Origin of the sequence: Paenibacillus andongensis, assembly GCF_025369935.1 — a bacterium.
Lineage (GTDB): Bacteria > Bacillota > Bacilli > Paenibacillales > NBRC-103111 > Paenibacillus_E > Paenibacillus_E andongensis.
Genome location: NZ_CP104467.1, coordinates 6,107,443 through 6,165,113, shown reverse-complemented (window position 1 = coordinate 6,165,113; position 57,671 = coordinate 6,107,443). Strand labels below are relative to the sequence as shown.

General features: G+C 46.9%; 46 protein-coding genes (2 of these 46 only partly in view). 39 read left to right on the top strand and 7 right to left on the bottom strand.

Going from position 1 to position 57,671, the window contains the following annotated elements; translation table 11 throughout:
* The 5 genes from NYR53_RS27545 to NYR53_RS27525 form a co-directional block, all read left to right on the top strand.
* On the top strand, positions 1-843 hold the 3' portion of the coding sequence (locus NYR53_RS27545; protein ID WP_261302283.1) for an extracellular solute-binding protein. The gene continues 792 nt to the left of window position 1, outside the view; only the last 843 of its 1,635 coding nucleotides appear in the window; its start codon lies beyond the left edge, outside the window; the stop codon is at positions 841-843.
* 109 nt (positions 844-952) lie between these two features.
* Entirely contained in the window at positions 953-1,909 is a 957-nt protein-coding gene (locus NYR53_RS27540) for an ABC transporter permease (RefSeq protein ID WP_261302282.1), read from the top strand.
* 15 nt (positions 1,910-1,924) lie between these two features.
* On the top strand, positions 1,925-2,803 hold the full coding sequence (locus tag NYR53_RS27535) for a carbohydrate ABC transporter permease (protein ID WP_261302281.1): 879 nt from the start codon (positions 1,925-1,927) through the stop codon (positions 2,801-2,803).
* Between the two features lie 15 nt (positions 2,804-2,818).
* Entirely contained in the window at positions 2,819-5,017 is a 2,199-nt protein-coding gene (locus NYR53_RS27530) for a glycosyl hydrolase family 95 catalytic domain-containing protein (protein ID WP_261302280.1), read from the top strand.
* A 31-nt stretch (positions 5,018-5,048) separates the two neighbouring features.
* Complete coding sequence (locus NYR53_RS27525) at positions 5,049-5,684, top strand: SGNH/GDSL hydrolase family protein (protein ID WP_261302279.1); 636 nt, start codon at positions 5,049-5,051, stop codon at positions 5,682-5,684.
* 138 nt (positions 5,685-5,822) lie between these two features.
* Here NYR53_RS27525 and NYR53_RS27520 read toward each other — a convergent pair whose 3' ends face one another.
* Positions 5,823-6,536, bottom strand: a complete 714-nt coding sequence (locus NYR53_RS27520) for a response regulator transcription factor (protein ID WP_047677301.1) — start codon at positions 6,534-6,536, stop codon at positions 5,823-5,825.
* Positions 6,537-6,679: 143 nt separating this feature from the next.
* Here NYR53_RS27520 and trmL point away from each other — a divergent pair, with 143 nt between their 5' ends.
* Together trmL and NYR53_RS27510 are read left to right on the top strand one after the other, a co-directional pair.
* Entirely contained in the window at positions 6,680-7,144 is a 465-nt protein-coding gene (gene trmL / locus NYR53_RS27515) for a tRNA (uridine(34)/cytosine(34)/5-carboxymethylaminomethyluridine(34)-2'-O)-methyltransferase TrmL (protein WP_029196821.1), read from the top strand.
* A 183-nt stretch (positions 7,145-7,327) separates the two neighbouring features.
* A complete protein-coding gene (locus tag NYR53_RS27510; RefSeq protein WP_047677456.1) occupies positions 7,328-7,582 on the top strand; it encodes an AbrB/MazE/SpoVT family DNA-binding domain-containing protein in 255 nt (84 codons plus the stop codon).
* 306 nt (positions 7,583-7,888) lie between these two features.
* On the opposite strand, the gene NYR53_RS27505 is transcribed toward NYR53_RS27510, so the two are convergent.
* From NYR53_RS27505 to NYR53_RS27490, 4 genes are read right to left on the bottom strand one after another with little or no spacing between them, the layout of a single operon-like run.
* Positions 7,889-8,962, bottom strand: coding sequence for a phosphodiester glycosidase family protein (locus NYR53_RS27505; protein ID WP_261302278.1), 1,074 nt, complete (start codon positions 8,960-8,962; stop codon positions 7,889-7,891).
* Positions 8,962-9,396 (bottom strand): hypothetical protein, encoded by a 435-nt coding sequence (locus NYR53_RS27500; protein ID WP_047677233.1) that lies wholly within the window; start codon positions 9,394-9,396, stop codon positions 8,962-8,964. Before NYR53_RS27500 ends, NYR53_RS27505 begins: the two co-directional genes overlap by 1 nt.
* A 52-nt stretch (positions 9,397-9,448) precedes the next feature.
* Positions 9,449-11,077: a response regulator gene (locus tag NYR53_RS27495; protein WP_261302277.1), complete on the bottom strand. Its 1,629-nt coding sequence runs from the start codon at positions 11,075-11,077 to the stop codon at positions 9,449-9,451.
* On the bottom strand, positions 11,074-12,735 hold the full coding sequence (locus tag NYR53_RS27490; RefSeq protein WP_261302276.1) for a sensor histidine kinase: 1,662 nt from the start codon (positions 12,733-12,735) through the stop codon (positions 11,074-11,076). The genes NYR53_RS27495 and NYR53_RS27490 overlap by 4 nt, the downstream gene beginning before the upstream one ends.
* A 316-nt stretch (positions 12,736-13,051) precedes the next feature.
* Between NYR53_RS27490 and NYR53_RS27485 the strand changes: the two genes are divergently transcribed.
* The 5 genes from NYR53_RS27485 (at position 13,052) to NYR53_RS27465 (ending at position 18,606) form a co-directional block, all read left to right on the top strand.
* Positions 13,052-13,936 carry a carbohydrate ABC transporter permease gene (locus NYR53_RS27485; RefSeq protein WP_261302275.1) on the top strand — a complete coding sequence of 295 codons (885 nt, stop codon included), beginning with the start codon at positions 13,052-13,054 and terminating at the stop codon, positions 13,934-13,936.
* Positions 13,936-14,772, top strand: a complete 837-nt coding sequence (locus NYR53_RS27480) for a carbohydrate ABC transporter permease (protein ID WP_261302274.1) — start codon at positions 13,936-13,938, stop codon at positions 14,770-14,772. Before NYR53_RS27485 ends, NYR53_RS27480 begins: the two co-directional genes overlap by 1 nt.
* A 160-nt stretch (positions 14,773-14,932) precedes the next feature.
* Positions 14,933-16,252 (top strand): ABC transporter substrate-binding protein, encoded by a 1,320-nt coding sequence (locus NYR53_RS27475; RefSeq protein WP_261302273.1) that lies wholly within the window; start codon positions 14,933-14,935, stop codon positions 16,250-16,252.
* 104 nt (positions 16,253-16,356) lie between these two features.
* Positions 16,357-17,586: an MFS transporter gene (locus NYR53_RS27470; RefSeq protein WP_261302272.1), complete on the top strand. Its 1,230-nt coding sequence runs from the start codon at positions 16,357-16,359 to the stop codon at positions 17,584-17,586.
* A gap of 69 nt (positions 17,587-17,655) precedes the next feature.
* The gene (locus NYR53_RS27465; RefSeq protein ID WP_261302271.1) at positions 17,656-18,606 is read left to right on the top strand and encodes an NAD(P)/FAD-dependent oxidoreductase; all 951 of its coding nucleotides are present in this window, start codon (positions 17,656-17,658) and stop codon (positions 18,604-18,606) included.
* Here NYR53_RS27465 and NYR53_RS27460 read toward each other — a convergent pair.
* Positions 18,603-19,403 (bottom strand): DUF2161 domain-containing phosphodiesterase, encoded by an 801-nt coding sequence (locus tag NYR53_RS27460; RefSeq protein WP_261302270.1) that lies wholly within the window; start codon positions 19,401-19,403, stop codon positions 18,603-18,605. The two genes, NYR53_RS27465 and NYR53_RS27460, sit on opposite strands and share 4 nt — an antisense overlap.
* Positions 19,404-19,494: 91 nt before the next feature.
* On the opposite strand from NYR53_RS27460, the gene NYR53_RS27455 reads away from it, so the two are divergent.
* The 26 genes from NYR53_RS27455 (at position 19,495) to NYR53_RS27330 (ending at position 56,399) form a co-directional block, all read left to right on the top strand.
* A complete protein-coding gene (locus NYR53_RS27455) occupies positions 19,495-20,799 on the top strand; it encodes a sn-glycerol-1-phosphate dehydrogenase (protein ID WP_261302269.1) in 1,305 nt (434 codons plus the stop codon).
* Positions 20,800-21,289: 490 nt separating this feature from the next.
* Positions 21,290-22,675: a family 4 glycosyl hydrolase gene (locus NYR53_RS27450; protein ID WP_261302268.1), complete on the top strand. Its 1,386-nt coding sequence runs from the start codon at positions 21,290-21,292 to the stop codon at positions 22,673-22,675.
* A 13-nt stretch (positions 22,676-22,688) separates the two neighbouring features.
* A complete protein-coding gene (locus NYR53_RS27445) occupies positions 22,689-24,071 on the top strand; it encodes an MATE family efflux transporter (protein ID WP_261302267.1) in 1,383 nt (460 codons plus the stop codon).
* Between the two features lie 23 nt (positions 24,072-24,094).
* Positions 24,095-26,305 (top strand): alpha-galactosidase, encoded by a 2,211-nt coding sequence (locus tag NYR53_RS27440; protein ID WP_261302266.1) that lies wholly within the window; start codon positions 24,095-24,097, stop codon positions 26,303-26,305.
* 4 nt (positions 26,306-26,309) lie between these two features.
* Positions 26,310-26,684 carry a cupin domain-containing protein gene (locus tag NYR53_RS27435; protein ID WP_261302265.1) on the top strand — a complete coding sequence of 125 codons (375 nt, stop codon included), beginning with the start codon at positions 26,310-26,312 and terminating at the stop codon, positions 26,682-26,684.
* Positions 26,681-28,459 carry a glycoside hydrolase family 36 protein gene (locus tag NYR53_RS27430; protein WP_261302264.1) on the top strand — a complete coding sequence of 593 codons (1,779 nt, stop codon included), beginning with the start codon at positions 26,681-26,683 and terminating at the stop codon, positions 28,457-28,459. Before NYR53_RS27435 ends, NYR53_RS27430 begins: the two co-directional genes overlap by 4 nt.
* A 35-nt stretch (positions 28,460-28,494) precedes the next feature.
* On the top strand, positions 28,495-29,502 hold the full coding sequence (locus NYR53_RS27425; RefSeq protein ID WP_261302263.1) for an aldo/keto reductase: 1,008 nt from the start codon (positions 28,495-28,497) through the stop codon (positions 29,500-29,502).
* Between the two features lie 152 nt (positions 29,503-29,654).
* Entirely contained in the window at positions 29,655-30,275 is a 621-nt protein-coding gene (locus tag NYR53_RS27420; RefSeq protein ID WP_261302262.1) for a hypothetical protein, read from the top strand.
* Between the two features lie 264 nt (positions 30,276-30,539).
* On the top strand, positions 30,540-30,797 hold the full coding sequence (locus NYR53_RS34720; RefSeq protein ID WP_496197762.1) for a heterocycloanthracin/sonorensin family bacteriocin: 258 nt from the start codon (positions 30,540-30,542) through the stop codon (positions 30,795-30,797).
* A gap of 198 nt (positions 30,798-30,995) precedes the next feature.
* Entirely contained in the window at positions 30,996-32,957 is a 1,962-nt protein-coding gene (locus tag NYR53_RS27410; RefSeq protein WP_261302260.1) for a putative thiazole-containing bacteriocin maturation protein, read from the top strand.
* An 11-nt stretch (positions 32,958-32,968) separates the two neighbouring features.
* Positions 32,969-34,897: a TOMM precursor leader peptide-binding protein gene (locus NYR53_RS27405; protein ID WP_437180202.1), complete on the top strand. Its 1,929-nt coding sequence runs from the start codon at positions 32,969-32,971 to the stop codon at positions 34,895-34,897.
* Between the two features lie 165 nt (positions 34,898-35,062).
* Entirely contained in the window at positions 35,063-36,643 is a 1,581-nt protein-coding gene (locus NYR53_RS27400) for a SagB family peptide dehydrogenase (protein WP_261302258.1), read from the top strand.
* 261 nt (positions 36,644-36,904) lie between these two features.
* A complete protein-coding gene (locus tag NYR53_RS27395; RefSeq protein ID WP_261302257.1) occupies positions 36,905-38,104 on the top strand; it encodes a glucuronate isomerase in 1,200 nt (399 codons plus the stop codon).
* Between the two features lie 121 nt (positions 38,105-38,225).
* A complete protein-coding gene (locus NYR53_RS27390; protein WP_261302256.1) occupies positions 38,226-39,182 on the top strand; it encodes an ABC transporter permease in 957 nt (318 codons plus the stop codon).
* 28 nt (positions 39,183-39,210) lie between these two features.
* Complete coding sequence (locus NYR53_RS27385; protein ID WP_261302255.1) at positions 39,211-40,080, top strand: carbohydrate ABC transporter permease; 870 nt, start codon at positions 39,211-39,213, stop codon at positions 40,078-40,080.
* A gap of 28 nt (positions 40,081-40,108) precedes the next feature.
* Positions 40,109-41,680, top strand: coding sequence for an extracellular solute-binding protein (locus NYR53_RS27380; protein WP_261302254.1), 1,572 nt, complete (start codon positions 40,109-40,111; stop codon positions 41,678-41,680).
* 846 nt (positions 41,681-42,526) lie between these two features.
* Positions 42,527-44,101 (top strand): type 2 periplasmic-binding domain-containing protein, encoded by a 1,575-nt coding sequence (locus NYR53_RS27375; protein WP_261302253.1) that lies wholly within the window; start codon positions 42,527-42,529, stop codon positions 44,099-44,101.
* A gap of 170 nt (positions 44,102-44,271) precedes the next feature.
* The gene (locus NYR53_RS27370) at positions 44,272-45,294 is read left to right on the top strand and encodes a glycoside hydrolase family protein (RefSeq protein ID WP_261302252.1); all 1,023 of its coding nucleotides are present in this window, start codon (positions 44,272-44,274) and stop codon (positions 45,292-45,294) included.
* A gap of 15 nt (positions 45,295-45,309) precedes the next feature.
* A complete protein-coding gene (locus tag NYR53_RS27365; RefSeq protein ID WP_261302251.1) occupies positions 45,310-46,272 on the top strand; it encodes a Gfo/Idh/MocA family protein in 963 nt (320 codons plus the stop codon).
* Positions 46,273-46,290: 18 nt separating this feature from the next.
* Positions 46,291-48,411, top strand: coding sequence for a TIM-barrel domain-containing protein (locus NYR53_RS27360; RefSeq protein ID WP_261302250.1), 2,121 nt, complete (start codon positions 46,291-46,293; stop codon positions 48,409-48,411).
* A gap of 79 nt (positions 48,412-48,490) precedes the next feature.
* Positions 48,491-49,510, top strand: a complete 1,020-nt coding sequence (locus NYR53_RS27355) for a response regulator transcription factor (protein ID WP_261302249.1) — start codon at positions 48,491-48,493, stop codon at positions 49,508-49,510.
* Positions 49,507-51,342, top strand: a complete 1,836-nt coding sequence (locus NYR53_RS27350) for a cache domain-containing sensor histidine kinase (RefSeq protein WP_261302248.1) — start codon at positions 49,507-49,509, stop codon at positions 51,340-51,342. Before NYR53_RS27355 ends, NYR53_RS27350 begins: the two co-directional genes overlap by 4 nt.
* An 11-nt stretch (positions 51,343-51,353) precedes the next feature.
* Positions 51,354-53,642, top strand: coding sequence for a glycoside hydrolase family 95 protein (locus NYR53_RS27345; protein WP_261302247.1), 2,289 nt, complete (start codon positions 51,354-51,356; stop codon positions 53,640-53,642).
* 198 nt (positions 53,643-53,840) lie between these two features.
* Entirely contained in the window at positions 53,841-55,736 is a 1,896-nt protein-coding gene (locus NYR53_RS27340) for a PrkA family serine protein kinase (RefSeq protein ID WP_047677213.1), read from the top strand.
* 152 nt (positions 55,737-55,888) lie between these two features.
* A complete protein-coding gene (locus tag NYR53_RS27335) occupies positions 55,889-56,110 on the top strand; it encodes a hypothetical protein (RefSeq protein ID WP_261302246.1) in 222 nt (73 codons plus the stop codon).
* Positions 56,111-56,189: 79 nt separating this feature from the next.
* The gene (locus NYR53_RS27330; protein WP_261302245.1) at positions 56,190-56,399 is read left to right on the top strand and encodes a hypothetical protein; all 210 of its coding nucleotides are present in this window, start codon (positions 56,190-56,192) and stop codon (positions 56,397-56,399) included.
* A 186-nt stretch (positions 56,400-56,585) separates the two neighbouring features.
* Here NYR53_RS27330 and NYR53_RS27325 read toward each other — a convergent pair whose 3' ends face one another.
* The gene (locus NYR53_RS27325) at positions 56,586-56,861 is read right to left on the bottom strand and encodes a hypothetical protein (RefSeq protein ID WP_261302244.1); all 276 of its coding nucleotides are present in this window, start codon (positions 56,859-56,861) and stop codon (positions 56,586-56,588) included.
* Between the two features lie 379 nt (positions 56,862-57,240).
* On the opposite strand from NYR53_RS27325, the gene NYR53_RS27320 reads away from it, so the two are divergent.
* Positions 57,241-57,671: the beginning of a glycosyltransferase gene (locus tag NYR53_RS27320; RefSeq protein ID WP_261302243.1), read on the top strand. 700 nt of this gene lie beyond the right edge of the window; only the first 431 of its 1,131 coding nucleotides appear in the window; the start codon lies at positions 57,241-57,243; its stop codon lies beyond the right edge, outside the window.

Below are 57,671 nucleotides of genomic sequence, written 5' to 3'. Positions count from 1 at the left end.
GGCAAAGTCAGATACGGTCCAATCGATCCGCAGTTTAAAGATGCTTTGACCTTGCTGCGTAAATGGTATGCGGAAGGACTGCTTGATAAAGACTTTGCGCTTAACACGGATTCCAAAGCGCTGGACAACAAATTAATGAGTGACAGTGCGGGAGCAACGGTAGGTCTTTTAAGCGGCGGCATGGGCAGATGGATGGATACCGGGAAGAAGAAAAACCCGAAATTCCAACTGGTTGCTGCTCCGTATCCGACCTTGAAGCAAGGGGAACGCGCTTTTATCGGACAGCGTGACTTCAAGTACAATCCGGTTGCCAGCAAAGCGGTAACAGGCGATTCGAAGAATGCTGAGCTTGCCGTTAAATGGTTGGATTATGCTTACGGTGAAAAAGGCAGCCTGCTGTTCAACTTCGGTATTGAAGGCGAGAGCTACAAGATGGAAAACAATGTCCCTAAATTTAGCGAAAAAATTACTAAAAATGAGAAGTTTAACCTGCAACAAATGGTATCCCAATATACGAAACCGAATGGCCCTTTTCTAGGTGATGTTCGAAAAAGCTTCAACACATTCAAGGAACAGGACGAAGCGATTAAAATTTGGGGTGAAACGGACGCGGCTAAGCATGTAATGCCACTATTCATAACTCCAACGGTAGAAGAAAGTAAAGAATTGGCCAAACTTAACACAGCGATTACCAGTTATAAAGAAGAAATGTTCGTGAAATTCATCATGGGCAAGGAACCCGTCGAGAAGTTTGATGAGTATGTAAAACGCATTAATGAAATGGGTATCGATAAGGTGACGAAAATTTATCAGGATGCGCTTGACCGCTACAACAAAAGATAATACCTTTAGGGCATCTTGCAGGTGAATACGGAAAACTACGCCTCTCATACTAAGTAGTTGGTATTCACCTGCAAGTAAATTAGCCCAAGGATAGAGAGGGAGCAGAGAAATGAACACAATGAGTCCTGAAACAATCATTCCCTTCATTGCGAAAAAGAGATCCCGACTAGGGATATTGATCGATATTCGTAGAAATAAACTGCTTTATGTCATGCTCATCCCAGTGCTGCTTTATTATGTGATCTTTCATTATGGGCCGATGTATGGAGCTATTATTGCCTTTAAGGATTTTTCTCCACGACTTGGCATTTGGGGGAGCGATTGGGTAGGCTTTGAACATTTTCAAGCCTTCTTTACCGGACCTTATTTCTGGAGGACAATAAAAAACACAGTACTTATCAGCTTCTATCAGCTATTGTTCGGATTCCCGGCACCGATCGTGCTAGCGCTTCTTCTCAATGAAGTGAGACATGCCTTATTTAAACGCACGGTTCAGACCCTTACGTATATGCCTCATTTCATTTCACTGGTTGTCATCTGCGGCATCATCAAAGATTTCACCGTCAGTGATGGCGTCATAAATGATGTGATTGCCTTTTTCGGCGGGGAGCGAACGACATTTTTACTTGAACCGAGCTTTTTCCGTTCCGTCTATGTATCGTCGGGTGTGTGGCAGCATATCGGTTGGGGAACGATCATCTTTTTGGCGGCTTTGACCGGCATTGATCAGGAGCAATATGAAGCGGCTAAAATAGACGGCGCAGGCAGATGGAAACAGATGACGAATGTGACGCTTCCCGGCTTAATGCCGACGATCATCATTCTGCTCATTTTGGAGATCGGAAAAATGATGAACGTCGGGTTCGAAAAAATCATTTTGCTTTACAATCCAGGCACTTATGAAACGGCCGATGTGATATCTTCTTACGTGTACCGGGTCGGTTTACAAGATTTCAATTATAGCTTTAGCTCAGCAGTTGGCTTGTTTAACTCTGTGATCAATTTTATTTTGCTCATTTGTTCCAACTGGTTAAGCCGTAAATTTAATGATACTAGCTTATGGTAGAAAGGAGGCATTCTCATGCTGAATCGGGCAACATTTTCAGAAAAAAGCTTTGATTCTATCAATGTGATTTTCTTGACTTTCTTAATGATCATTACGATATATCCCATTGTTTATGTGGCGTTTGCGTCCGTTAGTGATGCTGGGGCTCTGATGGGGCACAAAGGCATTTTATGGCGGCCGCTCGGATTTTCACTGGATGCTTACACAAATGTGTTTCGAAACCCCATGATCCTGAAAGGATACGGGAATACGTTTTTTGTAGTGCTGGTGGGTCTGTTTTTCAATATCGTACTTACAGCTTTCGGGGCCTACGCATTATCAAGGAAAAGCTTGGCTTACCGTAAACCGCTTCTGCTATTTATCGTGTTCACGATGTTTTTCAGCGGTGGATTGATTCCTCTCTACTTGACGATTAAAGGAGTTGGACTCGTCGATTCGCTATGGGCACTCATTATTCCTCAAGCGATTAACACCTTTAATCTCATTCTGATGAAAACCGCGTTCGAAGCGATTCCTGATGCGTTGGAGGAGTCGGCCAAAATAGATGGAGCGAATGACTTTGTCATTTTGTTCCGAATCATTTTGCCGCTTTCCATGCCGGTTATTGCCGTTATGTTATTGTATTATGGCGTCAGTCATTGGAATTCTTGGTTTAACGCGATGATTTTCTTGCAGGACCGGTCGCTCTATCCGCTGCAGCTTGTGCTGCGCGAAATTTTGCTCCAAGGGGAAGCAAGCTCCAACTTAGGAGCCTCAGACGGCGCCTCGGCCATGCTAACGGTTACGTTGAAGTACGCGACCATTATTGTGGCAACGGTACCGATTCTGCTTGTATATCCTTTTCTCCAAAAATATTTCGTCAAAGGCGCTCTGATCGGAGCGATTAAAGGTTAGAGGAGGCTGCTGACAGTGAATGACATCGAGTGGGAACATTTTATGGCCGACAATGATATGGAGTGGGTAGTAAAGCCCGTTAGTTGGGATGAAGGAGCCTTCATTGGCAATGGTTCGATCGGTGCGATGGTATATGGGGAGGAAAATGCCAAGAAACGGCACGTGCTCCGTTTTGTAACGGGACGCACAGATGTAACGGCAAACCGGACGGATAAGCCCGGATTTCCTCCACGCGTGCCCATTGGTGAGCTTGATCTGGAGATGGAAGGCATGATTTATCATCCGACTAGTATGCGGGTGGACTTATGGAACGCGGAGCTTCGTGCTCATTTGACGACGACAAGGGGCGAGGTAAAGCTTCGCTCCATTATCCATAGCGAGGAAGCGGTCATGGCCATCGAGATGGAGACATCAGAAGGGGAGAGCGCTGCGCAGTTTGCGTGGTATGCATACCCGGATGTGGATCACGTGCTGAAAAATGCGGATGGCTTTAATTTAAATCAATATATACCTGCAACTGATGTGGAAAAAACGGCTAGAGATGGCGTGTACCTTTGCATTCAGCGATTTTCAGGCAAGGATGGGTGTGTGACAGCCTGGAAGGAAGTCCAGTTGTCGCCCAATCGCCGAATATGCTTCATTTCCGTTACTAACGGGTATAACGAAGCTGCAATTGGTAAAGTGGTAAATGCGGTTGTTCAAGCTTCTAACGATGATTTCGATGTGTGGGTGGAAGCTCATCGTAACTGGTGGCACGCCTATTATCGGCAAAGCTTCGTCTCAATTCCGGATGGGCGGCTCCAAAGCTTCTATTGGATACAAATGTATAAATTGGCCTCAGCTACGAGAGCGGATCAGCCCTTGATCGATAATCAAGGTCCGTGGCTTACTTCATCGCCATGGCCGGGTGTTTGGTTCAATATGAATGTGCAAATGAGTTATTCACCGGTGTATACCGCTAATCGATTGGACATAGGGAAGTCTCTTGTTCGCGCGTTAGACGAAAACATGGAAAATCTAATAACCAACGTTCCGGAGTCCTGCAGACATGATTCCGCAGGACTTGGTCGCAGCTGCAGCTATGATTTGCGGGCTAAAGTTGATGATGAAGTAGGGAATTTGAACTGGATTTGCCATAATGTGTGGCGGCAGTATCGGTACAGCATGGATGAAGAGATGCTCAAAACCATGTTATTTCCTCTTTTGCGCAGAAGTGTGAACTACTATCTTCACATTCTTGAAGAAGGCAATGACGGCTGCTTGCATCTTCCGCCTACCATTTCACCTGAATATGGCTCCTTTATGAAAACAAAGGTACGCGACTGTCATTACGACCTAGCCTTGCTGCGCTGGGGCTGCCTGACCCTTTTAGAAATATGCCAGCGGCTGAAGGTGGATGATCCACTTACCGGGAAATGGAAGGAAGTACTGGAAAGGTTGGCTCCGTTACCTGTAGATGAGACTGGGTTCATGATTGGACAAGACACGCCTCTAGCATACGGTCATCGACATTTCAGTCATCTGCTTGCGATTTTTCCACTCCACTTGATCGGCTGTGACAATGAGGAGGATCGGAAGCTGATCGCTACCTCACTGCGTCATTGGATTGGAAAGGAAGGCGACTTGCGCGGTTTCAGCCTTACTGGGGCGGCTTCCATAGCTGCTATTCTCGGCTCAGGAGATGAGGCGCTGCGTTATTTGCAATCGTTGATGCTGCTCTTGAAACCGAATACAATGTATAAAGAAGCAGGGCCTGTCATCGAAACGCCACTGGCTGGTGCAGAAGCTATCCACGACATGCTGCTTCAAAGCTGGGGCGGCAAGATACGGGTATTCCCCGCAGTGCCCGATGAGTGGCAAGAAGCGTCTTTCGAGAATTTGCGAACCGAAGGGGTATTCTTAGTCAGCGCCGTGCGTCGTGATGGTGAAACCCAAATGATTCGAGTGAAGAGTTTGGCCGGGGAGCCGTGTGTTATCAGGACAGGCTGGACCGGTGTAATTCGCTGGACGATATCCGGAACCAGAGTTGCCGAGCATACCGTTTATGTAAAAGCGGGTGAAGACGAAATCGTTTTGGATTTGAACAAAGGGGATGAAGCAATCCTTTCCCGAGGTACGGAGATGCCTGATTGGCGAATCTTTCCCGTGGAATCTCCGCGGAAGGTTGCCCGCTATTTTGGCGGACATAAACCTTGGCGTCTTTACGGATTTTAAAAGGTTAATTCAGTGTAGGAGGATGTGCAAAATGGGAGTGCCATTCAAGCAAGGTGATATCGTGTTATTTCAAGGGGATAGTATTACGGATGCCGGAAGGGTTAGGGATAATTCGTCTGATTTGGGCAAAGGGTATGCTTTGATGACAGCCGCACTGTTCGGTTCATCTTATCCGGAACAACAAGTCACATTCTTGAACCGAGGAATTAGCGGGAATCGAGTGAAAGACCTCCGATCCCGTTGGGGAGAGGATTGTATCGAACTGGGGCCGAGTTGGGTATCTATCTATATAGGTATTAACGACTGCTGGAGACGATATGACCGGAACGATCCTACATCTACCGAAGAATTCGAAAAAGGTTATCGGGAACTGCTTGTTCGTACGAAAGAGGAGCTTGGGGCCAAGCTTATTATGATCGAGCCATTCGTACTGCCAGTGCCGGAAGACCGAAAGCTGTGGCGTGAGGATCTCGATCCCAAAATCAATGTCGTCCGGGAGTTGGCTCGGGAATTTGGTGCCCTTTTGGTTCCGCTTGACGGCATATTCGCACAGGCTTCGATGCTCGCACCTTCCAGCTACTGGGCGCCAGATGGCGTACACCCGTCACCGGCAGGGCATGCGCTAATAGCCAAAGCTTGGCTTACGGCGGTCGGGGCTGCACAATAAGGGATAGACAAAGAAAGGCGCTGTCCACAAAGCCAACAAAATTTCAATAAAAAGAGGGCTGCCTTCAAGTAGACTTGAGGGACAGCCCTTTTCGTATTGGTGCTCCGCCGAATGCGGAAGGGAAAGGCGAAGAGGGCATTAAGCCAGAGATTCCTTCACAACAGGCTCAGTTAGCTTATAGCCAACGTTCCTGATGGTCATAATATATTCCGGATTGCGCGCATTGTTCTCAATTTTATCTCTCAAATGAGAGATATGCACATCGACGATACGGGTATCTCCGAGGAAGTGATAGTCCCACACCCCATGGAGAAGCTGCTGTCTGCTAAGGACTTTGCCGCGATGCTTACACAGGAAGAGCAGCAGCTCGAATTCCTTAGGTGTAAGTTCGATCGGGGAGCCATTCACCATGACTTCGCGTTGATCGGCTTTAATGGCGATTTGGCCAATCGTAATGGGCGCATTTTCTGTCGAGGATGGTAAGGTTTGGATTCGACGATGAATGGCCTGAATTCGAGAAATGAGCTCCTGAGGTGAAAAGGGTTTGGTCATATAATCGTCAGCACCGTTATCCAAGCCGGCAATTTTATCCGTTAGATCTTGCATAGCTGTAAGCATAATAATAGGAACGAGGTTATTCTGGTTTCTAAGCTTGCGGCACACTTGGAACCCGTCCATCTTCGGCAGCATTAAGTCGAGAACGATGAGATCGGGGCGAAACGTTTGGATAGCATCGAACACAGCTTCGCCATCGAAAACACAATGGACTTCGAAGCCTACAAGCTTCAAGTTGAATTCTATAAGCATGGAGATGGAAGGTTCGTCGTCAACAACCAGGATTTTCTTTTTCATCGATGGGTGGACTCCTTTTATCGAGGATAACTCTATTATGACAGCGCTCTATCATCGAGATATTAAGATAAAGTTAACCCTGTGTAAAATTGCATTCCGCATTCGCTTATAATAGGATAGAGAATGAGGTGAATTTGACAGAGATGGCTTTTCATATTGTATTAGTAGAACCTGAGATTCCTGCAAACACAGGTAACATTTCCAGAACCTGCGCAGCGACAGGCACGTATCTCCACTTGGTTAGACCGCTAGGCTTCCAGACGGATGACAAGACCTTAAAGCGCGCCGGATTAGACTATTGGCACTCGGTTAAACTCGAGTATCATGACTCATTTGATGAGGTGCTAGAGGCTTACAAAGAACATCGTTTTTTCTTTGCAACAACGAAGGCCACCAAACGTTACACAGAATTTACATTTCAGGACGGAGACTTTTTTGTATTTGGCAAAGAAACGAAAGGACTTCCAGAGGAATTGTTAGCTCAACATCCCGAAACCTTGCTGCGGCTGCCGATGTCAGATGCTGTCAGATCGCTCAATTTATCGAATTCGGCAGCGATTATGCTGTATGAGGGCTTGCGGCAAACCGGTTTCGTTGGTCTTGATTAGAGCTTAAGGCCTATCAATATTAGGGCTGTGCCGACATATTTGACAGGAAAAGAAAGTTTCAGCATGTTATTAGCAGGAGTTTCTAAAATAACGGCGAATACTAATCCGTATCAGTCCGTATAGATATGCTAGATGAAGTAGAGAGCATGGAAAACGTGAGCGGAAGAGAGGTGAAGTCCTATGATGAAGCCAGCCGGAGTCGTTCGTAAAGTCGATCAATTGGGACGTATTGTACTGCCTAAATCGTTAAGAAAACGATATCAAATGAATGAAGGAGATCCTGTCGAAATTTTGGTGCAGGGTGACCATATCATACTGGAGAGATATCGTCCAAAATGTGTGTTCTGCGGAAGTATGGAAAGTGTCAGTGAATTCAAAGAGCGCTATATTTGCGGCGTATGTGTAACTGAAATGAACTTGCTAAAGGTTCGAGCATAAGAGCAATAAAAGAAAAAGCATCGTTTTCTCTTAACAGAGAAAGCAGATGCTTTTTTTCTTGCATTTCAATTGTTTATAGACCTTTGGTTTTATCCTCGTTATAGGAAGCCGTCATCATAGCGACGATGAATAATACAAAAACAGTGTTAACGAGCCAAAATGTTGTTGATAAGCCGAACATTGCTGCACCTCCATATATAGGGATCTTTGAGCTTGCTCAAAGTCTTTCCGCTTGGGATCTTCGTTAAAGCTTATTATACCCAACCATTCTAAAAAAAGAAACGAATAAAGTGTGAATAATTTCGGTTATTTAAAAAATAGAAAGTTGGTGGCTAGCGGTCTAAGCTTCCCATCAGACGGGCGATTGAGGACGCTGCCCCCCCATACTAAAGTGGTAGAGCCGCCCCCATCCAAATTATAAGCATCCACGATGCCTAATTGCTGCATTTTGTCCTGCAGCTCAGCAAGTGTTGCTCCCGAATTGCCGCTCTCGTCGTAACCGTCGGTCACAATAAACAACAGTTGATCGTGCTTGTAGTTGGCCATGATGGTCCGCGCTGCTCTTGCCGGTGAACTTTGCCACTGATAGGGAATCGACATCTTGTTTCCGTTCTTCAGGAGAACCGGAACGAAGGTAGATCCCATAAGCGGGTTCAATTTGTCGAGCTCAGACTGAGAACTGAACTTACCGCCAATGAGCTTGCGGTCTTTATTCAGGCCAATGAAGGTCGTATCGTTGTTGGTAGGAAAGAAGCCATTCACATACTTCCCATTCATGATGGTTGTGTCGAGCGGATAGCGTTTGCCTTTATTATCATCAGCAAAGCCTCCTGCATTCACACCGGCGATAGCCCCATAACGTGTAACTGCATCTAACGTTGTTTCACTGGAGCCAATTTTATCCTTGCCAAGCACAAGTTTAATGGCTTTATCACTCTTAAGGTTAACCTTAAGAGCATAACCTTTATAGTTGCTTTCATTCAAAGCGAAAAGTTTCAAGTCGATATTCCCGGAAGAAGCTTGTCTAATTGGGCTGCCGAGCCTGGCGGTTATTCGAGTATCATAGATAATGCCGGGTTTGGCAGCTTGTGCTGCAGCGTTTTGGAGCATGGCTGCTACTTCTGCGGAACTTTTCTCATAAAGCTGGAAATATTGCTGAATGATGGATTTGGTTTGCACCGCGTCGCTATTTGCTTTGGTCAGCAAGTTATCCAGCGTCAGCGTTTCTTGTTGAAAAGAGATCGGCGTAGACGCCTTATGTACCAACGGGTTGATAGGGACATTCGCCGTAACGAAAAGCAGCCAAATCAGCATCCCCAGAAACGGTGCGCATGCAAGTAGAAGCACGCGGTTTATTTGTTGAATGCTTATTACGTTCATTACTTTAACACATCCAGATTTTTTTGCAGTTCTTCCAGCTTCTTCTTAACGTCGGCAAGCTGCGTATAGAGTTGGTTGCTGTTATCGGTTTTGCTGTTAGCGCTGTCCTTCGTGAAAGCCAGTAATTCATTCAGTGAGTCTACCTTTGTCTGTAAAGCTTTCATGTCGGTCGTAACGCTATCTTTCAATTGGGTAACTTGCTTCTGATAGTCTTGTTGAACCACTTGCAGTTGTTGCTGGGTTTGCTGGGCGATATCGGTTGCAATTTTTTGCCTCAAATGCTCTGTGTACATCATAGCGGCGGCCACTCCGATTGCGATCAGCATGACCCAACCCACAAACAAGTATACGTACGTTTTCTTTCTTACCTTGGTAGCCTTCGAAGCAGCACGAGGGAAAGAATTCGCAGTCGTAGTCTCGATGGGCATGTTCATGAAAATCACCTCTGTTTACTAGTATAACATATTCCATATTTTTTACAGAATTTTAGATAGAATTCGTTGTTTTTCGATACTCATTCGGGGTGAGTCCCTCTAGTTTTTTGAAAACTTTGCTGAAATATTTCTCGTCCTGGTAACCGACCATCTCGGCTACTTGTGAAATCCGAAGATGTGGGTTGCGCAGCAAGACCTTAGCTTTACTCATACGAATTTGCCCTAAATAGTCAGAAAGATTAACCTCGAACTCTTGTTTGAATTTCCGTGAGATGTACTCGCGGCTGAGGTAGAATCGATTCGCAATATCCTGAAGCGAGACATCTTCGTGATAGTGCTTCTCAAGGAACTCGGCGATTTCAAAAATAACACTTTTGTCCTTCTGCTGACTCTCAAGAAGCAGCTTCGATAAGTGAACAATGCTCCGAGTGAGTTCCTGCTGCCAAAGTGAGAGGGATAGGATACCGTATTCATCCAGCGGAACGATCAAACTGGATGGTTCATCCAGGAGAAGCTGCTTGACCTGATCTTCACTAATGTTAGAGAAAAATTGCTGCACCCAACGGCGCTTCATCACCCTGTATTCCCGCCACCAATGGTCGAGCTGTTCAAGTGTAATGGTTTCGCTCAATTTGACAGCGTCCATCCATTCTTGAATTGTTTCTTGAATTTGGTCCATGCTGCCGCTGCGTATAGCGAGTTGAATCCGTTCCTCGTATTGGCTGAAAGTAAGCGCCGGTTGAACCGTTTTGGCTGTTTGTAATGTACTGTGAATCCATGTTTCCTTAGATTTGAGATTTCGCTGTCTGAGGGCATTACGGGCTTCCTGATAGGATAAAGCCATGTTCGTTGGAAAGCTTTGTGTGCTTCCAATACCGAAATCCACGCGGGTATGAAGCGCGGTTCGTATCCCTTCATTAATTTTTGCGAGAAATGACTCAGAACCAGATTGATCCTTCCATAGAAGCAATACAATTTCGTTATCACTGGTCCAATGGCGGAAAGCATAACCGCGTTGATCGTTAACGAGGAATTCATTACATATATTAATTAGCGAGAAGAGAAGTAAGTCTAGATTATGACTGAACTTATTCTTCACACTCCGTTCCATCGTATCTAAAGATAAAATAGCGACACGACATTCTCGAGTTGTCCGGGATAAATGAAGCTCTTTCTCGAGCTGCTCGGCCGCTTGATCATAAGCGGAGGGTTCGGCAATTATGTTCGATAACAACTTGTCCCAATACATGGGCTTAATTTGGTTCATTTCTATATTTAGCTCTCGATTGGTATGACGGAGCTCCTCATCCTTATTCCAAGCTTGAATGGCTTTATCTAACGCTTCATTCAACTGCTCAGGATCAATAGGCTTCAAAATATAGTCCGTTCCCCCATACTGCAACGTATGGCGAAGCAGAGAGAAGTCGTCATGGCCGCTAATGACGATCGTTTTGGAGTTAGGGGCATGCGTATGCAGCCACTCAAGCAATTTGACGCCATTCATGATTGGCATCATCATATCCGTCATAATAATCGCTGGATGTTCACGACTTACGATCTGGATGGCCGATTCGCCATCTTGAGCTTCTAATATCGTTTCTATGCCGTGCTGCTCCCAATTTACAAGCAGGCGAATGGCGTCGCGCACATGTTTCTCATCATCAACTAGTAATACTTTCATTCAAGTGCTCCCTTTTTCATAGGAATATGGATCACGATCCGTAGACCTTGGGGCTGAACGTTCTCAACATCAAGAAATGCATCATCAGTGAAGTACAATTGTACTCTGGTCAGCACATTACTAAGCCCAATACAAGCCTCATCGGTTATCGATGGGGTATTCAGTCTGTTTCTTACTTCGCGGAGCCTCTGCTCCGATATACCAATTCCGTTATCTTCGACGATGAGTTTCAAGTATTCGTCCTCATGAACGATAAGCTTCACCGCTTCAATACGTAATAAGCCCGTAGCTGAGCCCGGTTTAAAGCCATGTTTGAAATAATTTTCAACAAGCGGTTGCAGGATCATCTTGGGTACCGAGATTGCTTTCGTGCTTTCATCGATATCGTAAATGATTTCGAATTGGTGCTCGAAGCGCTGCTTTTGCAGTTCGAGATAGGCTTTAATATGATCGATTTCTTTACGCAAAGGAACGACGGATTCATTCGTGTTCATGCTGTAATGCATCATTTTGGCAAGAGATGAAATCAGTGCGTAGACTTTTGGTGCATCATGCTGCAAAGCTAGTGTTCCGATCGATTGGAGCGCGTTATTCAAAAAGTGCGGATTAATCTGAGCTTGAAGTGCCATAAGCTGATTCGATTTGTTCGCAAGCTCAAGACGATATTCGCGCATGACCATTTGATTTAAGTCCTGCATAAGGCCATGAAAGCGGTTGGCGAGGATACCCATTTCATCCGTTCGAGAGAGCTCGATATCGGCATTCAATTGGCCTAACTGGACCTGTCCCACCTGTATGCGTGTAATATAACGAATCAATTGTTTGATAGGCTCTGTAAATTTAATACTGATATAAATAGTTCCGGCAATGACAATCAGCATAAACAAAGTAAGGATTAAAGAATTAATTAAAGTTAACTGTCGGGCATTTTTCGTTAATTGTTCATAGGGCAGCCGTTTCACGATCGTCCAGTCAACATAGTCAGTTTTCATTTTTTCATAAATATTTATCCCCGCATAAGCGCCTTTTTTCCATTCATAGGAACCTTTTTGGAGATTACTATAAATCGCCTCATTTCCCCAGCTTTCTTCCAGAGGTTGTCCCCATTTAGAAACGTCAGGACCGAACACGATGAACCCCTTATCATCAAGGATATACAGTTCTTCTTGGTCATGGGTGAATAAGCTTTGAGATATTTCAGAGACTAAACTCAGCTGAAGGTCAATGATCAGCTCACCAATCGAGATGTTACTTGGGGAGTACATAATTTTACGATGCATAGATAGGACAGGGGTTGGAGCAGAATACACATTAAGTGCAATATTGTAATTATGGCTTTCATGAGTTGTTTCAAAATAAACGGTTTTGTTCTCGGGGAATTGCCGAAGAGATTCATATTTACCGATCGTGCTTCCTTGAATGTCGTTGCTCGCTAAATAAGAACGGTCGCTAACGGAGGCGTAAAGATAAATTTGTTTGATCTCTTTAACCGAATGGGACATGACCTGCAGCCCGCTTTTGATAACCTTATCACTCATATAATCGATTTCTTGCCCGGTTTGCAGAATATCGTAAAGATAACCAACAGATGAATACTGACCTGTATAAATCGTAGTGGACGCCTGGACGACACCATTTAAGTAGTTTAATAAATTCATTTTTGCTTGAGATATCAGAGCCGAATTATTTGTAATCGTGTCTTCTGTGACTTTCTCCTTGGTGAATATATAAGAAACAACAATGGATGTAGTAAATGGAACTAACGTCGCAATGAGCAAAAATAGGATTAATTTATTGCGTATACTATGACGAAACAAGGTGCATCAACTCGGTTTCTGTTTATACTTTTCACCCTACATTGTAGCAGGAGAGGTCAACAAATTCCACCTAATGCATCACGAGAATCTGTGTTTTACCAAGAATAAGGGATTTATACTTAAGGTATAGTTGCATAATCGTAAGGGGGAAATTCCCATGAAGAACAACAAAGGGCTAGCAGGACTTATCCAACAATGGGTGTTTATCGGACCAGCGTTGATCTTTTTCGCGCTCATTGTTGTTACTCCTTTTCTCATGAGTATTTATTATTCATTTACCGAGTGGAATGGTGTGACAACAACCGTGAAGTTCAACGGCTTAGACAATTTCAAGCACCTTCTTTTTCATGACACCGACTATCGCAACGCATTCTGGTTTACAACAAGAATAACCGTGACGGACGTCATTCTCACGAATCTTGTCGGGTTTCTTTTGGCGCTCTTGCTCACTCAGGCACTGAAAACCAGAAATGTACTGCGTACTATTTTCTTCATGCCGAACGTTATTGGCGGACTTCTACTTGGTTTCATTTGGCAGTTTATTTTCGTCAAAGGGTTCGGGACTTTAGGTGAATTAACGAATCTTAGCTTTTTCCAATTGCCGTGGTTAGGTGATGCACCGACGGCTTTCTGGGCGATCGCTATTGTTAGCATATGGCAAGGTTCGGGTTACTTAATGATCATTTATATTGCGGCGCTATCGAATGTGCCCAAAGATATGGTTGAAGCGGCTTATATTGATGGTGCTACAAGATTACAAGTGCTTAAGAACATTATCGTACCACTCATTATGCCGGCAGTTACCGTATGTTTGTTCCTGACCATTTCATGGAACTTCAAGATGTTTGACCTGAACTTTGCCTTAACCAAAGGTGGACCGTTCAACTCAACAGAATCGGTTTCCATCAATATTTATCAAGAAGCGTTCCGCAATAACAACTATGGTTTAGGAACAGCAAAAGCGTTAGTATTCTTCGTTGTTGTGGCCATTATTTCGACCATCCAAGTCATGTATACGAAACGCAAGGAGGTTGAAGTTTAATGGAATCCGTCAAAAAATACTCTGGACGACTATTCACTCTCGAGGTGCTTGGCATCTTGATTGGACTCTTATTTCTAGTCCCTTTCTACTTTGTCATCGTCAACTCCCTTAAGACATTTCCGGAGCTGGCTGCCAGCACTGCGAAGCTTCCGTCAAGCTTATATCTTGACAACTATACGAAGGTATGGACCATCATGAAGTTCCCAAGTGCATTTCTGAACTCTTTAATTATTACCGTGCTTAGTAATGTGGGGCTAGTGTTGATTAGTTCCATGGCTGCTTATCGCATGGTGCGCAAAGCAAGCAAATTCAACAATCTTGTATTTATAGCTTTCGTTGCTGCTATGGTTATTCCGTTTCAATCCATCATGATTCCGCTTGTGCGTGTGGCGAATGAGGTTGGACTCATGGACAGCAAATTCGGTTTAATTGTTTGTTATTTCGGATTCGGTGTTTCCCTGAACGTCTTCTTATTCCATGGTTTTATTAAATCTATTCCACTTGAAATTGAAGAGTCGGCCACTGTTGATGGCTGCTCGCCGTATGGCGTGTTTTGGCGAATTGTGTTCCCTCTGTTAAAGCCCATGTCTACGACAGTCATTATCTTAAACAGTTTATGGATATGGAATGATTATTTGCTTCCTTCACTCGTGTTAAATAGTCCAGACCTGAGAACAATACCTTTAGCTACGTTTTCTTTCTTTGGTCAATATACGAAGCAATGGGATTTGGCCTTGGCTGGTCTTACACTCGGGGTCCTGCCGATCGTTATTTTCTTCTTAGCGATGCAGAAACATATTGTTGAAGGCATTACGGCTGGTTCCGTAAAAGGTTAACAGTTTTGCAAATATGTTCAAAATCTTCCACCTTTATGTTCAATATTCTCTGTGTTAAGGGTTTAAGTAAGTGTTTACAATAAACCATGTAAGCTGATGACGAGTTAATGAAACGTTATCAGGGTAAGCTGATTGAAACTAAAAGGGAGGCTTTACCTCAATGAAAAAATTAACAATGATCAGTATGGCGGCTGTACTATCACTATCTTTAGTTGCTGCTGGCTGCGCGAAGAAAGAAACAGCGCCAACTCCATCAGCAACAACGGGTGGAGCGGCAACAGCAGCACCTGCTGCAGGCGGTAAACCAGTTACAATTAAAATGTTCCAATTCAAAGTAGAAATCGCCGATCAACTTGGCAAATTAATTCAAGAATATCAAAAGCTGAATCCTAATGTTAAAATTCAAGTGGATACAGTAGGCGGCGGTGCTGACTACGGCGCAGCTTTGCTTGCGAAATTCAACTCGGGTGACAAACCGGATATTTTCAACAACGGTGGTTTCTCGGATATGGACAAATGGATTGAAAACCTAGAGGATCTTTCCGATCAACCATGGGTTAAGGATCTTGTAGATGTAGCGAAAGAGCCAATGACGAAAAATGGTAAGCTTTACGGCCAACCGTTGAACCTTGAAGGTTATGGTTTCCAATATAATAAAGATTTGTTTGCACAAGCCGGCATTACCGAATTGCCAAAAACCCTTACTCAACTCGAAGATGCAGCTAAAAAGCTTCAAGCAAAAGGAATTACTCCATTTGAAACCGGCTATGGCGAGTGGTGGGTACTGGGTAACCACTTCGTAAACCTTCCGTTTGCTTACCAGAAGGATCCAAATGCCTTCATTGATGGCTTGAACAAAGGAACTGCTAAAATTCCGGGTAACGAAGTATTTAACCAATGGTCAAAACTGTTTGATCTTCAGTTGAAATACGGTAACAAAAATCCGCTTCAAACTGATTACAATACACAAGTAACTGATTTTGCTACAGGAAAAGCAGCAATGACGCAACAAGGTAACTGGACTCAAGTTCAAATTACAAAAACAAACCCGAACATCAAAATTGGTTTCTTGCCAATGCCAATCAACGATGACGCTGCAGCGAACGATAAATTGTTCGTTGGTGTACCAAACAACTGGGTTATCAACAAAAACTCTGCTGTGAAAGACGAAGCGAAGAAATTCTTGAACTGGATGGTAAGTTCTGATATCGGTAAGAAATACATTACGGAAGAATTCAAATTCATTCCTGCCTTCAAATCCATTCCTGCTGACGAGAAAGTTCTAGGACCTTTGGCAGCTGACATCATCGCTTACAGCAAAGCTGGTAAAACACTTAGCTGGAACTGGTTTAAATTCCCAGGCGGCGAAGCTTCCAGTAAAAAATTCGGCGACATTATGCAAGGGTATGTTGCGAAGAAGTATACGAAGGATCAAATGCTTGAGGAATTCCAGAAAACATGGGATAGCCTTAAGAAGTAACTCCATAATGGGTGGTAATAAAGCCTCAGCGCCAATGCTGAGGCTTTTTGCTGTTTAACAGAAAAGGAATAGGCTGTTACAATGAAGAAGACTGGAGGTCTATGATGATAATCAGAATCAGGTCTTGGCTGCATAGCAGAGGAAATTCACTTCCGCGTGAGAAGCATTTGTCTCGTGAGGCCGTAATTTCATTAATTATTCATTCTACTTTTCAGTTTGGCGCTTCCATGTCGGGCGTGTTCTTAAACTTATACTTATGGCGGTTAACGCACAGTGTCGTAGTGAATGGTACATACAGTATGATCGTTTTCATCTTGACACCGATTGGCTTTGCCCTTGGCGGCCTCATGATTAAGAAGAAAGACCGGATGGTATCGTATCGTCTAGGTATCATGCTCATAGGTCTTTTCTATTTGAGCGTCATTCTAGCTGGGGAAAAACTGGTCGAATATTATATATTATTTGCCATTTTTAATGGACTTGCCAGTGCTTTTTACTGGGTAGGTTATTTAACTCTGATGTATGATGTGTCTAACGAACAGAACCGGATTCGCTATCTGGCATTTAATATGATTTTTTTCACAGCAGCAACCTTAGCAGGGCCGGCGCTTGCCGGATTCATTATCCGTTTAAAAGAAGGCCTTAGCGGTTACACCATCGTCTTCTCTATTGCGTTCTGTATGTTCTTACTAGCTGCGCTGATTTCATTGAAAATTAAAGCTTCAAGTGGACATCATCGCGTTTATTACTTGAAACTGACTGGTCTTATAATGAAGAAAGAACGTGACTGGTTGAAAGCGCTATTTGGATTCCTGGGAATGGGCTTGCTTCAAGGAACAATGCTTTTCTTGCCGAATATTCTGCTTTTCAAGGTGATGCCACGTGAAGATATTGTCGGCTATCTCGGTGTATTATACTCAAGTCTATCGATCGTAATGGGCATTTTTATATCCAAATATGCAAATGCTAGTAAAGCTCGTCTATATTTAGCGATATCAACACTCGGCTACCTTATTGGTGTTTCATTTTTACTAGGGAGTGTTAATGTATGGACCGTTGTAGGCTTCATGATTTTGCACTCTATTTTCGCTCCGCTGCAAGGGAATACAATGACAGGCTATTATTATGGCCTCATTGCGAAGCTGCCGCTTAAAGGCCAATTGAAAGTAGAAAGTGTTGTTGTTAGGGAATTTTTCTTAAATGTTGGACGTGTGATTTCTATTATTTGTTTAATCTCATTTGGCAGTGATATGGATGGGGGCTTAATCCCATGGATTTTAATGATTGCAGCGATGTCACAAATTGCCCTGGTATGGTCGATTAAGAATCAATGAGCGGAGCATGAAAGCGCGTTAACTCGGATATCCTAGGAAGTAGATGACAGGAGAAGAGGACGTGCGGTTATGGAGCGGTATGACAGCCTGATTGTTGGCGGAGGTATTGCTGGACTTCAAGCGGCAATTCAATTAGGGAGATATGAGCATCGTGTGCTTGTTATTGACGCCGGCTATGGCCGGTCTACCTTATGTAAAAGCTATCATAACCTTTTGGGGTGGCCGGATGGTGTATCGGGTGAAGAGCTTCGCCGACTAGGGAGGCTTCAAGCTGAGAAGCTGGGTGTAACTTTCGCTAATGATGAAGTCGTACAAGCTGTAAACAAAGGTAAACCTGGAGATGGATTTGAGCTATGGGGGAAGTCGGGTAAGGGATATGAAGCTCCAACTTTACTCTTGGCTACAGGACTTTTGGACCGTATTCCCGAGCTGCCCAATCTGAAAAACTGTCTAGGGTTAACTGTTTACGTCTGTCCAGATTGTGATGGCTATGAGATTAAAAACAAACAGACTATTGTGATGGGTTCTGGTGATTCAGGAGCGGGAATGGCCCTGACGCTTAGTACGCGTACGGACAAGCTTACCTATGTGAATCATGAGCAGAAAGCTGTGAAGAGCGAGCTTTTAGCAAAGTTGAAGGAAAAGAGAATCACCTATGTCGCGGAAGATATTGATGCGGTGATGGCAGAAGAGAGTGGCTTATTTCGCGGTGTTGTTTTGGCAAATGGGGAGCGAATCGCTGCGGATCGCGGGTTTATCGCCTTCGGCGGGAATGAAGTGAAGTCGGATTTGGCACGGCAATTAGGCGCGGAGCGATTGGAGAATCGCCACATTGTTACTGATCCCCGCAGTAAAATGACGAGTGTGCCCTTCGTCTGGGCAGCTGGGGACGTAGGTGTTCATGCGGAGCAAGTGACGATTGCCATGGGAGAAGGGGCGCAGGCCGCGATCTGGATGAACAAAGCACTGCTGATGTTAAAGGAAGAAGCGAACATACATCGCGTTGTAGTTCGCTCTTAAGGGTTAATAGTAGATAAGATTTTAGTCGTGTCGGACGTTTCCGCCCCTGGAAAAGCAGTTACAACATGGGCATACTCTGCTAACGCCTGCTCCCCAAGTGGGGTAATATGATAAATGCCGCGGCTTTGGCGTACGAACCAGCGATAGTAGTTTTTTTGAAGCAGGGAGCTCACGGCTTTATTGCTTGTGTAATCGCGAAGCTGACGAGGACTGAGTGGTCCATGCTGACGCATGAGGTAGGCGCAATGAAGTGATTTCTCGCGATAGGCAGTCATGAGCTTCTGCTGAGAGCTGCCTCCGACGTTGTAATCCCCGCTTCGTTCATGAAATTCGTTGACGACTTTCAAGGCAGCGCGCTTATTTGGGCGTAATAGATAGGGAGTAGGCTCGCAGACGAGATCCACTGCGGGCTGTTTGCGTTTGAAAAATTGGACAGTCAGGACACCTAGGCCGAGCATGCGGCATAAACGTCGAATCTCTTCCCATTGCAGTCGATGCGGCGCACGTCCTTTATTGGGAAGCTCGAAAGCGACATAGACCTGATCCGTCAGGCGCAAGCGATCGATGCCTTGCACGAGGAGCGGAATATTGAAGCTTTTTTTCAATTCGACAATGATTGGCGTCTCATCACCGCGAATGGCAACTAAGTCGCAATGCTTAATCTCGGCGCGGACGGTGTATCCTCGCTGCTCGAAATATTGTTTAATCGGTGCATAAAGCTCCGTTTCTGTTTGGATAGGCATGAGGTTAATGATCTCCTCTCTAGTTACAACAATTGCAGCCAGAATGTGTTCCATTATAGCATAGCTTTTGTTAGAATAGGGGAAGAATCACTTGTACGTACATGTTGGAGCGAGTAGAACAACGGGACCGAGGAGGACGAGTGGGATGAGTGAGATTTTGGATGCCTGGCTGGGACGAGGCTTCGAATGTGCATGTGGTCAACGGCATGAAGTGCCGATTCGGAGCATTGTTATTGAACGGGAGGCGCTAGTTCAGGTAGCCGGGTATGTGAAAGAAGCCGGCTATGGGGAAGTGACGCTTGTCGCGGACGGGAGGACGTATCAAGCGGCTGGAGAGAAGCTGCGCGTGCTGCTGGAAGCCGCGCAGGTGAAGGTGAGCCTGAGCGTGCTTCGTGAGAACGCGATGGGGGAAGTGGCGGCCGATGAAGAAGCGATTGTCCAGGTGATGCTGGACACGCCGCTTTCATCCAAGGTGTTGGTTGCCGTGGGCGCGGGCACCGTCCACGACATCGTGCGCTTCGTGGCGCATCGCACGAAGCGGCCGTTCTTGTCTGTGCCGACGGCGCCGTCAGTGGACGGCTTTGCGTCAGTAGGCGCGCCGCTCATCATCCGCGGCTTCAAGATGACGATCCCGGCCTGCGCGCCGGAGGCCATCTTCGCCGACCTCGCGGTTCTGGCGAAGGCGCCGCAGGCGATGATCGCGGCCGGCCTCGGCGATATGCTCGGCAAGCACACGTCGCTGGCCGACTGGTCGCTAGGCCGTGTGCTCCTCGGCGAGCACTACTGCGAGCTGAGCGCTCGGTTGACGCTGGAGGCCGTGGAGCTCTGCACGGCTCATTTGGACGAGATCGCGCAGCGCACCGATCTCGGTTTGCTTCGCTTGATGGAAGGCCTGATTCTATCGGGCCTTTCCATGCTCTTGGTCGGCCACTCGCGGCCGGCCTCCGGGGCTGAGCACCATCTCTCCCACTATTGGGAGATGGTGCTTCTGCAGCAGCGCCGCCGGGCGCTGCTGCACGGCGCGAAGGTCGGCGTCGCGACCGTGCTCATGGCACAGCGCTATGAGGCGCTGCGAGGGCTCACGGCCGACGCGGCCGCTGCGCGCCTAGCGCAAGGCCAAGTCCCCAGCGAGCTTGCGGATGCGGTGCGCATCCGGCAGGTCTATGGGGACATGGCCGAGCAGGTCATCGCCGAGAATTTTCCGGCGAATGGCACGGCTGTGGATGCGCACGCGCTGAAGGCGCGCATCGCGGAGAAGTGGGGCGATGTGCAGGCCATCGCCCGAGCGGTCCCGCTGCCATCGCAGCTCATCGCATGGCTCGAGGCCGTGCAGGGACCGGTAACGCCGGAGCAGCTCGGTGTGGAGCCGGAGCTGGTGGAGGCGTCCCTGCAGGATGCGCTTTTCGTGCGCAACCGATTCACGATCCTACGTTTACAGCGTCTGCTATAGACGCTTTATCTTTAAATAAGGCTGCCCCTCAAGTAGATAGATCTACCTACTTGAGGGGCAGCCTTTTTGCTCATCCGATTAGATTTTTATGACGGAAAATGCATCTCCATTGGACTAAATCCAATCAAATGCTCTATCAAGCTCTGAAAATCGCCATTCCATTGGATATTATCCAACCAAATGGCTGATTCATCGTCCGGTGAGGGACTTCTATTGGATTTACTCCAATGAAATCGCCTCTCGCGGAATTAAACTCTTGGTCTGCAATCTGCATGTTAACTATCGTAATTTACTACAATAGTCCATTAAATTAATACATCCAAATACAAGACCGCAGGTGGTAAGATCTAGTCGTCTGATCTTAGTCGTTAGTGTCTGAAAAAGTGTAAAAAACCACAACATGACTTAATTTTTGCCATCCCGCAATGTGGAATTGTTTTCTATACTGGTACGTATGCAAGACGGTTCCAAGACAAGAAGGAGGGGCAATATGAAATTTGCTAATGAGAAAGTCAGCGATATCCAAATCGCTTATATTGGTGGAGGCTCGATGTATTGGGCGAAAAATCTGATTGCCGATCTGGCGCTTGATGGTCAATTGTCGGGCACTGTTCGTTTGTACGACCTTGATTACAGCAAGGCCAAAAATAATGAAAAGCTGGGAAACTCGGTTTCCGATTATGCGGAAACGAAATCCAAATGGACTTACAAGGCGTATCCGACGCTCCAAGAGGCGCTTAGCGGATGCGATTTTGTGTTTATCTCGATACTTCCTGGCACATTCCGGGAGATGGAATCCGATGTGCATGAACCGGAAAAATACGGCATTTATCAAGCCGTTGGCGATACGACTGGACCTGGGGGTCTTGTCAGAGCACTGCGCACCATTCCCATGTATGTGGAAATCGCGCAAGCGATTGAGCGCTTTTCACCGAATGCCTGGGTGTTTAATTACACGAATCCAATGACACTCTGTACGCGGACGCTTTTTGAAGTGTTTCCAAAAATAAAAGCACTTGGATGCTGCCATGAGATATTCGGTGCGCAAGGGCTTTTGATTCGTATGCTGCGCGATATGGAAGGGATTGAGGGTGTAACGCGCGATCAAGTGAAGGTGAATGTGCTGGGTATTAATCATTTTACTTGGATCGATCAAGCGACGTATCAAAATATGGATTTATTTCCGATGTATCGGAAGTTTGTTGATAAGTACTATGAATCCGGATTTGAGCACAACAAAGATGCCTGGGTCACGAACACGTATACGGCCGCTAACCGCGTGAAGTTTGATTTGTTTCGGCGCTATGGCGTTATTGCAGCGGCAGGTGATCGCCATTTGGCGGAATTCATGCCTCCTTGGTATTTGAAAGATCCGGAGACGGTTCGATCATGGAAGTTCGGCTTAACGACGGTCCAAAGTCGTGTTGAAAAGCAGGCGGCAACAGAGCTTTTTTACGGGAAGCTGCTACGTTCCGAGGAGAAGCTGCCGCTCAAGGCATCAGGAGAAGAAGAGGTCAGACAGTTAAAAGGTCTAATCGGACTTGAACAATTCGTAACCAATATTAACGTTCCCAACGTGGGACAAATGAAGGGAATTCCTCTGGGAGCGGTTGTAGAAACGAACGCTGTATTCTCAGCGAACAGTTTGCGTCCAGTCTATGCGGGTGAGCTTCCGATGGAAGTGGGTAATCTGGTCTTGCAGCATACGATGAATCAGGAGCTTATTTTGAAGGCGGCTCTTCAAAAGGACAAAGACTTAGCTTTCAAGGCATTTATGAACGATCCGCTTGTGAATATCGATATCAACGATGCGGAAGTATTGTTTGATCGAATGCTGCAAAATACGAAAGCGTATTTGCCTGGATGGAATATCTGATGGCGGGCCGGCCATGAGTGCAGGGTTAGAGTTATTCAGTGAATCCGCCTCCATTGATCCGCAGGATGAAAAGGCTGTTCGCCGGATGATTTTCAAACTGGCAGGTCCATCTTTGACGGAAATGCTGCTCATGAATATGACCCAAATGGTGATGATGATCCTGGTCGGACACCTTGGGGCCATTGCGGTAGCAGCTGTGGGCTTAACAAGCCAACCTTATTTATTATTGACCGTCCTTTTTGCAGCGCTAAATACAGGAACAACGGTTATCGTAGCCCGTTCCACGGGAGCGGGAAAGATGGAGGACGCGAATCTGGCCGCAGGGCAGTCGCTTCTGCTCGGTACCGTCCTGTCTGTCCTTATTGTTACGCTCGGCGTCACCTTTGCGAAGAGCATGCTCCATTTGATGGGAGCCAGTGCTGAGGTCGTGCAATATGGAATGTCATATGCGAAGTTAATGTTTTTCTCCATTGGATTCTCCTCTATCTCGTCTGCATTATCCGCTATTCTGCGAGGTGCAGGAGATACACGGACTCCGATGAAAATCAACGTGCTGTCAGGGGGCGTCAATGTGAGCCTCGGATTCGTGCTGATTTACGGTCACCTCGATTTTCCGCAAATGGGCATTACGGGGGCGGCAATCGCCACCTTAGTAGTTCAGACAGGAGCTATGATTTGCTTTATAGCCGTTATGTTCAGCGGAAGATTTGCAGTCCGCATCGGTTTGTCGGATATAACTCGGTTGGATAAGGTTATGATCAGACGCATGTTGAAGATAGGGATTCCGAGCAGTCTGGAGCAGCTCATTATGCGTTTAGGGATTATGACGTTTGTGAAAATTTGTGCTGGACTGGGGACGGTTGCTGTCGCGGCATCACAAATTGTAACGAGCATTATCGGGATCTCGTTTATGCCGGGGGCTGCTTTTGCCATCGCAGCTTCTACGCTAGTTGGGCAAACACTTGGCGTAAGCAAACCCGACCTCGCTGAACGATATGTGTGGCAAGTCAGAAAGTACGGCATGTTCGTGGCTGGATTTATGGGAACGCTATTCATCTTGTTCGCTCCTCTTATCCTCATGCTATATACGAATGATGAGACGATTATTCGTGAAGGGGCTTGGGCTCTTCGGATCGTAGGATTTATCCAGGTATCTCAAATATCGCAGTTTGTACTTGGAGGAGCTTTAAGAGGAGCAGGAGATACTCGCTATCCCTTATATTCGACATTCATTGGCGTGTGGGGAATAAGGGTTGTTCTTAGTTATTTATTTGTTTATATCTTTCATTGGGGCATGATCGGTTTATGGAGTGCCGTTGCTTGTGATCAATTTCTTAGGTCTAATTTGATTTATTTTAGGTTCAAGCGCGGTACTTGGAAACATCTAAAGGTTTAATACATAAAAGGAGACGCGGAATTATGGGGATTGTGTTTGATTCGAATTCGCAAACTTTCCATCTTCAAGGGAAGTCGTCGAGCTATATCATGCAACTGATCAAATCCAAATATTTGGCTCACGTTCATTGGGGCCGCCAAATACGGGGAACGAATCCGGGAAGTTTACTCGCTATTAGACGTCGCTGCTCTTTCTCGCCGTCCACGGACCCAAGTGATCTAACGCTGTCTTTGGACACATTGCCGCAGGAATTTCCGGCGTACGGAGGAAGTGATTTTCGCGTTCCGGCCTATCAGGTTCAGTTGGAAAACGGGACGACGGTCAGCGAACTCGTCTATGAGTCTCACCGGATTTATTCGGGAAAAGCGCGGTTAGAGGGACTGCCGTCCACCTATACGGAGGATGACAGCGAAGCGGAGAGTATCGATATCGTGTTGATCGATTCGACGATCGGGTTGAAGGTCGTTCTCACGTATACTGTATTTCGCGATTTGGATGCGATAACTCGGTCTGTTCGGTTCATGAATGTGGGTTATCAGTCGATCAAGCTGCTTCGAGCACTGAGCTTCGGTATCGATATCTCCCGGTGCGATTTCGATATGCTTCATTTATCAGGCACATGGGCGCGTGAGCGTCATATCGAAAGACGCCCCATTCTAACAGGCGGGTCTGTGATTGAAAGCCGTCGGGGATCCAGCAGCCATTCGCTCAACCCCTTTATGGCTCTGCTTTCCAAGCAAGCGAATGAAGACCAAGGAGAAGCCTATGGATTCAGTCTTGTCTACAGCGGCAGCTTTGTTGCTCAAGCCGAAGTGGATCCTTACGGAACGACGCGCGTGGTGATGGGCATCAACTCGTTTGATTTTTCTTGGCTCTTGGAGCCAGGGCAAACCTTCCAAACGCCGGAGGCGGTTCTCGTCTATTCCGCGGATGGCATCGGAGGGATGTCGCGCACGTATCACAAGCTGTATCGCACACGGTTATGCCGTGGACAATTCCGCGATCGTCATAGGCCGATTCTCATCAACAACTGGGAAGCTACTTATTTTAATTTCAACGCGGATAAAATTGAAGAGCTTGCGCGAGTCGGCAAGGAGCTCGGTTTAGAACTTCTCGTGCTGGACGATGGTTGGTTCGGCAAGCGTGACAACGATAAAAGCTCACTCGGAGATTGGTTCGTTGATCGTAACAAGCTCCCACAAGGCATGCCAGATTTGGTAACCCGTGTGAAGCAGCAGGAGCTGGAGTTCGGTCTATGGTTTGAGCCTGAGATGGTATCTCCGGATAGCGACCTGTATCGGGCCCATCCTGACTGGTGCCTGCACGTGCCAGGCCGCCGGAGGACCGAAGCGAGGCAGCAGTTGATTCTCGATTATTCTCGCCAAGATGTAAGAGATTACATCGTTACGGTCATTACCGATATACTTGCGAGCAGCCCTATCACGTATGTGAAATGGGATATGAACCGCAATATGACGGAAATCGGTTCCGCCCAGCTCCCGCCAGAGCGGCAGCGTGAGACGGCGCATCGGTATATGCTCGGACTTTACGAAGTGATGGAGCGGATAACCTCGGCATTCCCGAATGTGTTGTTCGAAAGCTGCTCAGGCGGTGGCGGACGGTTCGATCCTGGGATGCTCTACTATATGCCGCAGACGTGGACGAGCGATAATACCGATGCCGTTGAACGGCTGAAAATTCAATATGGAACGAGTATTGTATATCCAATCAGCACGATGGGCGCGCATGTTTCCGCAGTTCCTAACCATCAGGTGCATCGTACGACCCCGCTCGATATGCGGGGGAATGTCGCGATGTCGGGTAACTTCGGCTATGAGCTGGATTTAACCGCATTTACGGAAGCGGATAAGGAAGCCGTGAAGAAGCAAGTTGCGCTTTATAAACAATTGCGGCCTTTGATCCAATTCGGCGAATTTTACCGATTGATCAGCCCTTTTGAACACGTTAGTGCTGCTTGGATGTTTGTTTCCGAGGATAAGAAGGAAGCGTTAGTCGCTTTTTTTCAAGTGCTGTCGGAGCCGAACGCGCCTCTCAGAAAACTGCGATTAAAGGGCTTATTGGCAGAGAGTAATTACATACTATACGATGCGGAAAACCAAGACGATGGTGTGGAAATCTTTGGCGGGGATGAGCTCATGCATTTGGGTCTAAATTTACCGATCTGGAAAGGCGATTTCCGAAGCCGCCTTTACCGCTTAAAAATGGAGGAATGACAAGATGAAAAAGCTGCGTTTGAGCGATTTGCAGGATAAGAAGAACGGCCACATTTTGCAGGATGTATTACCAGGTGCTTATTTATCTTCAGGCGGTCTTTCTTTCGCGAAACGGGGAGAGCGCAGTCATACGAACGATGGACCGGATGGAAGAGACTATCATGTCCACGGGGATTGTGAAGCGTTCCTTATTTTGCAGGGAACCGGAACGATGGAAATTAACGGGGAGCATATTCCGGTTATTACCGGGGATATCGTGATTGTTGAACCCGGCGAGGATCATCACCTCAATTCAAGTACGGAGGATCCGATTGTCACCGTGTGGTGCCATGCAGGCCCGAATCGTCATAAGAATCAACAGCAGGAGGACGCCGTATGAACAAAATCATAGCGACGGATTCCCATACCTTTACTTTATCGGGCGAGGATCATGGGTTTGCCGTCACGCTTTCTACGAAAAAGCTGCAGGAGGGAATCGATCTCATCTCGCTGCAATTGGAAGCGGTGGAGGCGCTGACGCCTCCCGCTTTAACACTTCAATGGTCGCATCCCGCTTGTGACATACAGGGAAGTTGGCATCCGGCCCAGGACCGGAATAAGAGCTTTAAGGCCGATTGGATGCGCACTTTACGTTCCAATGCGGCTGCGTCGGCTCCTGTTTACGCCTTGTTTAATGCGGAGGGCCGCAATAGGCTGACATTTGCTTATTCGGATGCACTTAATACGGTTCACTACTCGGGAGGCATAAGCGAGGAAACGGCTGATTTCCATTGCCGCGTCCAATTGTTTACAGAAACGACGGCGTCATTCACTTCCTATGAGGCGAAGCTTCTCGTAGATACGAGAGATGTTCCATATTATGAAAGCCTTCAGGGTGTTCAAGAGTGGTGGAGCGCGATGCCGGAATATCGTCCAGCGTTCGTTCCTGTGGCTGCCAAGGAACCGATGTATTCGACCTGGTACAGTATGCACCAAAATGTAACAGATAAACATATCGAAGCGCAGTGCCGAATCGCTAAGACGTTGGGGATGGAAGCCGTTATCGTGGATGATGGCTGGCAGACGGAAGATAACCGCAGGGGGTATGCGTATTGCGGCGATTGGGAGACTTATGAGGGCAAATTCCCCGATATGAAGCGGCATGTCGATGCGGTTCATGAGCTAGGCATGAAGTTTATCCTCTGGTACTCGGTTCCTTTTATCGGCAAATACAGTAAGGTGTGGGATCGCTTCAGTAATAAGATTCTGCGATTTAACGAAAATCACGGAGCAGCCGTGCTCGATCCGAGGTACCCAGATGTCCGGGAGTATATCATTAATAAATATGAAGCGGCGGTAAAAGAATGGGGCTTGGACGGCTTCAAGCTTGATTTCATTGATACGTTCTATTCACCTGAGCTGCAGCTTCCCTCAACTGTCCCCGGCAAGGATTATGAGTCCATACCGGAAGCTGTGGACCGCCTATTGACGGACTCAATCGGCAGATTGAGAGAATTGAATCCCGATATCATGATTGAATTCCGCCAAATGTATATCGGGCCTGCCATGCGCAAATACGGCAATATGTTCCGTGCATCCGATTGTCCGAACGACAGTATCCAAAACCGAGTGCGGACGCTGGACATCAGGCTAATCTGCGGAGATACGGCCGCTCATGCCGATATGATCATGTGGCACCCGGAGGAACCCGTGGAAAGCGCCGCTTTACAGTTGATTAACTGTCTGTTTTCTGTGCCTCAAGTATCCGTCCTCTTGGATAAACTGCCTTCCAACCATTTGAAGATGCTCGAATATTGGCTTTCCTTCTGGAAGGAGAACCGTGATTTGCTATTAGACGGTCGTATTGAGCCTTTGAATCCGGAGCTGTTGTATCCGCTAGTCCGTGCTTTTAAAGAGGATAGAGGGATTATGGTAGCTTATCATGAGCGAATTGTGCCTATAGATGCAGGGGTGCCGCTGTCCCAGTGGATCGTGGTGAACGGCAGAAGACAGGATGGACTCTATCTAGAGGTTACTGGTGAAATTGGAGCTGCGAAAGTGATTATTAAAAATTGCTGCGGAGACATTGTGGAGGAGCTGACTGCCACGCTAACATCAGGCATTCATAAGCTTGCGATTCCGGCCTCGGGCCTCGCAACCATCTCTATCTTATAGAACTAAAAATGGCACGCACATTAGGAGGATCATCGATGAACTATTTAGCTAATGAAGGAAGATATGCAGAAATGCCTTATAACCGAAGCGGAAAGAGCGGCCTTAAGCTGCCTCCGATCTCATTCGGATTATGGCACAATTTTGGAAGTGTCGATCTATTCGAGAACAGCAGGGCTCTGGCGCGCCATGCGTTTGATTTGGGGATTACCCATTTTGATTTGGCGAATAATTATGGTCCAACAGCTGGCTCAGCGGAGGAAACGTTCGGACAAATTCTGAAGAAGGATCTTCAGCCATACCGTGATGAGCTGATTATTGCAACCAAAGCAGGCTATCGCATGTGGGAAGGTCCTTATGGGGAGCGGGGCTCCCGCAAAAGCATGCTCGCCAGCCTTGACCAGAGCTTGAAACGGCTAGGCATGGACTATGTCGATATTTATTATTCGCACCGTTTCGACGCTGAGACGCCTCTGGAAGAAACGATGGGTGCCTTGGATCAGGCTGTGAGGCAGGGAAAAGCGCTGTATGTGGGTGTTTCCAATTACAATGCGGAGCAAACGGAGCAAGCAGCAGCTATATTGAAAGGTCTCGGTACTCCGTTCATCATTCATCAAGTACACTATTCGATGTTCGAAAGACGGTTGGAGCAGGGTCTGCAAGACATTTTGGCAAGAGAAGGTGTGGGGTCCATCGCTTATAGTCCGCTAGCCAGAGGACTTCTGACGGACCGTTATTTGGAGAACATTCCGGCGGACTCCCGTGCTGCAGGTGGCAGTGTGTTCCTGCGACCTGAGGATATTACCGAAGAGAAGATTGCCAAGTCTCGACTTCTGAATAAATTAGCATCGGAACGCGGGCAAAGTCTTGCCCAAATGGCTCTAGCATGGGTCCTTCGCAAGGGATACGTTACCTCCGCATTAATCGGGGCAAGTAAAGTGAGTCAGCTTGATGATAATGTGGCAGCCTTGAAGCAGCCTACCTTCACGCAAGAAGAATTGGATCTTATCGATCAAATTCTTGGGGGAAAGAATCTAGCACATTGATAATTACACTCTTATGACTTTTGTTCTTTTCAAATATTCATAGGTTAATTCACTTCAGGTGCACGCTCCTCAATTATCTTGTGTACAGGCTCCACCCCAATCTACACCTCCTTTTTTCACATAAGATATCTTGAAAAAGGAGGCGTTGTATAATGACAGTTCAATTAAAACGGGTAAATGGAACTAGTGTATTTTTTGCTAACACAAGTGTTAGTACAAAAGGTGTGGGTACTCTGAATGAAGCTTTCTTATCTATATTGAATCCGGATCGCGGGGTGTTTAATAACCTGATAGATTTCCGGCTGAACGGCCATAAACTTGCGACAATTAGGACAAGGGCAGTAAACAATAAGACCACAATTGTTACTCTTTTTTTCGGCAAAGAAATTCGAGGACTTACGACTGCTAGATTTCGTATTACGACGAATGGAGACACAACGAATGTTAGCGGAAATGTCGATGGGAAGCAGATCGTTCCCTTCACCATTCGATGTAGTAAAGGGAAATGTAAAGGCCCCGACTCTATCAAATTTAAAAACGGAGGCACGTTAACAATAACGGTTAGTCCTCAACTGGAGAGGGCCCTGCGTCTAGTTTCAAACAAATTATCCAAAGAAGTCCAAGCCTTCTTGGATAAATTACCACCGCAAGGAGCATGTGAGATTGCCTGTATTGCCGCAGGAGCTGCCTGTGCTGCCGCTTGCTCTGTATTGTTCCCACCTTGCTTAATTGCCTGTTATGCTGCACAAGCCGCATGTTTACTCCTTTGCTAGTTTAAAATAGCTAAAAAAGTCATACACCCTCCGTGTTGTAATTCCGCAAAAACGAAAAGCAAAAGGAGCTCAGCCAGTTACACATGGCTAGGCTCCTTTTTTCTATTTTCAGAGTAAATATAGGCATTTAGATCAGTAACAAGAGCGGAACTGAATTCATATGTTGTCATGGGAGTACACAATAAATTGGCGGATCTCACAGGGGAAGTTGTTTCCTGATTATTCGCTGCCGGCACAACTATCTATTAAGCGGAGGTTGGAAAAATGAATGATTTTCAAAATGATTTAAAGAAGTTGAATGTTTCCGAGTTCAAGGCGAGCGAGGCGACACCTTGGAACGCTCAAAGCCAGCAAGATGCTCGTTTATGCTTCGTTTGCTTCGTTTGCACCAATTGCTTCAATTGCGCCAATTGCTTCAATTGCTTCAATTGTTTCAACTGTCATCAATGCCACAACTGTCATAATTGTCATAATTGCCACAACTGCCATAACTGCCATAACTGCCATAACTGCCATCGTTGAGGACATTGAGATGGTTTTGCCCGTTGTTTCTAGCTTCCAGAAGGAAACAGTGGATACCTAATGAGTAGAGATAAGCCCCTGCAGACTGGCTGCAGGGGCTTTCCTTAAAGAATAAGACATGAGGGACAAATAGCTGTACATAAGATTATTTGTGAAGAGTTGGGGCATGTCGGGAATAGCTTACGGAGGAGGAATAAAATGATAAATTTGAACCCTTCGATGCGACTGAAGGTGAAAAGGGATACGTTTTTTCTCCCTAATCCAAACGGTAGTGTGTATTTTCGAAACAATGTAAGCTCGTTCCGTATGGAAGGAGAATTAATCGATCAGTGGATTGAAAAATTGCTGCCGATATTTAACGGGGAACATAGGTTGGAGGATTTGACAGACGGATTGCCGGACCAACACCGGAACCAGGTATATAGAATTGCAGAAATGTTGTATCGTAATGGCTTTGTTCGGGATGTGAGCCAAGATATACCACATCAATTGCCGGAAGAGGTTCTCAAAAAATATGCTTCTCAAATTGAATTTTTGGACAATTTCGGTCATTCGGGTGCGTACCGGTTTCAGTCCTATCGTCAGGCTAAAGTATTGACGGTGGGTTCAGGCCCATTTTTGCTCTCGGTCATTTCTGCGCTGCTTGCATCCGGATTGCCCAAGTTTCACGTATTAGTTTCGGGCTCAGAGCCGACTGATCGGGAGCGGTTGCTGGAACTGGCGGCTCATGCCCGTAGAACGGACCCGGAAGTGGCAATAGAGGAGGTTATCCTGCAGAAGGAAGGGGTTAGTAGTTGGCGGGAGGCTGTGAGACCGTTTGATTCGATTTTGTTTGTGTCACAGGAGGGTGGTATAGAGGAACTGCGGATTCTTCATGCGGTTTGCAGAGAGGAGAAGAAAGCGTTTCTTCCAGCAGTGTGTCTACAGCAGGTGGGACTTGCGGGTCCGCTCGTGCATCCGGACTTTGAGGGATGCTGGGAGTCAGCGTGGCGCAGCTTACACGAATCCGCGATTCGTAAAGACCCTCAGCTGCACACCTTTTCTTCCACAGCGGGAGCGATGTTAGCGAATGTAAACGTGTTTGAATTATTTAAAAAAATTACGGGAGCGAACGATTCGGGGTTTAGTAATCAGATCTTCCTGCTTAATCTGGAGACTTTGGAAGGAAGATGGCATTCGTTCATGCCACATCCGCTTGTGACCGGACGCATCGCAGCAGAATGGATTCACGATTTCGAACTGCAGCTCGAACGGAGGTCAAGCAAAAGTGAAAACGAATTACTTCCTTACTTCAGCAGGTTGACATCGGCGGAATCAGGGATTTTCCATATTTGGGAGGAGGGGGAGTTAAAGCAGCTGCCGCTCTCGCAGTGTCGCGTACAGGCAGTCGATCCGCTATCGGAAGGGCCGGCGGGGCTGCTGCCCGACCTTGTTTGTACTGATCTTACGCATGAGGGAGCAAGGCGGGAAGCGGGGCTAGCCGGGATTGAAGCGTATGTGTCGCGAATGGTCGGCCTGCTCGTTGCTGCACTTCCATCCCAAAAGGAATCAGATGGCAGCAGGATTGAACCGCAGGAATTCATCGGTGTCGGAGCGGGAGAAACGGTTGCGGAAGGTATTGGCCGGGGGTTGCAAAAGTGCTTGTCCGAGATACTGAGCAAGCAACTGGCGTGTCAGTTACCTTCTGTCTTTCGAGTACAGTTATCTGCGATAGAAGATAAGCACTGCCAGTTTTATTTGCAGGCTTTAACCACAATGAAGGGAGTACCGATGATTGGCCTGGGAGAGGAAGTGTCCGGTTTCCCAGTGGTATGGGTCGGTACGAGTGATCGCTGGTATGGCGGTGTAGGCTTGAATGTAACCCTGGCGTTACGGGATGCTTTGCAACAGGTTCTGATGGAGGCACAAAACCAACTGGCTCACCTCACATCGCAAGTGTTGGAGGTTTCTTCCGTGCGTTTGGCAGAACAGTTGCCGCTAAACCAAGTGATCCCCTCATGTGGAGTGAACGCAAAATCGGAGGTTCTTCAGTCCGCTTTGCAGGTCTTGAAACGGAACCGTAAGCGGCTCTTGGCTATCGATCTGGCAGCAGAACCGTTTTTGAAAGAGGGAATAGTAGGAGTGTTTGGCGTGTTGCTGCGAGAGGAGGGATCCCGGTGAGCGCTATCGTTATGATTGTGGGAAATGGGGGGTTGGCGGATTGCGTGTACGAAGAACTGTCAACCCAATTCGAGGTCGTACGTCAAATTGATTTCGAATCAGGAGTACCGAAAGCGGTGGATTTGGCTCTGGTGCTGCACGATGCTTGGCATCCTAACGTTCATCAAAAGGCGGAAAAGCAGCTGCAGCCAGCCGGCATTCCTTGGCTGCGCGGCTTCGTTTCATTTGGTGAGGGCGTGATCGGGCCTCTGGTTCGCCCGGGTACACCGGGTTGCTCCCAGTGCGCAGACATGCGGCGCCTCATGGCGGGACGTGAGCGCAGGGAGATGCGGGAGCTGCAGATGAGGCTGGCAGCGCACGAGGGCATGGCGAGTGACGCATGGGCGTCGCGTACAGGACTTTTGCAGATGGCTCACCTGTTGGTAGTAGAGGCACGGAGGATGCTACAAGGCGATCCGGTTTACACGGCAGAGAAAGTGTTTTTGATCAACTTGAAAACGCTGGAGAGCACCCTTCACTTCTTTCTCCCAGACCCGCTGTGTCCGGTTTGTAGTCGATTGCCTGATGACTCATCAACAGCAGCCCGCGTTTCGCTGCAACCAAGTCCGAAGATCAGCTCAGACAGTTACCGCTCCCGTTCGATGGATGACCTGAATAAAGTTCTGACCAAAGACTATCTGGATTACCGGACTGGCTTTTTGAATGGGAAAATGATTGACCTTGAGTCGCCTTTTGCCGATGTCAGTGTGAATCTGCCGTTGTTCTCTGAGGACGTGGGGACGGCAGGTCGGACTCATTCCTATGCGATGAGCGAACCCACCGCCATTCTGGAGGGGTTAGAACGATACTGCGGTCTGGCACCCCGCGGCAAACGGACGGTAGTCCATGGCAGCTTCCGCAATCTGGAAGATCAAGCGCTCGACCCCGTCAAGGTAGGGACGCACACGAAGGAACAGTATGCTCAGCCGGGGTTTCCGTTCACAACGTTCGATCCTGACCAGCCCATCAATTGGGTATGGGGCTATTCGTTTTTGCAAGAGCGACCGATTCTGGTTCCGGAGCAGCTCGCTTATTACAGTATGGGCTGCGGGCATGGTTTCGTGTCCGAGTCTTCCAACGGCTGCGCGTTAGGAGGAAGTTTGGAGGAAGCGATTTTTTACGGCATATTGGAAGTGGTGGAGCGAGATTCTTTCCTGATGACTTGGTATGCGCAGCTGTCTCTCCCGCGTCTTGACCCTTATTCGGCTAACGACCAAGAATTGCGGTTGATGATCGATCGTTTACGAGCCGTGGCGGGGTTTGATGTGTATTTCTTTAACTCGACGATGGAGAGCGGGATTCCAAGCGTTTGGGGGGTAGCGAAAAACAGGAAACAAACAGGAGTGAATCTCATCTGTGCGGCCGGAGCTCATCCTGATCCTGTACGGGCGGTGAAAGGCGCGGTTCACGAGTTGGCTAGCATGGTACTGAATCTGGATAAGAAATTTGAGGCGAACCGGGAGGCGTATGTTCGGATGTATCACGATTCCTCCCAGGTGAAGCAGATGGAGGATCATTCACTGCTGTACGGTTTGCCGCAAGCGCAGGAGCGCCTGCAATTTCTGCTGGATGAAAATCGCCCTATGCGAAAGTTTGAGGAGGAATTCAAACGGGAAGTAAGGCATGCTGATTTAACAGACGATCTGAAGGACATTCTTAAGGCGTTCCGTCGATTGAATCTCGATGTGATCGTGGTGGATCTGACAGCGCCGGAAATTAAGCGAAATGGACTTCATTGCGTGAAAGTGCTGATTCCAGGGATGCTGCCGATGACATTCGGACATCAATTTACCCGCGTGGTAGGGTTGGAGCGTGTATTGAGGGTACCGATGGAGCTCGGGTACACGAAGGAGCCACTGAAAATAGAACGTCTCAATCCATACCCACATCCGTTTCCATAGGTTTTAACTATGGTATCAAATATCGAAACGTGGAGTGGTTCACAACCTCGTTCAGTTGATAAGAAAGTATAAGTTTTATACTTTTTGCTTCGCATCAACCTTGACAAACGCGCTCGTCCTTAATTGACGACGAAGTCGTTTATCCTTGTATGAGGAGGGAGAAGCATGAATCTGGAGGCATTTCTGCACAATCTGCATTATGATATTGACAAGACCAAACCACCGGACTTGGTGGTGGATTGGGATGACGGACCACTTGCGTATAAGCTCTATCGCGGTTTGCCTGTGGTTCCGTTATCTCCGGAAGTACCGCTAACGTTAGAAGGCGGTGAAGCGCAAGTGCTGCCTGACCTTCGCCGTATGGGTCATTTTCTCTGGTACATATACGGGCTCACTCAATTGTCCCAGTCAGTCCCTGCCTCGAATTCCATGGTACCGAACATGGGCTTGATGCAGTTGTATCGGCGGTTTGTTCCCTCAGGCGGAGCGCTATATCCGAATGAATTATACGTGTATCTGAAGCTGGAGGATTTGCCCTCGGGGGTATATCATTATGATGTGGCGCACCATCGTTTAGTGTTGCTGCGCGAAGGCAACTTCGATTCATTTTTGGCTCGGGCTCTTGGCAATCGATGTGACGTGTCGGCTTGCTTTGGTACTGTTTTTGTATCGACCATGTTTTGGAAAAACTTCTTTAAATACAATAACTTTTCCTACCGACTGCAAGGACTGGATGCTGGTGCATTGATTGGGCAGCTCTTGGAAGTGGCAAAGCGGTTCGGCTTTGCGTCCGGGGTGTATTTCCAGTTCCTTGATCGGGCTGTGAATCATCTCCTTGGAGTATCGGAACAAGAGGAGAGCGTGTATGCGGTAATTCCGCTGTCGGTGGAACCTGCGATCTCTTGGTTTGCCAATAGGAATGCGGATGAGGGGGAAGGCTCTGCCGCCGAATTATGCCGGGAGTTGACAATAGTTAAGCATGATCACTACATACGGTCCCGGAGGGTTAAGGAGTTTCCGATGTTAATCAAGATGAACGAAGCTTCCCTATTGGAATCTCTTCGGCCGTTACGGCGAATTGGGGAAGAGAAGATCTTTCACGGCGAGGATCAAGCAGTGGCTCTGCCCCGTGTAAAGCGGTTATTGTATGATCTGGCGTCCGTAAGCCGAAAACGTTTTTCGCCGGACGGTGATTTTGTTATGAGCAAGGTTAGCCTAGAACAGCTGGCCTTGCTGCTGCAGGAGGCAACGGCATCCTTCAATTATCGGAATGATTTGGATGGAGATCAAGAGAACCTCGTTTCACGCGTTTCGCTGTACGGCTGTTTGTATAACGTTGAGGGCATCCCGGACGGTGCTTATCATTATGACAGCGCTGCTCATACGTTACGGCGAATACGTCATGGTGATCATCGGCTCAGGCTGCAGCAGGGAATGCCTTCCGACAACGTGAATCTCTTTCAAGTTCCGTTATGCTTTCATGTGGCGGGGAACAGGGATCATCACGTATCGGCCCTGGGGTTTAGGGGATACCGCATCCAACAGATGGAGGCGGGGATGCTCGTGCAGCGCTTACTGTTGGCGGCATCCGCTCTCGGGATGGGGGGGCATCCGCTCCTAGGTTTTGATGCCAGATTGTGTGATGAGATCTACAAGATGCCTCCGATAGGGATAACCAGCCTAATCCAAATCCCGGTTGGACCTTATCGCCATTCCCCCCGATTGGCAGGAGGTTTGCACGGCTAGAAACAGTCCAATTGAGGAATGAATGTAAAGGAGATACCATTTCGACACTTCCATTTCATGGGGGTGGTTTCTTTTTGTTTATACAAATTATGGAACAGGGGCTATCCCTGAAGGTTTATGACCTTTTGGGACAGCCCTTTATTTTGTCTCTTGACCGGAGGACATCATAAAAAACCACAACCGAGCGGAAGTTATCCCATGGAACAGATTGAGCAACCATTGTACCATCAGGACATAGTTGTTACAGGAGGAGGATAAGGAATGAATACGGAGATGAGACACGTCAAGGAAGCGTTTGAGGAACGTATCATGCAGCTGCCTGTATTGGATACGCACACCCACCTTGTGGGGGATCGCCTCTGTGCCAGCGACTTTTGGGAGATTGCGCATTATTTCTGGTTGTTTCGCGAGCTGCAGGCTGCGGGATATCCGGCGAATGCCATGGAGCTCCCAGAGGATATACGAATCGCTGCCTTTTTGGAAGCGTACCATGGATCAAGAAACACGATGATGAATGTGGTGTTGACTCAAATTTTCAAAAATCTATATGGCATTGAAATCAGCGACGCTGCCTCCGTACGGAAAGCCGACGCTGCTGTCAAAGAGACCGCACAAAGCGCTACATGGGCGCAAGAAGTCGCGGACCGTATGAACGTTAGCAGGTTCGTGGTGAATATACCCGAGCATGCGGAGTTCCAAGGCATGCGGGAGAACGCCATCCTTATCCCGCGAATTGACGGTAAATTAGGCGGGTGGGTCAAAGAAGTTGAGCTGTCGCATAACCCGGCTGAGGCATTCGCTCAAGCGCGTGAGAAGCTTAAGCAACTACTCGACGAGTACAAGGAAGCCGGTTACGTGGGCATCATGACCACATTGCCGAGCTATGAAACCAGGGCGAACCGCAAGGTTGTGATTGGGCAAGGCAGCACCAAGGATGAGATTTTGATGATGCTTCTGCACGAATTAGGCTCTGCAGCTGAGCAGAGGGGACTTCTTATTCAGTTGTTTCTCGGTGTGGAACGTTCCTGGTGTGGAACAGCCACCCCGGTCAATGACCCGGCCCGTATCTTGAAGCTATCTGCCTTGTTTGAAGCCTATGCTTGTACCTTCGAGCTTGTGGTGGCCTCGGAGCTAAACAATCTGGATATTGTGCAAGCGGCATGGAACTTTCCGAATGTTCATGTGGGCGGACATTGGTGGTTTAACTTTCGGGCAAGTACATACCGAGATAGTATGCAGTACCGGTTAGAAGCGCTTCCGGCCATCAAAAGCTCGCTCATTGTATCCGATGCCCGCTGTATGGAGTGGAGCTACGGCAAAATTTTGCTTGTCAAACGGATTGTGAGTGATTTCCTGTGGGGGCAAATCGAAGCAGGCTGGATTGAGTATGACACGGCCTTATTTGTTGCTGAGAATTGGCTGCACAGCAGTGCAGCTAAGCGCTATGGAGTCGCTCGTTAATCCTATTTTTCCCATCGTAAAAAAACACAAAGCGCTATAAGTTTCACCATCGCTACCTCCGGACAACCCTAGTAAGATGAAGAAGACAAATAGATGCAGCATGCAAGAAGGGGAGGACAACATGGCCAGTAAAATTCAGCCATCCGATCGATTAGTTTACGATTTCACATCGAAGAGTCAGAAATGGGCTTTTGTCCGAAAACATTGGCCGATTTATGTGATTTCATTACCGGGAATCATTTATTTCTTACTTTTTAAATATATCCCGTTATTCGGTTCCGTCATCGCGTTTCAAAACTACAACATTTTCAAAGGAATTAAAGGAAGTAAGTGGGTAGGTTTAGAAAATTTCCAACGCATGTTCGCGTATACAGATTTCCTTCAGATATTGAAAAATACGATATTAATCGGTATATACGATATGATCTTCGCTTTCCCGGTTCCGATCATTCTGGCTCTTCTCATCAATGAAGTGCGCGTTATGATGTATAAGCGAATTGTTCAAACCGTGGTTTATATGCCGCACTTCCTATCATGGGTAATCGTCGGTGGAGTCGTCGTTGGGGTATTATCGCCTTCCACGGGAATCGTCAATCATTTGCTATCTTTATTTGGCGTCGAGCCCATTTATTTTCTAGGGGAAAACACCTATATTCGGACCATTCTCATCAGTTCTGGCGTGTGGAAGGATAGCGGTTGGGGCACCATCATTTATTTGGCTGCGATTGCCGGCATCAATCCCGATCTGTATGAAGCTGCACAAATTGATGGAGCCAGCCGGATTCGTCAAGTGTTCTCCATCACGATTCCAAGTATCTTACCAACCATTGTTATTTTATTCCTGCTTCATATCGGTAATTTTCTTGATTTCGGTTTCGAACGCGTCTTCGTATTTCTTAACCCGCTTAACAATGAGAATGGGGAGATTATCGATACGTTTGTGTACCGGGCAGGACTTGTTGATCGGCAATACAGCTACACGACGGCCATCGGATTGTTCAAGTCGGTTGTGGGTCTTATGTTGATCATGATCAGTAATACGTTTAGTAAAAAGCTGACCGGAGAAGGTTTGTATTGATACGGAAGGAGACGGGAGGTGAATCGCTATGATTATGACAAGAGGTCATAAAATTTTTAATTTGTTCAATGTCATTTTGTTAGGTATCATCGGACTCAGCATGGTGCTTCCCCTTATTCACATTATTGCGCAGTCATTAAGCAATAACACGGCCATTAATGCGGGTAAGGTATCGTTGTGGCCAGTTGGTTTCACACTGGGGAGTTATAAACTTATTTTACAGGACCCAACGATATGGATTGGGTTTCGGAATAGTGTCATTATTACGGTATTTGGAACCTTGATTAATCTTTTTATGACAACAACGCTTGCGTATCCTTTATCCAGACCTGAGTATTTGTTCCGCAAATCCATTCTGGTGATGGTGCTGTTTACTCTTATTTTCAGCGCGCCATTAATTCCGAACTATTTGTTGGTGAAGCAATTAGGGCTTCTTAATACGCTATGGGCTTTAATGCTACCTATGGCGATAAGCGCTTTTAATTTATTCGTTATGCGTTCATTCTTCCTGAACCTACCGACGGAGCTGCTGGATTCGGCAAGAATTGACGGGTGCGGAGAGTTTCGGATATTGTGGAATATTGTATTGCCGCTTTCTAAACCTGCTATGGCTACAATGGGCATCATGTATGCGGTGGGTCATTGGAACCGTTATGCCGAGGCTGTCTTTTATATTGATCATCGCAATTGGATTCCGCTGCAGGTTCGGTTAAGAGAAATTGTATTTACAGATCAGATGGGGCAATCGGATGTATCTTCGGAACTAATGCTTTTACTATCACCGGAAGGGATTAAGATGGCGGTCATTGTCGTGGCTACGATCCCGATCCTTTGTGTATATCCGTTCCTGCAAAAGCACTTTATCCAAGGGATGATGGTGGGTTCAGTGAAATCCTAATATTTTCATTTGGAAAGAAGGGATTCTTTTGAAAAAAGTTACAAATGTTGCACTCGTCGCTGTATTGTCTGTAGGTACTTTAGCGGGCTGTTCAACGGGAAAAACCGGTCAGCAGCAAGCAACGCCGTCATCAGTCACAACAGCGGCAAAAAAGGCACCGACCAAGTTTTCTATTTCATATCCGACCACGACGAACACTGGATACCACACGCGTGTTGACATTAACAATGACAAATGGGTAAAGAAATTGGAAGAGCTGACGAATACCGACCTTACGCTTCGAATAACGGAAGTAAGCAAGATGGGCGTCTTGTTCGCAAGCAATGATATTCCCGATGTTGTAGGCAGCTTGGGCACAGCAACAGATAAAGCGATGTCAGGATCCGTAGAAGCTGGGATGTTCTTGCCACTGGATGACTTGCTGAAACAAAATGCCCCAAATTTAATGAAAACGGTGCCGAAGGAAGCATGGGACGCCGTATCCTATAATGGGAAGATTTATGGGATCCCCAACTGGTTAGAGAATCCTTCTAGACGTGCTACGTTTATTCGTACCGATTTGCTTGAAAAGGCGGGTTTACAGCCACCTAAAACAATCGATGAATTCCTGGATGTACTCCGAAAGTTTAAGGCCATGGGCGTCAAATATCCCTATGGTGCTCGTGAGAACTTGAAATATGCCGACACCGTGCTGGGGGCATTTGATGTGCTGCCTTATAAAGAACAATTCGAGGTAGTAAATGGTCAAGTTGTGCCGAAGTTTTTTGATGTGGACAATATGACAAAAGCGCTTAACGTGATCAAGACCATGTTTGATGAAGGTTTGATGTCCAAAGAGTTCGCGACGACAACTTCGACCGATTGGTTGAAAAATATCCGCTCCGGCGATGTTGGTATCTGGTCTTCCAACTTAGTCAGCTTGAATGATTTCCGGACGAACGTTCCGAATGCGGTGAAAGATGCCAAGATTGATGTCATCGCCTCTCCCAAAGGACCTGACGGCAAAGGCGGTTATCTCATGTACCAGCCAGTTATTGGCGCTCATTACATCAACAAAAATGTGAAGCCTGAAACGGCCGCAGAAATCGTTAAATATTTCGACTGGATGACGTCAGAAGAAGCATTCAAGTTCTTTACTTTCGGTATCGAAGGCGATACGTACACGGTAGTTGACGGTAAAGTGAAGTATAAGGAACCGACCAACAAAGAAGAGCAAGAGGAGCAGGATCACCGTGGTACGCTGCATTCCTCCCATGAAAGTACCGTTAACCGTCTGAAAATGCAAACAGACCCTAATGGACCTTACATTCTGAATGCATTTGATCATATTTTAGCAAAAGAAGGCTTATCGGGAATTGGCTTTTCTCCTAATCTGGAGGCCGATGCCAAGTATCCGGATGCTGCTTCACCAGGTTCGGATGCTGCGCCGAAGATCATTATGGATCATATGATTAAAATGATTTACGGCAAGGAACCAATTTCCGACTGGCCGAAGGTCATTGAAGAGTATAAATCCAAAGGCGGCAACGAGATCATTAAAGAAGCGACGGACCGTTACAACAATAAAAAAGGCGTGCTTTTTTTGGGTAAGAAACAGTAATAGCAAGTCGATATGTAACTGCCCCTTGAGCGGGCAGTTTTTTGTTTTTTGGGTGGGGTTTGCTGATGAGCGAGCCAAGTCCGCATCCTAGCCAGATTTGACCCCCGACCCCCGACCCCGACCCCGACCCCGACCCCAACCCCAACCCCAACCCCACCCCGATCCCAACCAGCCCCCAATCGTAGACCGCTCAACCGTCCATCTGAATCGATTCTCCACAATAGCCGCTCCTTCTGCCAAGTAGCCAAACAATTAGAGTTCGCCACGCACCAGGCATCGTCAGATTTTAGCGGAACATAGATGCTTTATTTTGCTCAAAACCGCGTGTATTACGTTTTCGCGGAACAAGGATCCGCTATTTCCCGCTTTCGAGGTGTAAAAACCGGTAAAAAGGCAAAATAGCGGAACCACGTTCCGCGTACCTGCCCCTCATCGGCATTTTCACCAAAATAGCGGATCCTCGTTCCCCTCGATCTTCAGATCAGTAGCCTATATGTCCGAAATCACTCATCGTTGGATTTGACCAACTGTTATCTGTATTTGAACATTTTCATGACTATCTACCTGCCCTCGCACCAAACTTTTTACTACACCCTCCAATAACGGAGCACGTCACATGATTTACCACAGTTCAAACAAGAATCACGCCCCCCTCAATCGATGTAGGAACGTAGAAGTGATCGTGTTCTGACATACTTTATTCTGTGCACAGAAACGTATGTGTCTAATCGTATAAAACGACATAGCGTCTTAAAATTATACATACAGGAAACGCCAACTTTTCGTTATGATACATACATAGAAGTGAAACCGCTTGCAGTATAAATGGAAAGAAGGGGTGTTTAGATGAAAAAAACGATCAGTCTTACGCTGGCTGTCGTGTTGACGGCTTCTGCATTAACCGCATGTTCTTCGGATGGAAAGGTAGCGGGAACGGGTTCACCACAGCCATCGGGCAACGTGAAGAAAGCACCGGTCAAATTCTCCATGCTCTATCCAACGACTGTCAGTACGGGATATCATACCCGGGTACCTGATTTAAACAAGGATAAATGGGTATTGAAACTGGAGGAGTTAACGAATACGGATTTGGACGTTAAGGTTGTGGAAGATGCCAAATTCGGCGTTATGTTCGCGAGTAACGATATTCCCGATGTTGTTGGGAGTATCGGTGGTCCAGGCAGTAAGTCGATGTCCGGTTCAGTAGAGAACGGTGTTTTCATGCCGCTGGACGAGCTTTTGAAACAGAATGGGCCGAATTTATTAAAAGTGATACCCAAAGCAGCTTGGGATAGTGTTTCGTATGAAGGGAAGATTTATGGCGTGCCAGAATTTTTGAGCAATCCATCCCGTCGTTCCACATACATTCGTACGGATTTGTTGGAGAAGGCTGGGCTTCAAGCTCCAAAAACCGTTGACGAATTTCTGAATGTGCTGCGAGCATTTAAAAAGATGGGTGTAGAGAATCCCTATCAAATGAGGGAAAACTTCAAGTACGCAGACGTGATTCTAGGAGCTTTCGATGTTTTGCCTTATAAGGATCAATTTGAGCTGGTAAATGGTCAAGTAGTCCCGAAATTTTTCGATGTAGAAAATGTGCAGAAGGCACTCACCACGTACAAAACAATGTATGACGAAGGTTTGATACCAAAGGAATTCGCAACCATCACTTCTACTGATTTTACGAAAAGCATTGAGTCCGGCAAAGCGGGAATCTGGTCTCAAAATGCTTCCGGATTACCAGGGTACCGCACGAAAGCCCAACAAGCTGTTCCAGGAGCAAAAGTTGATATTATTGCTTCGCCAAAAGGCCCGGAAGGAAAAGGCGGGTATTTCTATTATGCACCTGTCATTCGTACCTTCTTCGTTAATAAAAATGTGAAGCAAGATACCGCTGCGGGCATTATTAAAATGTTTGATTGGATGGTTTCTCCGGAAGCTGAAACCTTCTTTACCTTCGGAATCGAAGGCGATACCTACACGAAGGACAGCAGCGGCAAAATTACGTATAAATTCCCGACGACGAAGGAAGAAACCGATGAAGAAGGCTTCCGCAGCGGAACGATGTGGGCGGTACATGACTCCACTTACAATAAACCAAGACTGCTGCTGAACGAAGATGGAAAAGCGACCTTGAAAGCATTCGATGAAGTGCTGACGAAGGAAGGTCTGTCTGGTATCGGGTTTTACCCTGATTTGAGCAGCTTCGCAAAATTTCCGGATCTTGCAGCTCCTCAGCCTGACGTTGGCCCGAAGATCATTATCGATCACATGATCAAAATGATTTACGGCAAAGAGCCAATCACCGATTGGCCGAAGGTAATCGAAGAGTATAAAGCCAAAGGCGGCAATGAAATTATTAAAGAAGCGACCGAGCGTTGGAACAAAAAGCAAGGCGCGATTATGATCGATACAAAATAAAAGCTCTTCCACCAGACGCATCCCTCATGCTGAAAGTATTCAGTAGAGGGGTGTTTTTTATTTTGCTAAATTCGTAAAAAAACACATGTTATCTTAAGTTTGTCCGTTCTACTAGGGTGAATAATCTCCTATAATGAAGGCAACAAATCGATGGAAAGGTGAGTGTCTAAATGGAAAGTATCGCAGAACGTATGCTGCCCGCGCCCCGTGAAGGCGGATTTCGGATGGAAGGTTATTGGGTATGGTGCGGTTCGGTTATTCGGGGAGAAGATGAACGCTATCACATGTTTGCATCTCGTTGGCCCAAATCGCTGCCCATGCATCCGGGGTGGCTGGTTGCTTCGGAAATTGTGAGAGCGGTTTCGGATACCCCGGAAGGGCCATATACCTTTCAAGAGGTCGTTCTTCCAGCTAGAGGAGCCCAATATTGGGACGGGCGCAGCACACATAATCCGCATATCACCAAATTCGGAGATAAGTATCTTCTCTACTACATGGGTTCTACGCACCCGCTGCCCGATGTGGTCGCTGGTGATGGATTCGGGTTGGAAGATCCGCGATGCATCGTAGCCCGTTCTAATAAACGAGTGGGGCTCGCTATGGCGGACAGTGTTAATGGGCCTTGGGAAAGAAGCGATAACCCGATACTCCCCGTGCGTCCAAACCGGTTCGATAGTTATTTGACCTCCAATCCGGCACCTTGCCTACACGAGGACGGTTCCGTGCTGCTTGTCTACAAAGCTCGCCAATATGAAGGTAATCTTCATGGGAAAATGACGATCGGGGCAGCCGCAGCAGATAACTATCAAGGACCTTATCGCGTATTAACTGAGGAGCCTATTTTTCCGCCGGATCAATTTCATATCGAGGATCCTTTCATTTGGAAGACGCCGGAAGGGTATGAGCTGTTAGCCAAGGATATGGAGGGAACACTTTGCGGGGAAAAACATGGCGGCATTCATGCTGTTTCTCCGGACGGGTTAAGTTGGCAATTGTCTGAGACGCCTAAGTCTTATTCGCGTACGGTTCTTTGGGATGATGGAACGGAGCAGACGATGGGCAACCTTGAACGGCCTTTTCTGTTATTTCATGACGGGAAGCCAACGCACTTGTTCGCAGCAGTTGCCGACGGACCCGGGGGATTTCGTAACGCAGCGAACACTTGGAATATGGTTATTCCATTGAAGCCTTAGGGAGGTAATTTACATATGAAAGCTATACTGGTTGGTTTGGGATCAGCAGGGTTCAGTTGGTATAAACGTCTAAGAGATCAAGGTTTATTAGCAGCCGTTGTTGAGGTAGATATGGCCATGAAAGAGAAGATGCAGGTTGATCCGTTCCCCTTCTACACTTCATTAGATGAAGCTTTGCAAAACGAGCAGGCGGATTTTCTCGTTAATGTGACCTCTCCGATGATGCACACAGTTGTGAATCATGCGGCGTTTGACCGTAAGCTGGCTGTTTTGTGTGAAAAACCGATTTCTTTTGATTATGAGGAATCCATTGAGGTCGTAGCTCGAGCCAAAAGGGAAAACATCCCCTTGATGATCGCAGAAAACTACCGCAGAATGCCCTATATTCGTAAAATGAAACAGCTATTGGATGAAGGTGCAATTGGCACTCTTTCCTCGCTGGATATACAGTTCTACAGGTACCACCATGTGCAGCGGAGATATACCGTTAGTATCCTCGATGACATTGGTGTACATCACATGGATATGCTCCGTTACTTAACCGGGAGAGAAGGAAAGTCGGTCCAGGCCAAGCTTTACAATCCAATTGGCGCCTGGGAAGAGGAAGGGGCTATTATCAATGCGTATGCCTTTCTTGAAATGGAGGGTGGTATCACTGCTGCCTATAATGCATCCATTGCTTCAAGAGGGACAGAGACACCGTGGAGCGGCAATTGGAGAATTGAAGGAACCAAAGGCGCTATGGAAGTCATCGATAAGGAAATCCGCCTAATTCGCGACGGAGAGGTTTTGCTTGTCGATGACTTTAGCGGAGTGGATGAATCGGATACACTGGCTGAGTTTTTGGCGTCGCTTCAAGAGGGACGCGAAGCGGAAACAAGCGGCAGGGACTATTTGAAAACCCAAGTGCTTGTACATTACACGAAGCTGGCAAGCGAATCCGGTCAGACGAAGGCCATTGAGGTTCCAACTCTATAGATGAATGGGGAAACTAGTATGCAAATAACAAACCCGCAGCAATCGGCGCCTGGTGTATGGCGCCTTACGATCGGAGAACCGCAAGGAATTACACCGCTCTCATGGATGGGCGTTTCGCCAAAAACCGAGGCACTGCAGCAGATGCCGCAGGTACAGCCGCCTTTTGACTGGGTAAGTATCCAGCTTGAGGAAGCAAGTGACTGTCTCATTCTATCTATTCCGCTTAATCGAACTGAAAAGCTATACGGGACAGGCCTGCAATTATTAAGAATGAATCAACGGGGAAGAAACCGTTATTTGCGTGTGAACAGCGATCCCAAGCAGGATACGGGGGAGACGCATGCTCCTGTGCCTTTTTACGTAAGCGATCTCGGGTATGGCGTTTTGGTGGATACTTCACGGATTGTGACTCTGTACTGCGGGTCAACGATGAGGCAGGAGGAAACGCAAAGTGAGGATATTCGTGATCGCAACACGGATAAGGGATGGAAAGCTACTCTAGTCGCATCGCGGGTGGAGATCCGGCTTCCTGTCGAAGGTGCAGACGTGTATGTGTTTGGCGGGCCAACCCTTTCGGATGCGGTGGCAAGATATAATTTATTCTGCGGGGGAGGCACTCTGCCTCCGAAGTGGGGCCTTGGCTTCTGGCACCGTGTTCCGACGCTCTATACGGATCAGCAAGTTCTTGAAGAAGCGGAGCAGTTCCGCCAGCACGATATTCCCTGTGATGTGATCGGGCTCGAACCCGGTTGGCACAGCCAAAGCTACCCAGTCAGTTACGAATGGGAGAAAAACCGATTCCCTGAGCCTGATAAATTCGTGAAAGCTTTGGACCAAAGCGGCTTTCGGGTGAATCTGTGGGAGCATCCCTTCGTTTCGCCGAAGAGTGAGCTGTACGAGGAATTGAAGCCGCTTTCGGGGAGTCATTCGGTATGGGGCGGGCTTGCGCCGGATTATTCGCTGCCAGCGGCTGTGGAGCTGTATAAGAAGCAGCATGAAGAGCAGCATGTCAATATCGGAGTTTCCGGTTATAAGCTGGATGAGTGTGACGGCAGTGACTTGACCAACAATTCCTGGATGTTTCCGGGACATGCGCAGTTTCCATCCGGTTTGAACGGCGAGCAGATGCGACAAATGTACGGGTTGATGTTCCAGAAAATGACGGCTGAACTGTTCCGCAGCAAAAATCGGAGAACATACGGGCTTGTTAGAGCTTCAAATGCCGCAGCCTCCACGATGCCTTATGTCCTATATTCGGATCTCTATGATCACAAGCAATTTATTCGTGGCCTAGTCAACTCGTCTTTCAGCGGGCTGTTATGGACACCGGAGGTTCGCAGAGCCCGAAATGCCGAAGATTGGGTACGGCGTATGCAAACGGTTTGTTTCTCGCCACTCGCGATGCTGAATGCATGGGGCGATGGAACGAAGCCTTGGTCTTTCCCGGAAGTGGAAGGCACTGTTCGGCATTATATTAAGCTGCGGATGAGATTGCTGCCTTATTTGTATACAGCTTTCGCAACCTACCGAGAGCAGGGGATCCCTCCATTCCGCGCAATGCCTTTCGTGATGTCCGCATCAGAAATCGCGGAAGCCGAGGCATTGTATGCTGAAGCAGCGGAGCAAACCTTGAATACGACAGATGCCGCTTACGGCAAGAAAAAAGTGAGAGAATGGGACGACCAATACATGTTCGGCGATGCATTATTAGTAGCTCCACTGGTTGAAGGAGAGTCTGAGCGGGAGGTCCTGCTGCCATCCGGAATCTGGTATGGATTAGAGACAGGGGAACGCTATACCGGTGGATGCATCATTCGCGTTCAAGCCGGCTTGGAGCGAATTCCGGTATTTGTTAGAAACGGGTCCGTCATTCCGATGATGCCTGCGCTAGCGCATGTCCCACCCTTAGGCACGCGAGTTCTGCTTGAAATCATTCATTTCGGCGATGGAATGGGTGAAGGAAAACTGTACGACGATGACGGGGAATCGTTTGATTATGAACATGGCAAGTTCGGCTGGTGGAAGGCAGCAGTCACGCAAAATGCAGCTGGCGTCTACTCCGGGGAACTCATAGGGACGGATGGGGAGCCTACATCCTTTAGCTCCATCACGTGGCGTTTCGCACAAACTCGTTTGTGATTCCTTCCGTTGTAGAACCAATTTCCGTGAGTTATCATAAATGGATAGCGATGCTGAGAAACATAGGGGAGGTCTGGACATGCATGTACTGATTGTAGACGATGAACCTGTCATTCGCAGAGGAATGGTCAAGATGGCGGAATTGTACGTACCTGCTTTCTCGAAAATACAGACGGCTGAGAACGGCGTGGCTGCTTTAGAGCGGATTCGCGCCTGCGAACCTGATCTTGTGTTGACGGATGTTCGCATGCCCAAAATGGACGGATTGGAGCTCTGCAGAATCATTCATGAGGAATTTCCTCAAATTAAGACCGTTGTGATATCTGGTTACAGTGACTTTGAATACGCCCAAAAAAGCATGAATTATGGTGTTCGGCACTATATGCTGAAACCGGTTACCAAATCAGATGTGCATGGCATGCTGGATCAATTGATCAAAAAGCCATCACGCAGCTATATGCCGCCTTCCCGTTATATCGAGTGGATCGATCAAATGGAACAGCAAATATGGGCCTTGCAAATGGAGGAACTAAGCAGCTTAATCAGCCGCTGGCGTGAATACTGCCTATCTGCCAATTTATCGTTGGCTGAGCTTAAGGAGCTATTGGATGATTGTAATGCGCTTCTTGTCAAACGCTTTCAGGGCCGCAATTACTCCCCATCCTCCGTGCAAGCTCACTTGCAGGCGGATAGTGTGAAGGAAGCCCTTGAAGCGTTCGAGAAGGGGTTGATTCGAATGGCAAAAGGCCTTCAAGACGTTCGGAGCGGCAGCTTCAAAGATCCTATGGAAGAGGCCAAAGGCTTTATCGACAGCCGATTGTCAGAAGACATTTCGCTGGATCAAGTCGCTGCGATGGTCGGATTGACACCTACCTATTTCAGTTCGCTTTTTAAAAAAGTAACGCAGGAGACCTTTGTTCAGTACCGGATCAAAAAAAGGATGACGAAGGCGAAGGAAATGCTGGCTATCCCTTATGTTCGAATCGTGGATGTAGCCGCAGATGTCGGGTATGATGATTACCCCCATTTTACTAAAACCTTCAAAAAAATTGTTGGCGTTTCGCCTTCTGAATATCGCGCAGGGCTCGGTATCAAATGAAAATTAGAGGTTTAACTAAAAAGCTATTCGTCTATTTTCTGATTGTCATCATTCTTTCTCTTAGCAGTGTCGGTATTTTCTCTTATATGACCTCTTCCGATGAGTTAGCGGAAATGGTTGAGAACCAAATGAATCAAATCGTCGGAAACGCGGTTCATCATACCGATCTGTATTTGAAAGACTATGAGCGCTCCATTGTCTCTATTTTGACGAACAGACAGGTTATGGAGTTTATTGATCTGAAGGCCAATCGGGAGGAATATGACTTTTATACCTATCGGAAAATGATTCTCGAAACGAGTGTCGATCCGTTATTCATTCGCAACCCTAAACTAGCTTCTGTTTACTTGCTCAGCGATAAGCTGAATGCGGTCTATTACTATAATGGGGTGAACGAGCAATCCTTCAATGCGGAAGATAAACGGAAACAGCGAAAATATTTTCTCGCCAATACAGCGGCTGACGGCAAATTAAGTATTTTGAACCATAGCATTATTGAAGGTCAAGAGAATCAAATGCTCACGCTAGTCCGTCGTATCCGAGGCTTCACCTCGCCTGAATTGAATGGTTTGCTCGCCATTGAGATGAGATCCGCTGATTTGTCTGCCCTATGGAAAGGGATTGATTTAGGGAAATACGGGTACCTGTTTATCATTGATGAAAAAGGTCGTTATATCTATCATCCAGATGGAAAAAAAGTCGGTTCAGATGTTCCGGAGGAGTTCGTGGAGAAGCTGCAGAAGGCTGGGACTTCTTCCTTCGTCGACAGCGATGAGCGGGAGGAGCGCATGTATCTAAGCCGCAAATCCGATTATTCGGGTTGGCAGCTAGTTGTCTCCATGCCGCTTCATGAACTCCGTAAACCGGTAGCTAACATCCGTTCGACAACGCTTGTAGTCGGATTATTTACACTGGTTTTAGCGATCTTACTTGCTTACAGATTCGGTAAGTCGATTACCAAGCCGATTCAAGTACTTAAATCCGGGATGAGAGAGACGGAAAAAGGAAATTGGGCCACCATTCCACTCCCCTCTCACAGGGACGAAATTGTCGAACTCATGGTTCGCTATAATCTGATGGTCAATCGGCTATCTGAAGCGGTTGATCGTGTGGTTCAGGTCGAATTAAGCAATTCAGAAATTCGGATGGAACGGCAGAAGGCTGAGTTTCAATCTCTTCAGCTGCAGATCAATCCTCATTTTATGTACAATACACTGGAGACGATTATCTGCTATGCCACAATTCAGGATTCAGAAGAGATTTCTGAAATTGTTAAGGCACTGGCTTATATGCTGCGTTACTCGGTCCAAACCAACCTGGAGGAAATAACGGTTGCGAACGAGTTGAAGCACGTACTTTATTATCTGGTCGTGTTGCGGCATAGAATTGGTCGGGAATTCGAGATTGATGTTGCGATTAAGCCCGAATATTTGCTTCATGTCATGGTGCGGCTGACTCTTCAGCCTTTGGTCGAAAATGTGTTCCAGCATGCATTTCCGGAAGGGTTGGAAGATTATCATTTCATCCGAATCGACGGTGGGGTAGAGGACGGGATCTTCTGGATCAGTGTAGAGGATAATGGTTCAGGGATGTCGCAGACACAACTTACGCAGCTCCAAGAGAAGTTGAGTACAAACAGACTGGCAGATGCAGAAATAGATGAAGCGGGTAAAAAAGGCGGTATTGGCGTGTTGAACGTCCATCGCCGGATCCAAATGGTTTATGGGGAGAACTATGGACTGAGGATTGAAAGTGTGGCTGAGCAGGGAACCAAAATGATCATGGTGATGCCTGCATTGCCTAAACAATATGAAAGACCAAATCCTGTATAGGGGGCATAAACTTGAACAATCGCGAGAAATTGTGGTACCTTCAGCCTGCTAAGATGTGGGTAGAAGCGCTTCCGATTGGGAACGGTCGACTAGGCGGCATGATTTTCGGTCATGTGCAAGAGGAAAGAATTCAGTTAAACGAAGATTCCATCTGGTACGGAGGTCCCAAGGATGGTCTCAATCCGGATGGTTCTCGATATTTAGAAGAAATCAGGGAGCTGCTTTTTGCCGGAAACGTCGAGGAGGCCACGCAATTAACGCGAATGGCGCTCTTTTCAACACCCAAATATTACAACCCTTATCAGCCTTTGGGAGACCTAAGGCTTTATTTTCATGACCAGAAAGGCGAAGTTGAAGATTATCGGCGAGAATTGGATTTGAAGCAAGCGATCGCCCGCACAACTTATAGGGTGGGCGGAGTCACCTACCGTCGTACGATGTATGCCAGTTACCCTGATCAAGTGATGATGATTCTACTATCGTGCGATCAGCCAGGCAAGCTTAATTTCTCTGCGAATTTGAATCGCAGACCTTTTGAGGGGGAAACCGGCGCATTGTCGGAAGATAGTATTTGGATGAGCGGGGAATGCGGGAAGCATGGTGTTGAATATGCCTGTGTGTTGAAAGCAAAATCCGAGGATGGTCAGGTGTCCGTGATTGGCGACTTCCTGTCTGTGGAAGGGGCTAGTTCTGTGACTTTAGTTCTTGCCGCAGCCAGCACATTTCGAGAGTCTGATCCTTTAGCGGCATGCAAGCTTCAAATTGAAGGCGTCGATCGCTTCAACGCTGACGAGATAGAACGCCGGCATATCGAAGATTATCAGGAATTGTATAATCGGGTGAGTCTGCGTTTGACAGAAAACGATCCTTTTGATGATTTGCCAACGGACAAGCGGTTGAAGCTTCTACAAGAGGATCAATCGCGTATGGATAGCGGTTTGGCGGAGCTGTACTTTCATTACGGCCGTTATTTGTTGATCGCCAGCTCCCGACCGGGATGTCTGCCCGCGAACCTTCAAGGCATTTGGAATGAAAGCTTTACGCCTCCTTGGGAGTCTAAATATACAATTAATATCAATACACAAATGAATTATTGGCCGGCTGAGGTTTGCGGATTATCGGAGTGCCATGAGCCGCTGTTCGACCATATCGAACGGATGCAGGTCAGCGGACGGCAAACGGCTCGCGAGCTGTATGGGTGCTCGGGCTTTGTCGCTCATCACAACACGAACTTATGGGGAGAGACACGTCCTGAAGGATTGTTTCCGACATGTGTGATATGGCCAATGGGTGCCGCATGGCTAAGTCTGCATGTATGGGAGCATTTTGTGTTTACCGAAGATTTGGATTTTTTGCGGCATAGAGCCTATCCGATCTTGAAGGATGCTGCAGCTTTTTTCCTAGATTATTTGGTGGAATCGCCAGATGGACAGCTTGTGACTGGTCCCTCTGTGTCGCCAGAAAACCTGTATGTATTGGCGGATGGAACTAGAGGAGCACTGACTATGGGACCTTCTATGGATACGCAGATCATCCGTGAGTTGTTCGAGGCATGTAAACAGAGCAGCCTTCTGCTGCAGGTTGATAGTGAGCTTCGAGAGCGGCTCTCCGCACTCATGGAGCGGCTGCCTAAGCCGCAGATTGGCAAACACGGACAGATCATGGAGTGGTTGAAGGACTATGAGGAGGATGATCCAGGTCATCGGCATATTTCGCAGTTGTTTGCTCTGCATCCGGGAACCCAAATCACCCCGCATCGCACACCGGAATTAGCCAAAGCAGCTGCAGCCACATTGCAGCGCAGGTTGGCGAACGGAGGAGGTCATACGGGTTGGAGCAGTGCGTGGATCGTCAATATGTTTGCAAGACTGGAAGATGGCGAACAATCCTATGCGCATTTGAGCCACATGCTGCGTAAATCAACGTATCCCAATCTCTTTGATGCGCATCCTCCTTTTCAAATTGACGGGAATTTCGGTGCTACGGCTGGTATGGTTGAGATGCTGCTGCAATCCCATACCGATGAGCTGAACTTACTTCCTGCGCTGCCGTCGGCGTGGTCCGAGGGAGAAGCGAGTGGACTCAGGGGGCGCGGCGGATACGTCGTCAATCTGAAATGGACCGATGGGAAGCTATCGGAAGCGATAATTAGGGTAGCGAAGGATGGCTTATGCAGAGTACGTACACAACATGCCGTTCTGGTTCGCTGCGGGGGAGAAGAAATCTCCTTTGGCAGGGATCAGTCGGTTGTTGAGTTTAGTGTTGAAGCGGGCAAAACTTATGGACTTTTTAGTAAATAATCATCTGCGATTCAGTAGGTGGAGCAGCTTATTCGCGACAGCTAATCCATAACGTTAACCAAAATTGTAAAGCGAGAAATCCATGACAGTTAAAAAATTTCGGGCAAGTTATCTCCCATGAGTGCATAGGATTGTAGTACACAATTCACCATCACGAGCTGACCTAGTTAAGAAAGGCAGCAGTGAAAGGAGGTACCCATGGACATATTCAAAAGAATTTCGGAGCATCGTACGGAGAAGGATTCATTGAGCTGGACCGGTACGTTCGCGGAGTACATAGAATTGCTTCGCAAAAATCCTGGACTCGCGAGAACAGCGCATTCAAGGGTCTATGATATGATTGCTTCGCAAGGAATCAATGACCAAGTCGGGCACAAATCCTACAAATTCTTCAACAAAGAGATTTTCGGCTTGGATCGGGCCATTGAGAAGCTAGTGGAAGAATATTTCCATTCCGCTGCCCGTCGATTGGATGTTCGTAAGCGGATATTACTGCTGATGGGTCCTGTAAGCGGTGGTAAATCAACCATTGTGACCATGTTAAAAAGAGGGCTGGAGCAATTTGCTAGAACTGACCTAGGGGCTGTCTATGCGATTAAAGGTTGTCCGATGCACGAGGAACCACTTCATTTGATCCCTATGGAGCTGCGTCCCGAGATCGAGCGAGAGCTAGGCGTAAAGATTGAAGGCAGCTTATGTCCTTCCTGCCAAATGCGTTTGAAGACCGAGTACAATGGCTGTATTGAAGATGTTCATGTTGAGCGTGTGTTCGTTTCAGAAGAAGCGCGTGTAGGGATCGGTACGTTCAGTCCATCCGATCCGAAATCTCAGGATATTGCCGATTTGACGGGAAGCATAGACTTCTCTACCATTACGGAGTTTGGTTCCGAATCCGATCCGCGTGCCTATCGATTCGACGGGGAGCTGAATAAGGCAAATCGGGGGATCATGGAGTTTCAGGAAATGCTGAAATGCGATGAGAAATTCCTCTGGAACTTACTCTCTCTCACACAAGAGGGTAACTTTAAGGCAGGACGGTTCGCTCTCATTAGCGCCGATGAACTGATCATTGCGCATACGAATGAAACCGAGTATAAATCATTCATTGCGAACAAGAAAAATGAGGCTCTGCAATCGCGGATGATTGTGATGCCAATTCCGTATAACCTGCGGGTTTCGGATGAAGAAAAAATTTACTACAAGCTGATCGGACAGAGTGATATGTCTCACATTCATATTGCTCCGCACGCGCTCCGGGTTGCTGCGATTTTCTCCATTCTTACTCGTTTGAAAGAAACGAAGAAGCAAGGGATGGATTTAGTCAAGAAGATGCGCATGTATGATGGTGAAGTTGTGGAAGGTTACAAAGAAGCAGACCTCAAAGAAATGCAGAATGAATATCAAGAAGAAGGTATGAGCGGCATCGATCCGCGTTATGTCATTAACCGCATCTCAAGTGCATTGATTCGTCAAGATCTTCAGTGCATTAACGCGCTAGATGTGCTGCGAGCCCTGAAGGATGGTTTGGATCAGCATCCGTCGATTACTAAGGATGAGCGTGAACGGTTCCTTAATTTCATTTCCGTAGCTCGCAAGGAATACGATGATATTGCTAAGAAAGAAGTGCAGAAAGCGTTCGTTTACTCCTTCGAAGAGTCAGCCAAAACGATTTTCGATAACTATCTCGATAATATTGAAGCTTACTGTAATTGGGGAAAAATTAAGGATCCGCTAACCGGTGAGGAAATGGATCCAGATGAGCGGCTGATGCGCTCGATTGAAGAGCAGATCGGCATTTCTGAAAATGCGAAGAAAGCATTCCGAGAAGAAATACTGATCCGTATTTCATCCTATTCCAGGAAAGGACGGAAATTCGATTACAGCAGCCATGAACGGCTGCGTGAAGCGATTGAGAAGAAGCTCTTCGCTGATTTGAAAGATATCGTGAAAATAACGACTTCCACGAAGACGCCGGATGAGAAGCAGTTGAAGAAAATTAATGATGTGACAAAGCAATTGATTGATGAGCACGGATATTGCCCTGTGTGTGCGAATGAGCTGCTGCGGTATGTAGGGAGCTTGTTGAACAGATAAAACTTCATAGTGGAAGTATAAAAAGGACTTGAGGTGGTGACGACCCCACAGGTCCTTTTTTCGTTTGTAAAGGGCACCGTCTACCATCTATCACCGAATCTATCAATCTCTCATATACTATAAGATCTTACGATAGAGGAGGTGCAAGAGATATGATAGGCAACTCAATGAAAAAGACAGGTGCAGTTCTTTTACTTTTGGTGAGTTTTCTAGCTTTCGTGATGACTTGGGAGGTGGGGTTATTATCTCCGTTGGGGGGAATATGTATAGCGGGGTTTAGCTTCGTCGGAGCCATTCTGATGTGGTTGGATGTCCAGGGGTCTACGCAAGGTGCTGGCAAGAAAGATGCAAAACGAGCAAAAGCCGATCTCTGATCGACAAGAGGACAATTCCCCCCAGAAAAAATCCAACGAACCTGGAAGATGGTCAGACCTCTTAGGATTCGCCAAAATAATGGACAAACTCCCACTCCATAAGCTTTCAGCTCGTATGGCTTATTGTATGTTTTTTGATTTAGTACTGCTCTTGTTTGTTCTTGTTCTTCGTGCTTCGGGTACTCAGGTGAATGATTTCCCGAACGCTTGGGATATTCGGTTTATTGTGATCACGACAATTGTTGTTTTTTTCGTAGGACTCTGCGATATCTGGAAAGACCGGAAATAATAAGCTTGTTACCATGTGTATGAAAATAAACGCCCAATTTTTTGTGAAATGGTCACCAACTAGGCAATCGCACACATACAGTATTGTAGGCAATTAACTATACAAGAATGTGAGTGATCTTCAAGATGACGAAACCAGAAGAGCAAGAATTTCGTCCGCCAGTAGGTGGGCCTCACGGTGGCGGCCCTAGTCATGGCGGTCCAGGGCATGGGGGTCCAGGGCATGGCGGCCCCGGACATGGCGGTCCTGGTCATATTGGCCCCGGTCATCATGGCTTCCCAGGGCATGGCGGGTTTCATCACTTTGGACATGGAGTGAATAATCTGCTGCCTTTGGTTGTAGCCCCTTATTTATTGAATGCGACACAGCCTTACTATCCACATCCATATCCATATCCATATCCATATTCATGTCCATGTCCATATCCATACCAGGATTATCTATGTCAATGTCCATACCCATACCCGCCATATTCCCCGGGTTATCCAGGTATTTAGACAATATAAGCCTAACTTGATAATGTATAAGAACCGAGATGCTTTCTTATCAGAAAGTTTCTCGGTATTTTGTTACCACATTTCCTTTACCCCGAAACATGGCGTTTTATCATTTATTACATGTATTGGATGAAATAACCTAAATTTCTTTATCAAATCTTAATATTTAAGTAGGAAATCTGTAGTTTTCATGCTACAATTCTTTTTGGATAGCGCTTACATAAATTACTCTCTCGGTTACTATTCCTCTTGATTTTCCCCTTTGGCATACATTCATCTAAACCATAGAATACGAATTCAGCTTTTTCAAAAATTACCTGTACAACTTTAAGGGGGAATGTGTATTGAGCGATCAACCCGTTCGGATCTTACATCATATTAGTGATATGAATCGTGGAGAAGCGCAGAGCTTTATTATGAACGTGTATCGGCACTTGGATCGATCAAAGATTCAATTTGATTTTGTTGTCCACACACATAATCCTTCTGATTACGATGAAGAAATACGAGCATTTGGTGGAAGGATATTCATCCTGCAGAGACCTAGAGCGGGCTGGATGGGTTACATATATGAGTTAAAGTCGACGATTCAACAACACGGCCCCTTCCATGCTTTACATAATCATACATATGAAGCTAGTGTCTTAACTTTGTTAACATCAAAGCTGTATGGCATTGATATTCGTATTGCGCATTATCACAGTACAAGTGATTTTACATACTCTTCTTCAACGACTAAGATATCTCGATGGCTAAAAAGGAACATGATAAGGCG

Bases quoted from the DNA above. Each gene is read 5' to 3' on its own strand.
- NYR53_RS27365 (WP_261302251.1), top strand. From the start codon at position 45,310: ATGAAAGCTATACTGGTTGGTTTGGGATCAGCAGGGTTCAGTTGGTAT.
- NYR53_RS27475 (WP_261302273.1), top strand. From the start codon at position 14,933: ATGAAAAAATTAACAATGATCAGTATGGCGGCTGTACTATCACTATCT.
- NYR53_RS27385 (WP_261302255.1), top strand. From the start codon at position 39,211: ATGATTATGACAAGAGGTCATAAAATTTTTAATTTGTTCAATGTCATT.
- NYR53_RS27395 (WP_261302257.1), top strand. From the start codon at position 36,905: ATGAATACGGAGATGAGACACGTCAAGGAAGCGTTTGAGGAACGTATC.
- NYR53_RS27495 (WP_261302277.1), bottom strand. From the start codon at position 11,077: ATGAAAGTATTACTAGTTGATGATGAGAAACATGTGCGCGACGCCATT.
- NYR53_RS27420 (WP_261302262.1), top strand. From the start codon at position 29,655: ATGACAGTTCAATTAAAACGGGTAAATGGAACTAGTGTATTTTTTGCT.
- NYR53_RS27370 (WP_261302252.1), top strand. From the start codon at position 44,272: ATGGAAAGTATCGCAGAACGTATGCTGCCCGCGCCCCGTGAAGGCGGA.
- NYR53_RS34720 (WP_496197762.1), top strand. From the start codon at position 30,540: ATGAATGATTTTCAAAATGATTTAAAGAAGTTGAATGTTTCCGAGTTC.
- trmL (WP_029196821.1), top strand. From the start codon at position 6,680: ATGGCTTTTCATATTGTATTAGTAGAACCTGAGATTCCTGCAAACACA.
- NYR53_RS27470 (WP_261302272.1), top strand. From the start codon at position 16,357: ATGATAATCAGAATCAGGTCTTGGCTGCATAGCAGAGGAAATTCACTT.
- NYR53_RS27340 (WP_047677213.1), top strand. From the start codon at position 53,841: ATGGACATATTCAAAAGAATTTCGGAGCATCGTACGGAGAAGGATTCA.
- NYR53_RS27435 (WP_261302265.1), top strand. From the start codon at position 26,310: ATGAAAAAGCTGCGTTTGAGCGATTTGCAGGATAAGAAGAACGGCCAC.
- NYR53_RS27520 (WP_047677301.1), bottom strand. From the start codon at position 6,536: ATGAAAAAGAAAATCCTGGTTGTTGACGACGAACCTTCCATCTCCATG.
- NYR53_RS27455 (WP_261302269.1), top strand. From the start codon at position 19,495: ATGAGTGAGATTTTGGATGCCTGGCTGGGACGAGGCTTCGAATGTGCA.
- NYR53_RS27390 (WP_261302256.1), top strand. From the start codon at position 38,226: ATGGCCAGTAAAATTCAGCCATCCGATCGATTAGTTTACGATTTCACA.
- NYR53_RS27410 (WP_261302260.1), top strand. From the start codon at position 30,996: ATGATAAATTTGAACCCTTCGATGCGACTGAAGGTGAAAAGGGATACG.
- NYR53_RS27375 (WP_261302253.1), top strand. From the start codon at position 42,527: ATGAAAAAAACGATCAGTCTTACGCTGGCTGTCGTGTTGACGGCTTCT.
- NYR53_RS27480 (WP_261302274.1), top strand. From the start codon at position 13,936: ATGGAATCCGTCAAAAAATACTCTGGACGACTATTCACTCTCGAGGTG.
- NYR53_RS27510 (WP_047677456.1), top strand. From the start codon at position 7,328: ATGAAGCCAGCCGGAGTCGTTCGTAAAGTCGATCAATTGGGACGTATT.
- NYR53_RS27430 (WP_261302264.1), top strand. From the start codon at position 26,681: ATGAACAAAATCATAGCGACGGATTCCCATACCTTTACTTTATCGGGC.
- NYR53_RS27440 (WP_261302266.1), top strand. From the start codon at position 24,095: ATGGGGATTGTGTTTGATTCGAATTCGCAAACTTTCCATCTTCAAGGG.
- NYR53_RS27355 (WP_261302249.1), top strand. From the start codon at position 48,491: ATGCATGTACTGATTGTAGACGATGAACCTGTCATTCGCAGAGGAATG.
- NYR53_RS27465 (WP_261302271.1), top strand. From the start codon at position 17,656: ATGGAGCGGTATGACAGCCTGATTGTTGGCGGAGGTATTGCTGGACTT.
- NYR53_RS27525 (WP_261302279.1), top strand. From the start codon at position 5,049: ATGGGAGTGCCATTCAAGCAAGGTGATATCGTGTTATTTCAAGGGGAT.
- NYR53_RS27460 (WP_261302270.1), bottom strand. From the start codon at position 19,403: ATGGAACACATTCTGGCTGCAATTGTTGTAACTAGAGAGGAGATCATT.
- NYR53_RS27445 (WP_261302267.1), top strand. From the start codon at position 22,689: ATGAGTGCAGGGTTAGAGTTATTCAGTGAATCCGCCTCCATTGATCCG.
- NYR53_RS27450 (WP_261302268.1), top strand. From the start codon at position 21,290: ATGAAATTTGCTAATGAGAAAGTCAGCGATATCCAAATCGCTTATATT.
- NYR53_RS27330 (WP_261302245.1), top strand. From the start codon at position 56,190: ATGGACAAACTCCCACTCCATAAGCTTTCAGCTCGTATGGCTTATTGT.
- NYR53_RS27425 (WP_261302263.1), top strand. From the start codon at position 28,495: ATGAACTATTTAGCTAATGAAGGAAGATATGCAGAAATGCCTTATAAC.
- NYR53_RS27405 (WP_437180202.1), top strand. From the start codon at position 32,969: ATGATTGTGGGAAATGGGGGGTTGGCGGATTGCGTGTACGAAGAACTG.
- NYR53_RS27360 (WP_261302250.1), top strand. From the start codon at position 46,291: ATGCAAATAACAAACCCGCAGCAATCGGCGCCTGGTGTATGGCGCCTT.
- NYR53_RS27325 (WP_261302244.1), bottom strand. From the start codon at position 56,861: ATGGGTATGGACATTGACATAGATAATCCTGGTATGGATATGGACATG.
- NYR53_RS27500 (WP_047677233.1), bottom strand. From the start codon at position 9,396: ATGAACATGCCCATCGAGACTACGACTGCGAATTCTTTCCCTCGTGCT.
- NYR53_RS27540 (WP_261302282.1), top strand. From the start codon at position 953: ATGAACACAATGAGTCCTGAAACAATCATTCCCTTCATTGCGAAAAAG.
- NYR53_RS27505 (WP_261302278.1), bottom strand. From the start codon at position 8,962: ATGAACGTAATAAGCATTCAACAAATAAACCGCGTGCTTCTACTTGCA.
- NYR53_RS27400 (WP_261302258.1), top strand. From the start codon at position 35,063: ATGAATCTGGAGGCATTTCTGCACAATCTGCATTATGATATTGACAAG.
- NYR53_RS27485 (WP_261302275.1), top strand. From the start codon at position 13,052: ATGAAGAACAACAAAGGGCTAGCAGGACTTATCCAACAATGGGTGTTT.
- NYR53_RS27335 (WP_261302246.1), top strand. From the start codon at position 55,889: ATGATAGGCAACTCAATGAAAAAGACAGGTGCAGTTCTTTTACTTTTG.
- NYR53_RS27535 (WP_261302281.1), top strand. From the start codon at position 1,925: ATGCTGAATCGGGCAACATTTTCAGAAAAAAGCTTTGATTCTATCAAT.
- NYR53_RS27490 (WP_261302276.1), bottom strand. From the start codon at position 12,735: ATGAATTTATTAAACTACTTAAATGGTGTCGTCCAGGCGTCCACTACG.
- NYR53_RS27350 (WP_261302248.1), top strand. From the start codon at position 49,507: ATGAAAATTAGAGGTTTAACTAAAAAGCTATTCGTCTATTTTCTGATT.